The sequence below is a fragment of the Mycolicibacterium sarraceniae genome (assembly GCF_010731875.1).
Taxonomy (GTDB): Bacteria; Actinomycetota; Actinomycetes; order Mycobacteriales; family Mycobacteriaceae; genus Mycobacterium; species Mycobacterium sarraceniae.
This window is the reverse complement of record NZ_AP022595.1, coordinates 1,987,201-2,044,871: the sequence shown is the minus strand read 5'-3', so window position 1 is coordinate 2,044,871 and position 57,671 is coordinate 1,987,201. Positions and strand designations below refer to the sequence as shown.

The 57,671-nt window shown below is 64.5% G+C and carries 43 protein-coding genes, 1 tRNA gene, 11 pseudogenes and 1 other annotated feature (1 of these 56 running past the window's edge); of the genes and pseudogenes, 29 read left to right on the top strand and 26 right to left on the bottom strand.

Features of this window, described 5'->3' with window-relative positions; all coding sequences use genetic code 11:
• The 3 genes from G6N13_RS10115 to G6N13_RS10105 all read right to left on the bottom strand — a co-directional run.
• Window positions 1-1,386, bottom strand: partial view of a dynamin family protein gene (locus G6N13_RS10115; protein WP_163696691.1) — the 5' portion only. 450 nt of this gene lie to the left of the window's left edge; only the first 1,386 of its 1,836 coding nucleotides appear in the window; the start codon lies at window positions 1,384-1,386; the stop codon falls past the left edge of the window.
• Between the two features lie 91 nt (window positions 1,387-1,477).
• Complete coding sequence (locus G6N13_RS10110) at window positions 1,478-2,470, bottom strand: IniB N-terminal domain-containing protein (RefSeq protein WP_163696689.1); 993 nt, start codon at window positions 2,468-2,470, stop codon at window positions 1,478-1,480.
• Between the two features lie 222 nt (window positions 2,471-2,692).
• On the bottom strand, window positions 2,693-3,256 hold the full coding sequence (locus G6N13_RS10105; RefSeq protein WP_163696687.1) for an Rv0340 family IniB-related protein: 564 nt from the start codon (window positions 3,254-3,256) through the stop codon (window positions 2,693-2,695).
• Window positions 3,257-3,489: 233 nt separating this feature from the next.
• On the opposite strand from G6N13_RS10105, the gene G6N13_RS10100 reads away from it, so the two are divergent.
• From G6N13_RS10100 to G6N13_RS10090, 3 genes are all read left to right on the top strand, one after another.
• Complete coding sequence (locus G6N13_RS10100) at window positions 3,490-5,385, top strand: Hsp70 family protein (protein ID WP_163696685.1); 1,896 nt, start codon at window positions 3,490-3,492, stop codon at window positions 5,383-5,385.
• Between the two features lie 6 nt (window positions 5,386-5,391).
• Window positions 5,392-7,887 (top strand): isoniazid response ATPase/transcriptional regulator IniR, encoded by a 2,496-nt coding sequence (gene iniR / locus G6N13_RS10095; protein ID WP_163696683.1) that lies wholly within the window; start codon window positions 5,392-5,394, stop codon window positions 7,885-7,887.
• 148 nt (window positions 7,888-8,035) lie between these two features.
• Window positions 8,036-10,957, top strand: a complete 2,922-nt coding sequence (locus G6N13_RS10090; RefSeq protein WP_163696681.1) for a (Fe-S)-binding protein — start codon at window positions 8,036-8,038, stop codon at window positions 10,955-10,957.
• Between the two features lie 73 nt (window positions 10,958-11,030).
• Here the strand turns inward: G6N13_RS10090 and G6N13_RS10085 are convergent, their stop codons facing one another.
• Window positions 11,031-11,453 carry a hypothetical protein gene (locus tag G6N13_RS10085; RefSeq protein WP_163696679.1) on the bottom strand — a complete coding sequence of 141 codons (423 nt, stop codon included), beginning with the start codon at window positions 11,451-11,453 and terminating at the stop codon, window positions 11,031-11,033.
• A 168-nt stretch (window positions 11,454-11,621) separates the two neighbouring features.
• Here G6N13_RS10085 and G6N13_RS10080 point away from each other — a divergent pair, with 168 nt between their 5' ends.
• Together G6N13_RS10080 and G6N13_RS10075 are read left to right on the top strand one after the other, a co-directional pair.
• Window positions 11,622-12,914, top strand: coding sequence for a pyridoxal phosphate-dependent aminotransferase (locus G6N13_RS10080; RefSeq protein ID WP_407663888.1), 1,293 nt, complete (start codon window positions 11,622-11,624; stop codon window positions 12,912-12,914).
• Window positions 12,915-12,945: 31 nt separating this feature from the next.
• The gene (locus tag G6N13_RS10075; protein WP_163696677.1) at window positions 12,946-14,187 is read left to right on the top strand and encodes a YibE/F family protein; all 1,242 of its coding nucleotides are present in this window, start codon (window positions 12,946-12,948) and stop codon (window positions 14,185-14,187) included.
• Here the strand turns inward: G6N13_RS10075 and rfbA are convergent.
• The 8 genes and pseudogenes from rfbA to G6N13_RS10025 form a co-directional block, all read right to left on the bottom strand.
• Window positions 14,138-15,004, bottom strand: coding sequence for a glucose-1-phosphate thymidylyltransferase RfbA (rfbA, locus tag G6N13_RS10070; RefSeq protein WP_163696675.1), 867 nt, complete (start codon window positions 15,002-15,004; stop codon window positions 14,138-14,140). The genes G6N13_RS10075 and rfbA overlap by 50 nt on opposite strands.
• Window positions 15,005-15,009: 5 nt before the next feature.
• A complete protein-coding gene (locus tag G6N13_RS10065) occupies window positions 15,010-15,384 on the bottom strand; it encodes a nuclear transport factor 2 family protein (RefSeq protein ID WP_163696673.1) in 375 nt (124 codons plus the stop codon).
• An 18-nt stretch (window positions 15,385-15,402) separates the two neighbouring features.
• Window positions 15,403-16,167 carry a maleylpyruvate isomerase family mycothiol-dependent enzyme gene (locus G6N13_RS10060; RefSeq protein ID WP_163696671.1) on the bottom strand — a complete coding sequence of 255 codons (765 nt, stop codon included), beginning with the start codon at window positions 16,165-16,167 and terminating at the stop codon, window positions 15,403-15,405.
• Between the two features lie 10 nt (window positions 16,168-16,177).
• Complete coding sequence (locus G6N13_RS10055) at window positions 16,178-17,506, bottom strand: UDP-glucose dehydrogenase family protein (protein WP_163696669.1); 1,329 nt, start codon at window positions 17,504-17,506, stop codon at window positions 16,178-16,180.
• Between the two features lie 83 nt (window positions 17,507-17,589).
• Window positions 17,590-19,242, bottom strand: a complete 1,653-nt coding sequence (locus G6N13_RS10050) for a DUF7159 family protein (protein ID WP_235677988.1) — start codon at window positions 19,240-19,242, stop codon at window positions 17,590-17,592.
• A gap of 179 nt (window positions 19,243-19,421) precedes the next feature.
• Window positions 19,422-20,003, bottom strand: a complete 582-nt coding sequence (gene dcd / locus G6N13_RS10045; protein ID WP_163696665.1) for a dCTP deaminase — start codon at window positions 20,001-20,003, stop codon at window positions 19,422-19,424.
• A 20-nt stretch (window positions 20,004-20,023) separates the two neighbouring features.
• Window positions 20,024-21,151 (bottom strand): annotated as a pseudogene (locus G6N13_RS25020) (beta-1,3-glucanase family protein).
• Between the two features lie 426 nt (window positions 21,152-21,577).
• A complete protein-coding gene (locus tag G6N13_RS10025) occupies window positions 21,578-21,808 on the bottom strand; it encodes a hypothetical protein (protein WP_163696659.1) in 231 nt (76 codons plus the stop codon).
• 1 nt (window position 21,809) lies between these two features.
• Between G6N13_RS10025 and G6N13_RS10020 the strand changes: the two genes are divergently transcribed.
• Window positions 21,810-21,883, top strand: a tRNA-Gly gene (locus tag G6N13_RS10020).
• 808 nt (window positions 21,884-22,691) lie between these two features.
• Here G6N13_RS10020 and G6N13_RS10015 read toward each other — a convergent pair.
• Entirely contained in the window at window positions 22,692-22,958 is a 267-nt protein-coding gene (locus G6N13_RS10015) for a hypothetical protein (protein ID WP_163696657.1), read from the bottom strand.
• Window positions 22,959-23,710: 752 nt separating this feature from the next.
• Between G6N13_RS10015 and G6N13_RS10010 the strand changes: the two genes are divergently transcribed.
• The 3 genes from G6N13_RS10010 to G6N13_RS10000 all read left to right on the top strand — a co-directional run bounded on the left by G6N13_RS10010 (window position 23,711) and on the right by G6N13_RS10000 (window position 26,799).
• Window positions 23,711-24,883 (top strand): Fic family protein, encoded by a 1,173-nt coding sequence (locus tag G6N13_RS10010; protein ID WP_163696655.1) that lies wholly within the window; start codon window positions 23,711-23,713, stop codon window positions 24,881-24,883.
• Between the two features lie 365 nt (window positions 24,884-25,248).
• A complete protein-coding gene (locus tag G6N13_RS10005; RefSeq protein ID WP_163696653.1) occupies window positions 25,249-25,551 on the top strand; it encodes a transposase in 303 nt (100 codons plus the stop codon).
• Window positions 25,552-25,698: 147 nt separating this feature from the next.
• On the top strand, window positions 25,699-26,799 hold the full coding sequence (locus tag G6N13_RS10000; protein ID WP_163696651.1) for a ferritin-like domain-containing protein: 1,101 nt from the start codon (window positions 25,699-25,701) through the stop codon (window positions 26,797-26,799).
• Between the two features lie 26 nt (window positions 26,800-26,825).
• Here G6N13_RS10000 and G6N13_RS09995 read toward each other — a convergent pair whose 3' ends face one another.
• Window positions 26,826-27,632 (bottom strand): glycoside hydrolase family 16 protein, encoded by an 807-nt coding sequence (locus tag G6N13_RS09995; RefSeq protein ID WP_163701948.1) that lies wholly within the window; start codon window positions 27,630-27,632, stop codon window positions 26,826-26,828.
• A gap of 451 nt (window positions 27,633-28,083) precedes the next feature.
• Between G6N13_RS09995 and G6N13_RS09990 the strand changes: the two genes are divergently transcribed.
• Together G6N13_RS09990 and G6N13_RS09985 are read left to right on the top strand one after the other, a co-directional pair.
• Entirely contained in the window at window positions 28,084-29,535 is a 1,452-nt protein-coding gene (locus G6N13_RS09990; protein ID WP_163696649.1) for a hypothetical protein, read from the top strand.
• A 101-nt stretch (window positions 29,536-29,636) separates the two neighbouring features.
• Window positions 29,637-30,046, top strand: a pseudogene (locus G6N13_RS09985) (alcohol dehydrogenase); the annotation flags it as partial.
• On the opposite strand, the gene G6N13_RS09980 reads toward G6N13_RS09985, so the two are convergent.
• The 3 genes from G6N13_RS09980 to G6N13_RS09970 all read right to left on the bottom strand — a co-directional run bounded on the left by G6N13_RS09980 (window position 30,047) and on the right by G6N13_RS09970 (window position 33,194).
• Window positions 30,047-30,448: an Rv0313 family protein gene (locus G6N13_RS09980; RefSeq protein WP_163696647.1), complete on the bottom strand. Its 402-nt coding sequence runs from the start codon at window positions 30,446-30,448 to the stop codon at window positions 30,047-30,049. It lies immediately after the preceding pseudogene.
• 469 nt (window positions 30,449-30,917) lie between these two features.
• On the bottom strand, window positions 30,918-31,955 hold the full coding sequence (locus G6N13_RS09975; RefSeq protein WP_163696645.1) for an NAD(P)H-dependent amine dehydrogenase family protein: 1,038 nt from the start codon (window positions 31,953-31,955) through the stop codon (window positions 30,918-30,920).
• 3 nt (window positions 31,956-31,958) lie between these two features.
• A complete protein-coding gene (locus tag G6N13_RS09970; RefSeq protein ID WP_163696643.1) occupies window positions 31,959-33,194 on the bottom strand; it encodes a hypothetical protein in 1,236 nt (411 codons plus the stop codon).
• 40 nt (window positions 33,195-33,234) lie between these two features.
• Between G6N13_RS09970 and G6N13_RS09965 the strand changes: the two genes are divergently transcribed.
• Complete coding sequence (locus tag G6N13_RS09965) at window positions 33,235-33,828, top strand: TetR/AcrR family transcriptional regulator (RefSeq protein WP_163696641.1); 594 nt, start codon at window positions 33,235-33,237, stop codon at window positions 33,826-33,828.
• Between the two features lie 188 nt (window positions 33,829-34,016).
• Window positions 34,017-34,160: a hypothetical protein gene (locus G6N13_RS24105; RefSeq protein ID WP_170310446.1), complete on the top strand. Its 144-nt coding sequence runs from the start codon at window positions 34,017-34,019 to the stop codon at window positions 34,158-34,160.
• A 274-nt stretch (window positions 34,161-34,434) separates the two neighbouring features.
• On the opposite strand, the gene G6N13_RS09960 is transcribed toward G6N13_RS24105, so the two are convergent.
• Window positions 34,435-34,971, bottom strand: a complete 537-nt coding sequence (locus G6N13_RS09960; protein WP_235677987.1) for a hypothetical protein — start codon at window positions 34,969-34,971, stop codon at window positions 34,435-34,437.
• Between the two features lie 53 nt (window positions 34,972-35,024).
• Here G6N13_RS09960 and G6N13_RS09955 point away from each other — a divergent pair, with 53 nt between their 5' ends.
• The gene (locus G6N13_RS09955; protein WP_163696639.1) at window positions 35,025-35,510 is read left to right on the top strand and encodes a nuclear transport factor 2 family protein; all 486 of its coding nucleotides are present in this window, start codon (window positions 35,025-35,027) and stop codon (window positions 35,508-35,510) included.
• 75 nt (window positions 35,511-35,585) lie between these two features.
• Here the strand turns inward: G6N13_RS09955 and G6N13_RS09950 are convergent, their stop codons facing one another.
• Window positions 35,586-36,248: a L,D-transpeptidase family protein gene (locus G6N13_RS09950; RefSeq protein ID WP_163696636.1), complete on the bottom strand. Its 663-nt coding sequence runs from the start codon at window positions 36,246-36,248 to the stop codon at window positions 35,586-35,588.
• A 208-nt stretch (window positions 36,249-36,456) separates the two neighbouring features.
• Here G6N13_RS09950 and G6N13_RS09945 point away from each other — a divergent pair.
• The 5 genes and pseudogenes from G6N13_RS09945 to G6N13_RS09925 form a co-directional block, all read left to right on the top strand.
• Window positions 36,457-36,681 (top strand): annotated as a pseudogene (locus G6N13_RS09945) (transposase); the annotation flags it as partial.
• A gap of 182 nt (window positions 36,682-36,863) precedes the next feature.
• Window positions 36,864-38,396: pseudogene (gene istA / locus G6N13_RS09940) on the top strand (IS21 family transposase).
• A gap of 50 nt (window positions 38,397-38,446) precedes the next feature.
• The gene (istB, locus tag G6N13_RS09935; RefSeq protein ID WP_163696634.1) at window positions 38,447-39,238 is read left to right on the top strand and encodes an IS21-like element helper ATPase IstB; all 792 of its coding nucleotides are present in this window, start codon (window positions 38,447-38,449) and stop codon (window positions 39,236-39,238) included.
• A 143-nt stretch (window positions 39,239-39,381) separates the two neighbouring features.
• Window positions 39,382-40,619, top strand: a pseudogene (locus G6N13_RS09930) (IS4 family transposase); the annotation flags it as partial.
• Between the two features lie 346 nt (window positions 40,620-40,965).
• Window positions 40,966-41,741 (top strand): annotated as a pseudogene (locus tag G6N13_RS09925) (IS3 family transposase); the annotation flags it as partial.
• Window positions 41,025-41,156: a sequence feature (AL1L pseudoknot), on the top strand. (Overlaps the previous pseudogene by 132 nt.)
• A 34-nt stretch (window positions 41,742-41,775) precedes the next feature.
• Here G6N13_RS09925 and G6N13_RS09920 read toward each other — a convergent pair.
• The 3 genes and pseudogenes from G6N13_RS09920 to G6N13_RS09910 form a co-directional block, all read right to left on the bottom strand.
• Window positions 41,776-42,711 (bottom strand): IS3 family transposase, encoded by a 936-nt coding sequence (locus G6N13_RS09920; RefSeq protein WP_163696632.1) that lies wholly within the window; start codon window positions 42,709-42,711, stop codon window positions 41,776-41,778.
• The gene (locus G6N13_RS09915) at window positions 42,708-42,998 is read right to left on the bottom strand and encodes a transposase (RefSeq protein ID WP_163696061.1); all 291 of its coding nucleotides are present in this window, start codon (window positions 42,996-42,998) and stop codon (window positions 42,708-42,710) included. The genes G6N13_RS09920 and G6N13_RS09915 overlap by 4 nt, the downstream gene beginning before the upstream one ends.
• A gap of 193 nt (window positions 42,999-43,191) precedes the next feature.
• Window positions 43,192-43,353 (bottom strand): annotated as a pseudogene (locus tag G6N13_RS09910) (IS630 family transposase); the annotation flags it as partial.
• Between the two features lie 335 nt (window positions 43,354-43,688).
• Here G6N13_RS09910 and G6N13_RS09905 point away from each other — a divergent pair.
• The 8 genes and pseudogenes from G6N13_RS09905 to G6N13_RS09870 all read left to right on the top strand — a co-directional run bounded on the left by G6N13_RS09905 (window position 43,689) and on the right by G6N13_RS09870 (window position 50,966).
• The gene (locus G6N13_RS09905) at window positions 43,689-44,135 is read left to right on the top strand and encodes a hypothetical protein (protein ID WP_163696630.1); all 447 of its coding nucleotides are present in this window, start codon (window positions 43,689-43,691) and stop codon (window positions 44,133-44,135) included.
• Between the two features lie 949 nt (window positions 44,136-45,084).
• Window positions 45,085-46,313 (top strand): IS3 family transposase gene (locus G6N13_RS09900; RefSeq protein ID WP_163696628.1). Its coding sequence is split into 2 segments (ribosomal slippage): window positions 45,085-45,397 and window positions 45,397-46,313, totalling 1,230 coding nucleotides; the frame shifts between segments, so codons are not numbered across the junction.
• A gap of 11 nt (window positions 46,314-46,324) precedes the next feature.
• Window positions 46,325-47,404: a DUF5631 domain-containing protein gene (locus G6N13_RS09895; RefSeq protein WP_163696626.1), complete on the top strand. Its 1,080-nt coding sequence runs from the start codon at window positions 46,325-46,327 to the stop codon at window positions 47,402-47,404.
• On the top strand, window positions 47,397-47,657 hold the full coding sequence (locus G6N13_RS09890; protein ID WP_407663760.1) for a transposase: 261 nt from the start codon (window positions 47,397-47,399) through the stop codon (window positions 47,655-47,657). Before G6N13_RS09895 ends, G6N13_RS09890 begins: the two co-directional genes overlap by 8 nt.
• On the top strand, window positions 47,654-48,256 hold the full coding sequence (locus tag G6N13_RS09885) for an IS3 family transposase (RefSeq protein ID WP_163696624.1): 603 nt from the start codon (window positions 47,654-47,656) through the stop codon (window positions 48,254-48,256). The genes G6N13_RS09890 and G6N13_RS09885 overlap by 4 nt, the downstream gene beginning before the upstream one ends.
• Window positions 48,225-49,457 (top strand): annotated as a pseudogene (locus G6N13_RS09880) (IS4 family transposase). The gene G6N13_RS09885 and the pseudogene G6N13_RS09880 overlap by 32 nt, the downstream one beginning before the upstream one ends.
• 198 nt (window positions 49,458-49,655) lie before the next feature.
• Window positions 49,656-50,177: an IS3 family transposase gene (locus G6N13_RS09875; RefSeq protein WP_163694341.1), complete on the top strand. Its 522-nt coding sequence runs from the start codon at window positions 49,656-49,658 to the stop codon at window positions 50,175-50,177.
• Between the two features lie 333 nt (window positions 50,178-50,510).
• Window positions 50,511-50,966 (top strand): hypothetical protein, encoded by a 456-nt coding sequence (locus G6N13_RS09870; RefSeq protein ID WP_163696622.1) that lies wholly within the window; start codon window positions 50,511-50,513, stop codon window positions 50,964-50,966.
• Window positions 50,967-51,021: 55 nt separating this feature from the next.
• Here G6N13_RS09870 and G6N13_RS09865 read toward each other — a convergent pair.
• The 3 genes and pseudogenes from G6N13_RS09865 to G6N13_RS09855 all read right to left on the bottom strand — a co-directional run.
• Window positions 51,022-51,956, bottom strand: a pseudogene (locus tag G6N13_RS09865) (IS3 family transposase).
• Window positions 51,953-52,243 (bottom strand): transposase, encoded by a 291-nt coding sequence (locus G6N13_RS09860; protein WP_163696621.1) that lies wholly within the window; start codon window positions 52,241-52,243, stop codon window positions 51,953-51,955. The pseudogene G6N13_RS09865 and the gene G6N13_RS09860 overlap by 4 nt, the downstream one beginning before the upstream one ends.
• A gap of 225 nt (window positions 52,244-52,468) precedes the next feature.
• Window positions 52,469-52,753 (bottom strand): annotated as a pseudogene (locus G6N13_RS09855) (integrase core domain-containing protein); the annotation flags it as partial.
• A 113-nt stretch (window positions 52,754-52,866) separates the two neighbouring features.
• Between G6N13_RS09855 and G6N13_RS09850 the strand changes: the two are divergent.
• Window positions 52,867-54,507 (top strand): annotated as a pseudogene (locus G6N13_RS09850) (IS1634 family transposase).
• A 115-nt stretch (window positions 54,508-54,622) separates the two neighbouring features.
• Here the strand turns inward: G6N13_RS09850 and G6N13_RS09845 are convergent.
• Window positions 54,623-55,851 (bottom strand): IS3 family transposase gene (locus G6N13_RS09845; protein ID WP_407663887.1). Its coding sequence is split into 2 segments (ribosomal slippage): window positions 54,623-55,557 and window positions 55,557-55,851, totalling 1,230 coding nucleotides; the frame shifts between segments, so codons are not numbered across the junction.
• Between the two features lie 436 nt (window positions 55,852-56,287).
• Here G6N13_RS09845 and G6N13_RS09840 point away from each other — a divergent pair.
• Window positions 56,288-56,743: a hypothetical protein gene (locus G6N13_RS09840; RefSeq protein ID WP_163696620.1), complete on the top strand. Its 456-nt coding sequence runs from the start codon at window positions 56,288-56,290 to the stop codon at window positions 56,741-56,743.
• Window positions 56,744-57,671: the final 928 nt, after the last annotated feature.

Sequence of the window (57,671 nt, the reverse complement as noted above, 5' to 3'; positions counted from 1 at the left end):
GGTAATCGCCTTGTGGCCCTTGCCGATCGGCTTGGACTCCAGGCGTGCCATCGATTTGAGCCGCCCCACACCGGCACCCATCTCGGCCGCGCTCACCTCCGGCATGTCGACGGCGTCCAGGCCGGCTTCGACGAAGGTCTTGGCAACATCGGCCGCCAACGCCTCGGCCCGCTGATAGGCCCAGACGAAGTTGTCGCCGACCGCGTTGGCGACGGTGTCCTCCGCCTCGGCACCGATCTCGGCCCAGTGCTGGGTGGGATCGCAGTCGTCGATAACACCTTCAAGGTGCTGGGTGATGGTCCGGAACCGGGCCCGCAGATCGTGCTCGACATCGGCAGTCAGATCAGCGATCCCGTCGTTGAGCACCTGCTGCCACAGCGCGGTCTGCTGCAGGGCGTCCTGGGCTTCCAGCTTGCGGCGCTCCAGGTCCTCGGCGAGCCGGCGCGCCTCCTCCGGGTCGCCGAGAGCGGTCAGCTCGGAGTTCACCGACATACTGAGATGCTCTGCCGCCGAGCGTATTTCGGCCACCACATGATCGCGCACCCGATCACTCTCCCGGGAGAGCACCTTGTCGGAGAGGAAGGCCACGATCGCGGTGAAGTTCGACTCCTCGTTGAGCTCCTTGTCATTGAGCTCGATCGCATGGCTGCGTAGCATCGACGACGCCGGAATCAGCGGCAGGGCGAGGCCAGCGCGTTGCAGATGCGCGGTGTTGGCGGCGACGATCTCGCGCCAGAACGGGTAGAGGTCGGTTTTGGTGGCCACGATCGCACCCGTCGGGCAGATCTCATGCGCCTGGCGGATGAACCGCATCTCCGGCTCGGTGAATTCCTGACTCGTGTCGCTGATCATGAGCATCGCGTCGGCATCGGGCAGCAACCCCAGGGTCGACGACAGGTGCGGCTGGCCGTGCCCGCCGACGCCGGGTGTGTCGATGAACGTCAGTCCGCCCTTGAGCAGCGGGCTGGGCGCGCCGACATCGACGCGCAGCACCTCCCTGCCCTGCGCTTGCGGTGCCCGGCGTAGATCGTGGCGGATGTCGTCGATCGGGATCTCGATCGCTTGCGGTGGCACACCCTCACCCACGGAGACGATCAACCGGGCCGTGGGCTGTTCGGCGTAGCTGATCACGGTGACCAGTGCGGTCGTCTCATCGTCACCGACGCGGGCCACCGGCATATTCAGTAGCGAGTTGAGCAGCTGGCTCTTGCCCTGTTTGAGCTGGCCCGCGATCACCACCCGGATCTGCGGGTCGGTGATGCGTTCCTTGGCGACCGCCAGCCGTGCGACCAGGTCGCGACGGTCGTTGAGGTCGGCGATCGCGCTGGTGTGATCGATCAACTCGACGATCACGTGGACCCGGCGCGGATCCTGCGGTTGCGTCACGTGCCCTCCCAGTACTCGCGTTTAACACCGTATGCGCACGAACCGGCGGGGACCTCCAGACATCCTGGAGATCCCCGCCGCGCTTGATTGCTCAGAACCCCAGCGCGTGGTTGCCGGACGCCAGTGCCAGGTCGTGGCTGGCGTCGAGTTGGCTGTTGACCAGCGTGGTGTCGTGGCTGGCGTCCAGCGATGTGTGGCTGGTCTCGTGGGTCGAGCTGTCCACGACCGAGTGCACCGAGTTGTCGGAGTGATCGGTGACCGTGGTCTTGGCAGTGGTCGTCGCGTGGGTGTCGGTCTGGCTGTAGACCGGCGAGCTGGCGTGGTTGGCACTGTTCGTCGACGTCTGGCTGTCGATGACGGTGATCCCGCCGCCGCCGGCGGTGCCACCGTAGGCGTGACTGCCGCCGAGACCGATCAGGCTGCCGCCTGCGGACGCGCCGCCGCCGTTGCCGCCGCTGGCGTCGACGTCGTGGAAGACGGGGCCGCTGTTGTCCTTGATCACAGTGCTGCCGCCGGTGGCGATGGTGCCGCTGTCGTTGATGTGGCCATGTCCGACAGTGACATTCGATCCGGTTCCGGCCAGCACGTCGCCGTTATTGACCTCGTTGCCGTTGCCGAGTACCGCGCCGTCACCGGTGACGATGTCACCGTGGCTGTGGCCGTCGACGACCACGCCGCCGTTCGTGGCGGTGTTGGTGGTCTTGTTGCCGAAGGTGATGTCACCGAAGCCGAGGTTGAACGCACCCTGCTGGGCATTGGCGCCCGCGCTCTGGTCGGGGCTCAGCAGCGAGGTGTCGGTCTGCGGGGCGAACGTCGGCGACGGGGCGTAGACCGGCTGGAACGTCGGCTCGTAGGCCGGGGCGAACCCGTACTGGTTGGAGACCGCGCGCTGCAGGCCGAGGATCGGGTCGCCGCCGCCGAGCACCAGGCCCGGGACTGCGGTGGCTGCGACGGTCGAGACCTGGGCTGCCGACACACCGGCGAATCCGGCGTCGCGCAGGGTCTGATCCGGCGCTGAGACGAACGCGCGAGCGGCGTCCTCGTTGCGGAACAGGTCGAGGATCCAGTCGAGGAGAGTGAGCATGATCAGACCTTTCGGTGAAGGTGCTCGCCGGCTTGTCCGGCGATCTGCAGACCACGTTATGGACGCCGGCGTCAGCCGAAAACTGGGCCGCAACCCCTCTTCAGCGAGCCCCCACTAGGGCTCACTAGGGGTGCTCCTGTAGGGGATTAGGGGGATCCCTCGGGCTACCCGCAGACATCAAGAAACCCCACGTCACGGTGGACGTGGGGTGTCGTGAGGGGATCAGAAGAGCTCGAAGCCGGGGTGATCCGGAGTCGTGTGGGTGTCGTCGACGTAGGTGTGGTCCCAGGCCGTGTGGTCCGCGGCCGTGTGGTCCGCCCAGTCCGGTCCGGTGTCGGCGCCCGCGTCATGTTCGAAGCCGCTATCGGCGAACTGCGCGGCAGCGTCCGGTAGCGACGCGCCGATCAGACCCGAAATGGCACCAGGGTCGGTGCTTGCACCCGGATCCACGCCAGAGTGCTGGGCAACGTCGGCGATCACCGAGTGCGTGTCCGGTCCGGTCGCGTCGGGCAGGTGGGCGTCGAAGGCGTCGAAGGCGGCCGTCGCGGCCCCACTCGCCCACACGTTGCCGTCCCCGCCGGCTCCGGCGCTGGGGCCGAACCAGCCCGCCGAGATCGGCCCCGACAGAGAGTCGGCCACCATCGGGATCAGGTTATTGACGTCTGCGCTGGTTACGTCGGGAAGATGGGCGTCGGCGATGGCTCCCGCCGGATCGGCGGCATACCGCGCGGCGGCGTCGGGATCCCGCACGAGCGACATCACGAAGTCGAGCAACGAGTTTGCCATGGAACGTCTTCCCTCCCACCGCCGATAGTCACAGTGGAACTTCAGCTTGTGCCCAGAATGCTATCGGGCACGGCGCCCACCGTGATCGGTGTCGAACCCACCCGATACGCAGCAGCATTAGGGGGTGTGACCTTAGGGGTTCCGGCGACGTTAGGGGATTGCTGCCGGGTTTTGGCCTGGTCAGCACATAAGGTGTAGACGGCCGCCGACGCGGCGGCGAAGGGATGTGCGAATTGAGCGAATCGCTGGGGTTGTCGATCGGAGCGACCAACCTGGGGGCAGCGCGCCCGGGCCGCCAACCGGTGACCCGCCGATCGGTGCTCACGTTGTGGGCCAATCGGCCCGCCGAGGTCGGGGTCCCTTCCCAGAATCCGGAGTTGACCAGCCCGAACCTCACTGAGGCCGGCCAGGTGTTCCGCGGGTTCGTCGAGCGGGTGGGCGATCCGGTGCCACTGGTGGCCGTCGACGGTTCGCCGCATCGCAGCGATGATCTGATCGCCGAGGCGCTCGAGGCGATGATCCGCGCGGTCGAGGACGGGTCACCGCCGTCCCGCCTGGTGATCGCGGTCCCGGCGTACTGGGGCCCGGCAGCGGTCGGAGCGCTGCGCGGAGCCCTGCGCACTCGACCCACCTTGTCCCCCAACGGCGTTCCGCCGACGCTGATCTCGGATGCGACGGCCGCTCTGGCCGCGCTGCAGGCCGACCCGGGACTGCCCGATCGAGGCGTGATCGCCCTGTGCGATTTCGGCGGCAGCGGCGCCAACATCACCCTCGCCGACGCCGGCACCAATTTCCAGCAGATCGGCGAGACCGTGCGGTTCGCGGAGTTCTCCGGCGATCTGATCGACCAGGCACTGCTGACGCAGGTGCTCGCGGGTATCCGCGATGCCGCCAACCTCGATCCGGCCAGCACCAACGCGGTCGGGCCCCTCACCCGGCTGCGTGACGAATGCCGGCAGGCCAAGGAACGCCTGTCCTCGGAGACCGCGACGGTGGTGCCGGTCGAGCTGCCCGGCTTCCGCTCCGACGTCCGGTTCACCCGAACGGAATTGGAAGCCCTGATCGCCGAGCCGCTCGCGGGATTCCTCGATGCGCTCGGAGATGCGCTGGAGCGCAACAGGATCCCGGCGGTCAATCTGGCCGCGGTTGCCACCGTCGGCGGTGGCGCGGCGATACCGCTTCTCACTCAACAGCTTTCCGAGGAACTGCGCGTTCCAGTGATCAGCACGCCACTGGCGGGGCTCAACGCGGCCATCGGCTCCGCGGTGATCGCCGTGCGCGGCGACGCGCCGGATGCTCCGACCGGTATGGCCGTCGCAGCTGCCGACGCACCGACCGGACTGGCCCCGGCGGCGTGGGCTGCGGGGACCGCCGGAGCTGCCGCCACGGAGTCGGCGACCGATGGCTCGCCGTCGGCGACATTCCGCGCGCTGGCATGGTCGCAGGACGATGAGCCAAGCTCGGAGCCGGTGCCATATTCGGGTGAGGACTACACGTTCGACTACGCGCAGCAGGCGCAGGGTGTCACCGGCCAGCGGCCGATGATCGAGTTCGAGCAGCCCGACGCCGAGACCACGGTGGTCGACGCACCGGTGCCGTGGTACCGGCGCCCACCGCTGCTGTTCGGTATCGCCGCGGCGCTTGCCTCGGTGGCTGTCGGTGGGCTGGCGATCACGCTGACCAGTTCCGACAGCACGCCCACCACGACGACCACCCGAGTGACCAAGCCCGGCGAGCAACCCGCCGACACCCCCGCCACCAGTGTCGTTCCGCCGCAGACGGTTACGGTCACCGGCTCGGATGGAAATCCGACGGAGTCGACGATCCCGGCGACCACCACCGTGATCCCGACGACCACCACGACCACCCCCAGCACGACGACAACGACCACCTCGCCGACGACTACTACAACAACCACCACCACCACGACCACTACGACGACGCCGCCCACGACGACGACAACGACCACGCAGCCGCCGACCACCACCACACAACCCCCGACGACCACCACACAACCGCCCACCACGACGGTTGCCCCGCCGACCACCACCGTCGCGCCACCGACGACCACCGTCGCGCCGCCGACGCGCGCGATCATCACCGGCGTGACGCCACCCCCGACCAGCTAACCGTTAGTGGCCGATCCGATTCCAGTGCACAGCCTTTCACCGACCTTCATCGAGGCGGTCAGCGCACTGGGGTCGGCACCGGTCAAGCTGCTGGTGACCGGTGGTATCGGCACCGGCAAGAGCACGCTTCTCGTTGCAGCTCGAGACACTCTGCGGGACAAGGGTTCTACCATTCTGACTCGGGTGCCCGCTCCCGGTGATCCCGCGGACGCGGCCGTGGTGGTCGACGACGCCCACCTCCTGACCGGCGCGGAAATCCGCCAACTGACCGAGCTCGCGGGTGATCCGTCGTCGACCGTCGTCGTTGCGGTACAGCCGCGCGATCACGACGGAGAACTGCAAGCCCTGATCACCACGATCGAGCGGCAGCAACCGCGAATCACGCTGGCGCCGATACCGGCTGGCGAATTGTCCCGAACGATGACCGATCCATCCGGGCATCCGCCTCGCACCGAGTTGGTCACCAATATCCTCGTCGCGACGGCGGGTATCCCCTTTCTGGTCGATGCCGCGCTGGGGTCTACTCGCCCGTATGCGGCGGGTTCGATCGCGCAGGCCGCGGTGTTCGCCCTGATCGACCGGTTGCGCCGCCTCGGCGAACCAGAACTCGACGCGCTGCTGATCGCGTCGCTCAGCCGTGATCTGGGTTCTGCTGATCTAGCTGCCGCACTGGATGTTCCGGCCGATGAGGCTAGGTTGCTTATCGATCGCGCCCGAGCCACCGGACTGGTCGAGGCCGCGCACAGCCCGCACTTCCTGCGTTCGGTGCACCGCGCGACAGCTCAAATCCTGGGCAACGCTCGCCATCACGACATCGAGACAGCGCTGTTGCGCTCCCAGATCGCGATGTCCACGCTCTCGCCGGATCTCGCCCTGGGGCTGGCCGAACACGGTGTACGCGACGACCAGCTGGCCGACGTGTTGCGCCGGCAAGCCGCCGCCGGGCGCAGCGATCCGGCCTCAGCCGCCCAGCTCTACCGAGCCGCGGTCGACGCCGGTGCGGTGGAACTGCTTGCGCAACTGGCAGATTCGCTGGCCCTGGCCGGCGAGTGCTCGGATGCCGCCAGCGAGGCTGACGATCTGCTGGCCTCCGAGGACCCCGCCGAGCGGGCCGCGGCGGTGCGGGTGGCCGCCAGCATGGCCATGCACAACGGCAACTCCGCACAGGCCGCCGACTTGTTCGGCTGGCTGGGGCCCTACCCCGACGCGCCTGTCAGCGCCGCCGCCGCGATCGTGCTGACCGCTACCGGCGATGCCACCGCGGCCGAGCGCGCGCTGGCCGTGGACAGCGCCGGCCCGCCGACCGCGGCATCCCGCGCCGCGCGCAGCCTGGCCGAAGGGCTGCTGTCGACACTGCATGCGCCGTACTCGACCGCGGCGGTCAGACTCGGTGCGGCCATGGCCGCGGAGTACTCGGCGGCGCAGGTGCTGCCGGACAGTCCGGCGGCCTTGGTCACGCTGGCGGCGTTGCACGGTGGCGATCCTGTCCGTGCGCGCAGCGTCATCGCCAGGGCGGTGCGTACCGACCGGGACAGCGAGGACGCGCTGTTCGGCCACCGGCACCGGCTGCTGCTGGCCTGGACGAGGATGCAGGACGGTCAGCTGGCCGCGGCGGCATCGGATATCACCGGCATCGACGGCGCCTACCGGCGCGACGCGCTGTGGTCGGCCGCGTTGCGCACCGCGCTGGCTCGTCGCGGCGGGGATGCCGGCGCTCTGCACAAGCATTGGTATGCGGCCATGGAGGTGCTGGTCGAATACTCCGTCGACCTGTTCTCGCTGTTGCCGCTCGGGGAGCTGTGGGTGGCGGCGGCACGCATCGGCCAGCAGGACAGGCTGGCACCCGCGCTCGATCAGGCTTTCGGGCTACTCGATTCGCTGGGCAATCCGCCCACTTGGTCGGTGCCGCTGCGCTGGGCGGGGGTGCACGCCGGGATCCTGGCCAACGATCCCGCGGCCGTGGCACCACATGGCCAGGCCCTGACCGCCGCCGCCGCGCACAGCCCGTTCGCCAAGGCGCTGGCTGTCGCCGGACGCACCTGGCTGCGGGTGTTGGCCGGGCAGGTCGAGCCCGACGAGGTCGGGACCGCCGCGCGGGGGCTGGCCCAATTCGGCCTCACCGCCGACGCCACCCGCCTGGCCGGGCAGGCGGCACTGCAAACCTCCGAGCCCAAGGTGTCCGGGCTGATGCTTCAGGTCGCGCGCGACCTGAAGCTGTCGGTCGGCGGTAGCACGGGCGACGACGCACAGCCCCCGACATCCGAGCCGGGAGGTCCGGTGGCGGCCGGCGCCCGGCAGATGTCTTCGCCGCTGTCCGACCGTGAGCGCGAGGTGGCCGAGCTCCTGTTGCTGGGCATGCCGTACCGCGACATCGGCGCGCAGTTGTTTATCTCGGCCAAGACCGTCGAGCATCACGTCGCGCGTATTCGGCGGCGGCTCGGGGCGGAATCCCGATCGGAAATGCTGTCGATGGTGCGGGCCATTTTGGCACCGGAGAGCTGAGACCCCGGCCACATCGCCACCGAGTTAGGCCAGCCTTTGTAGCGGCGCTAATAGCCGAGATGCAACTATGAGCTGGATTGGAGTCAAGTTACTGGTCGGTAACTTGAACTAAGTTACCATTGAGTAACTTACGATAGGGAGGCAGTCCGTGACCGCTCTCGACTGGGGCAGGCTGGTTGTTGGCCTGCTGGCAACCGCGATCGTGTTGGTGTTCGCCGCAAAGCGCGTGCTGTTCCTGACCAACCTGATCCGGTCGGGCCAGCCGATCAGCGACGAGAGCGGTCGCAAGGATGACATCCCGGCCCGCATCACAGCCCAATTCACCGAAGTCTTCGGCCAGAAGAAGCTGCTGAAATGGTCGATCCCCGGTATCGCCCATTTCTTTACGATGTGGGGCTTTTTCATTCTCGCGAGCGTGTATCTCGAGGCATACGGCGTTCTGTTCAACCCGGAATTCCACATTCCGTTGGTCGGTCGCTGGAATGCGCTGGGCTTCCTGCAGGACTTCTTCGCCGTCGCCGTGCTGCTCGGCATCATCGTCTTCGCGATCATCCGGTTGCGCTCCGAGCCCAAGGACTACGGCCGCGATTCGCGGTTCTATGGCTCGCACACCGGCGGTGCCTGGCTGATCCTCTTCATGATCTTCCTGGTCATCCTGACCTACGCGATCTTCCGCGGCGCCTCGGTGAACGCCCTCGGCGATGCGTTCCCGTACGGCTGGGGCGCGTTCTTCTCACACGCCCTTGCCATTCCACTCGAGCCGTTGGGCCACACCGCCAACGAGTGGATCGAAACCATCGCACTGATGGGCCACATCGGCGTCATGCTGGCGTTCCTGCTGATCGTGCTGCACTCCAAGCACCTGCACATCGGGCTCGCGCCGATCAACGTCACGTTCAAGCGACTGCCGAACGGCCTCGGCCCACTGCTGCCCGTTGAGTACAAGGGCCAGCCGATCGACTTCGAAGATCCCGCCGAAGACGCCGTCCTGGGCCGCGGCAAGATCGAGGACTTCACCTGGAAGGGCTACCTCGACTTCACCACCTGTACCGAGTGCGGTCGCTGCCAGTCCCAGTGCCCGGCGTGGAACACCGGAAAGCCGTTGTCCCCCAAGCTCGTCATCATGAACCTGCGCGACCACCTGTTCGCGAAGGCCCCCTACATCATCGGCGGAAAGCCGATGCCCAACGGCGAGAACGAAGCCGAGCAGCTCGTCTCCACCGGGGGAGGCTTCATCGAGTCCAAGCACGACGAGCATCACGCCGTCCCCGAGTCCGGCTTCGAGCGCATCATGGGATCCGGTCCGGAGCAGGCGACCCGCCCGCTGGTCGGCACCCTGGAGCAGGGCGGCGTCATCGACCCCGACGTGCTGTGGTCCTGCACCACCTGCGGCGCCTGCGTCGAGCAGTGCCCGGTGGACATCGAGCACATCGACCATATCGTCGACATGCGCCGCTACCAGGTGATGATGGAGTCCGAGTTCCCCTCCGAGCTCGGCGTGCTGTTCAAGAACCTGGAGAACAAGGGCAACCCGTGGGGGCAGAACGCCTCCGACCGCACCAACTGGATCGACGAGGTCGACTTCGACGTCCCGGTGTTCGGTCAGGACGTCGAGAGCTTCGCGGGTTACGAATATCTCTTCTGGGTGGGCTGCGCCGGCGCCTACGAGGATCGCGCGAAGAAGACGACAAAGGCGGTCGCCGAGCTGCTGTCGGTCGCGGGTGTGAAGTTCCTGGTCCTGGGCACCGGCGAGACCTGTACCGGTGACTCGGCACGGCGTTCGGGTAACGAGTTCCTGTTCCAGCAGCTGGCCTCGCAAAACGTCGAGACCCTCAACGACCTCTTCGAAGGAGTCGAGCGGGTCGACCGCAAGATCGTCGTCACCTGCCCGCACTGCTTCAACACCCTGGGCCGCGAATACCCGCAAGTGGGCGGCAATTTCACGGTGCTGCACCACACCCAGCTGCTGAATCGCCTGGTGCGGGACAAGAAGCTGGTGTCGGTCAAACCGGTCGGACAGGACATCACCTACCACGACCCGTGCTACCTGGGTCGGCACAACAAGGTGTACGACGCTCCTCGTGAGCTGATCGGCGCGTCCGGCGCCAAGCTCACCGAGATGCCCCGCCACGCCGACCGCGGCCTGTGCTGCGGCGCCGGTGGTGCGCGCATGTGGATGGAAGAGCACATCGGCAAGCGCGTCAACACCGAGCGCACCGAAGAAGCCATCGACACCGGTGCCGCCACGGTCGCCACCGGCTGCCCGTTCTGCCGCGTCATGATCACCGATGGCGTCGACGACGTGGCCGCGGCGCGCGATATCGAGAAGATCGAGGTTCTCGACGTCGCACAGCTGCTGCTGGGCTCGCTGGACCTGAGCTCAGTGACGCTGCCGGAGAAGGGCACCGCTGCCAAAGAGGCGGAGGCCGCTGCTGCGGCTGCCGTCGCCGCAGCACCGGCCGAGGCGCCCCCCGCACCCAAGGCCGAGCCTGAGCCGGCTCCCGCTGCCGAGGTGCCGGCCGCACCCGAGGCTCCTGCTGCGGCAGCACCCGTCAAGGGACTCGGTATCGCCGGTGGAGCCAAGCGCCCCGGCACCAAGAAGGCCGCTGCTCCCGCTGCCGAGGCACCTGCTGCGGCTGCATGGGCTGCTGAGGCACCGGCCAAGGCCGAGCCTCCCGTCAAGGGCCTGGGCATCGCCTCGGGTGCCAAGCGACCCGGCGCCAAGAAGGCTGCCGCACCGGCACCCGCCGCGCCGGCTGCTGAGGCACCCGCTGCACCTGCGGCTGAAGCCCCCGCTGCTGAAGCACCGGCCGAGGCTGAGCCCGTCAACGAGCCGCCGGTCAAGGGTCTCGGTATCGCTGCCGGCGCTCGTCGCCCGGGCGCCAAGAAGGCCCCAGCCGCGGCCGCGGCTCCGGCCGACGCTGCGGCGCCTGAGGTCAAGGCTGAGCCAGAAGCGACGCCTGAACCGGCTGCGGCACCAGAACCGAAGGCCGAAGCACCCAAGACTGAGGAGCCGCCGGTCAAGGGACTCGGCATCGCCAGGGGGGCACGCCCGCCGGGTAAGCGCTAAAGAGCCCGCGAGGCTGTCGTTAGCGACACCGCTACTCGATCTTTGTGTCGATAAGGACAGCGTGGGTGAAGAGCTACCCGATCTTGGTCAGCTGGAACGGAACCTGGGTGATCTGCCCGCCCGGGCAGTCGCCGTTGGAGTCGGCGGTCATCGTGCCTGCCATGGTCGCGGCATCCACCGAGTAGGCGATCCGCACCGGCGCGTAGCTGCCGTTATCGCAGACGATCCCGTTCGGCTTGGTGACCGTGAAGTTCCACTTGCCGTTGGTGAAGGTGGCCACGCTGGTCCAGCCCCGGGTGCTGGTGAGGTTGGCGGTGCAACCGTTGACGACGGGATCGCAAGCCGACACCACTGTCACGACGGCCCCGTCGTTGCCGCCCCTGAGGGCGTAGGTGCCGTTGATGGCTGCCGGATCGGCAGACGCGGAAGCAGCAAAGCCGAAAGCACCGGCCATAGCCAGCACAGCAGCAGACGTCAATGTGCGTGTGATCTTCACGTTCATCCCCTTGCGCCGTCGGACCGAGAGTGACGACTCAACCTAGCAGTGACTTCAGCCCTAATAGCGGCGTCCGCACAGGAGAGTCGCAGTTGTATCCGAGGTGACTTTCAATCGTGACTTCCGCACGGCATAGCAAAGCCACAATCGGTTACAGAAGAAACCAGTTTGCGTCGGAATGGGAGAATCGTCTGCGTGACTATCTACCAGTTACCGTGCAACGGCACGAGCCAGCATCCTCGGCCGCGCACGTTCACGCAGTCGACCAAGCTGCAGGACGTTCTCTACGAGATCCGCGGGCCGATTCACGAGCACGCCAACCGGCTGGAGAACGAGGGACACCGCATCCTCAAGCTCAATATCGGCAACCCCGCCCCGTTCGGCTTCGAGGCGCCCGACGTGATCATGCGCGACATGATCGCGTCGCTGCCCGACGCCCAGGGTTATTCGGACTCCAAGGGCATCGTCAGCGCCCGTCGCGCGGTGTTCACCCGCTACGAACTGGTCGAAAACTTTCCCCGCTTCGATATCGACGACGTCTACCTCGGCAATGGGGTCTCCGAGCTGATCACGATGACCCTGCAGGCGCTGCTCGACAACGGCGACCAGGTGCTCATCCCCGCGCCGGATTACCCGCTGTGGACGGCGTCGACGGCGCTGGCCGGCGGCACCTCGGTGCACTACCTGTGCGACGAGACCAACGGTTGGATGCCCGACGTCGCCGACCTGGAATCCAAGATCACCGACCGCACCAAGGCGCTTGTCGTGATCAACCCGAACAACCCGACCGGAGCGGTGTACAGCCGCGAAATCCTCGAGCAGATGGTCGAATTGGCGCGCAAGCATCAGCTGCTGCTGCTGGCCGACGAGATCTACGACAAGATCCTCTACGACGACGCCAAGCACATCAGCCTGGCCTCGCTGGCGCCGGACCTGCTGACACTCACGTTCAACGGGCTGTCTAAGGCCTACCGGGTGGCCGGCTACCGATCCGGCTGGCTAGTCATCACCGGCCCCAAGGAACACGCCAGCAGCTTCATCGAGGGCATCAGCCTGTTGGCCAACATGCGCCTGTGCCCGAATGTGCCTGCGCAACATGCCATTCAGGTAGCCCTGGGCGGTCACCAGAGCATCGACGACCTGGTCCTACCCGGTGGCAGGCTGCTCGAGCAGCGGGACGCCGCCTGGAACAAGCTCAACGAAATCCCCGGCGTCTCCTGCGTCAAGCCCACCGGCGCGCTGTATGCGTTCCCGCGGCTGGACCCCGAGGTGCACGATATCCACGACGACGAACAGATGGTGCTGGATCTCCTTCTGCAAGAGAAGATCCTTGTCACCCAGGGCACCGGCTTCAACTGGCCGGCGACCGATCACTTCCGGATCGTGACGCTGCCGTGGGCACGCGACCTGACCAAGGCCATCGAACGGCTGGGCAACTTCCTGGCCAGCTACCGCCAGTAAATGCTCAGCCCAGCGGCTCTACCCTGACCGGGTGACGCATTCGCATTCACACACCGGCCCGGTGCCGCTGAGCCCACTGGCCGCCCGGATCGTGGTGACCACACTGGCCGTGCTCGGTCTGGCGACGGTCATCGGCGCAGCAGTGTTGTGGCCGAGCGGGTCGAAAGTCGATATTCCCCTGCCCTTCCAGAACGGCCAGGGCGGCGCGGTCACCACCGAGGGCGGTCATGTGCTCTCCAGCAGCCTTGCCGACTGTTCCAGCCCGTCGGCGGGCCAGGTTCTCACCGCATCGCCTGCCCCCGGGATATCCGGCAGCGGCAGCTGTGTGCAGACGGTGGTAGCGATCGACAGCGGACCCAACCAGGGCGCGACGACCATGTTGGAGTTCTCCCCCGGCCCCGGTCAGCCAAACCTGTTGGCAGGCGACACCATTCGCATCTTCCGACAGGTCGACCAGCAGGGCACGACCACCTACAGCTTCTATGACTACGAGCGCACCTGGCCACTGATCGCACTGGCAGCGGTCTTCGCGATCGTCATTGTGGCCGTGGCCCGGTGGCGCGGACTACGCGCGCTGGTCGGCATCGTCGTGGCCTTCGGAGTGCTGGTGGTCTTCCTGCTGCCGGCGTTACGGGACGGCGCCCCAGCGGTTCCCGTCGCGCTCGTCGCCTCGGCGATCATCCTCTTCGCCGTGATATTTCTGGCGCACGGTGTCAGTCTGCGCACCAGTGCGGCCCTGCTTGGCACCCTGACCGCCATGCTGCTAGCAGCGGGACTATCTTGGGCGGCAATCGAAGTCGCGCATCTAACCGGCCTTTCAGAGGATCAGAACAACGAGGTTGCGGCCTACATGGGCCACGTGTCGATCCAGGGCCTGCTGCTGGCCGGGTTCATCATCGGCTCCCTCGGCGTCCTCAATGACGTGACCATCACCCAGGCATCGGCGGTGTTCGAGCTCGCGCACACCGACCACTCCCGCAGACAGATCTTCCTGCGTGCCATGCGCATCGGCAGCGATCACATCGCCAGTACGGTCTACACCCTGGTGCTGGCCTATGCCGGCAGCTCGCTGCCGCTGCTGCTGTTGTTCAGCGTCGCCAACCGGTCGTTGTTCGACGTGTTCACCAGTGAGAGCGTGGCCATCGAGATCGCGCGCTCGGCGGTGGGCGGTATCGCGCTGGCGTTGTCGGTGCCGCTGACCACCGCGATCGCCGCGGTGTTGGCTACCCCTGGTCCAGCAGCTTCAGCAGGTAGCCGCCATAGCCTGACTTGACCAGCTCGGCCCCGCAGCGGCCCAGCTGTTCGTCGTCGATGAAGCCCATCCGCCAGGCCACCTCTTCGGGGCAGGACACCTTGAGACCTTGGCGGTACTCGATGGTGCGCACGAAATCGCTTGCGTCCAAAAGTGAGTCGAAGGTTCCGGTATCCAGCCAGGCGCTGCCGCGCGGCAACACCTCGACCGCTAGCCGGCCCCGGTCCAGATACGTCTGGTTGACTTCGGTGATCTCCAGTTCGCCGCGCGGCGAGGGCCGCAACTCGCGGGCGATCTCGATGACGTCGTTGTCGTAGAAGTACAGCCCCGGCACCGCGTACTTCGACTTGGGATGGGCCGGTTTCTCCTCCAGCGACAGCGCGGTGCCGTCGGCGGCGAACTCGATCACCCCGTAGGCCGACGGATTGGCGACCTGGTAAGCGAAGATGGCTGCGCCGTGGATATCTCGGAACCGGCTCAGGCTGGTTCCGACGCCGGGTCCGTAGAAGATGTTGTCGCCCAAGACAAGTGCGACGGCGCCGGCACCGATGTGGTCGGCTCCAATCAGGAACGCCTGCGCCAGCCCGTCGGGCCGGTCTTGGACCGCGTAGCTGATGTTGACGCCGATCCGTGCGCCGTCTCCGAGTAACCGGTGAAACGCTGCCGCATCGTGAGCGGTGGTGATCACCAGAATGTCGCGGATGCCCGCCATCATCAGCGTGCACAGCGGATAGTAGATCATCGGCTTGTCGAATACGGGCAGCAACTGCTTGCTGGCACCCATGGTGATCGGATACAGCCGTGTGCCGGATCCCCCAGCCAGGATGATCCCGCGCAAGTCGGTCAGGCCTGCAGGTCTTCGGCGGACAGGTCGGTAGCGGCCAGGGCAGCCGCCATGTCGTCGTGGCGGAACGCCGAGGTGACGTGATCGTGCACCACGCGGAAGGCCGATGCCGCGGTGCGGACATCGGACGGGTCGGCCGCGGAGGTCAACGTCTCGCTGACGACGACGACACCGTCGCGGTAATAGATTTCGCCCACCTCGATGGTGCCCGGCGAACGCTGTGCCCACTCCCGCAGCGCGGCATGACCCTGCGCGGCGCCACCGGCATCCCCGATCTCGATATCGTCGCTGGACAGCGAAATCAGGGTGTCGAGGTCGGCGGTGCTCAGCGCGTCATGCCAGGCCAGAACGGTGGCGATCTCCGAAGTGCTCATCCCGCTAAAACTACCGGTCTAAAAGGGCGTGCGGGCCAACCAGGTGTCCCAGACACCCGGGTCACCGAATACCTCCAGGCCTTCCTCGGCAGCAGTGCGACGGCGCACCACGGCCAGCAGCAGGCTGCGCGCCGGACCTCGCAGCGCGGCGGTGGCCTTGCCGTGCTCGTGGTCGACGGCGATACCGTCAGGGCACCCGAGGATGGTCCACTCACCGGCCTCGCCGAGATCGGGCTCAGTGGCGTGCAGATGCAGAGACTGCCCGTCCCCCAGCGGCCGGTCGCCACCGGCGGGGCCTTCGTCGTCGGCCTGGATGACGACTCGCTCCAGCCATTCGCTGATGGCGTCGGCGGCCAGGGCTGGGTCGACGTCGAAGTCGACGCCCAACGCGATGGCGGCATCGGCCCGGTGGACCAGGACCTCGTGCAGACGCCGACGGATCCACCAGGAGGCGGGCCGCGGGCCGAGGAACGTCCACACCGAGGTGTCGGCGCCGGTCTGCGCGACGGCATCGATCAGCTGGCGCGGACCGGCCTCTATCCACTCGATCGCGTTGTCCTGACCTTCGGGCGCCTTACCGCCGGCGACAGCGCGCACGTCGATGTACTCCATCGATTCTTCGGCGACGATCTGGGCACACCACCGGTCACCGCGCCCGACGTGGCGCATCAGCTGCTGCAGCGTCCACTCCGGGCAGGTCGGCACCGGAATCGAGAGATCGGCGTTGCGCAGAAGCTCAGCGAATGCCGCGTTTTCGGCGATCAGTGCAGTTGCGAAGTCCACGAAGGAGAACCTACGTCACCAGCGGTCGGCCCAACGCATAAACGTTCCATCCCGCATCTGCCCATCGGTCGGCGCCGAGGCAATTGCGGCCGTCCACAATGACTCTGGACCGAACATGCTGCGCCAACTCGTCCGGGTCGAGGTCGACGAACTCTTGCCATTCGGTGAGCAACAGCACGGCGTCGGCACGGTCGCAGGCCTCCAGGGCCGACGTCGAGTAGTTCAGCGTCGGGAATAGCCGCTGCGAATTGTCCATCGCCTTAGGGTCATACACGTTCACGGTGGCCCCGTTGAGCTGCAGCATGCCGGCGACGTTGAGCGCCGGGGAATCCCGCACATCGTCGGACTCGGGCTTGAACGCCGCACCGAGCACGGCGATGTTGGCGCCCAGCAGCGATCCGCCGCATGCCGTGGTGGCCAATTCGACCATCCGGGTGCGGCGGCGCATGTTGATGCTGTCCACCTCGCGCAGGAACGTCAGCGCCTGGTTGGCGCCCAACTCGCCGGCACGCGCCATGAAAGCCCGGATGTCCTTGGGCAGGCAGCCACCCCCGAAACCCAACCCCGCGTTAAGGAATCGACGCCCGATGCGTGGGTCGTGACCCAGCGCGTCGGCCAGTAACCGAACATCGGCGCCGGCGGCCTCACATACCTCGGAGATCGCGTTGATGAACGAGATCTTGGTGGCAAGGAAGGCATTGGCCGACACCTTGACCAGTTCGGCAGTCTGCAGGTCGGTCAGCAGGAAGGGTATGTCCTCGGCGAGCAGCGGTGCGTACATCTCCCGCAACACTGCCTCGGCGCGGGTCGAATCAGGCTGCACGCCAACGACGATCCGGTCTGGATGCAGGGTGTCCTGCACCGCGAATCCTTCGCGCAGGAATTCCGGATTCCAGGCGATCTCGACGTCAACACCGTCTCGGGCCAGCGACTGCGCGCGCCGGCTCAGTTCGGCGGCGGTTCCCACGGGAACCGTTGACTTGCCGACGATCACGGCGGATCGGGTCAGCCGGGGCACCAGCTCGTCGATGACGGCGTAGACATGGCGCATATCCGCGGCGTTTTCACCTTTTTTCTGCGGGGTTCCGACACCGAGGAAGTGCACATCGGCGAACTCGGCCGCCGCGTCGTAGTCCGTGGTGAACTGCAGGCGGCCAGCAGAGAGATTGTCCTGCAACACCTTTGTCAGCCCCGGTTCATAGAACGGGATGTCGCCGGATGACAGTTTGGCAATCTTGCCGGGGTCGACGTCGATCCCGATGACGTCATGACCAAGCTCGGCCATGCCCGCGGCGTGGGTTGCTCCTAGATAACCGGTGCCAAACACTGTGCATCGCATACTGCCTCTATAGGGAGCTCCGATGATGCGACCGCATCATGACACTGAGCGTGAGGCTAACGGCCGGTGAACTCGGGACTCGGTCAGTGCCCGAAACTCGGCCAAGGCCACAACGGGCTCTGCGAACCGCCGCCGGATCCGCCGCCGTAACCACCCGAACCCGAGCCACCGGATCCCGAGCCGTAACCGCCCGAACCACCGGCCGCACTGGGGGCACTGGGAGCACCAGGCACCTCGGTGGTCACTGGCGAGGACGGAGTCGTCGGGTTCGACGGTTGTGAGGGCTCCGACTGCGACGAGGGCTGGGAGGGCGGCGAGGGCTGCGTCGGCTCCGAGGGCTGGGACGGGTAATTCGGCGACGACGGGTACGACGGATAGCGCGGCGCCCGCGGCGGTCGCAGGAACGGCGGCAACAGCGGCGGCAGCACGATCACGGGCGGGGCGATGATCGGGGCCGGAATGACGGGCGCGATCGGGGCCGGGGCCGGGGCCTCAGGAATGGGAGCGGGTGCCGGCACCTCGGGGGCCGGCGCGGGTGCAGGTGCTGCGGAGGCGGGAGCAGGAGCGGGCGCTTGCGCCGGGGTCACGTAGACCGTCCGAGGTGCCTGCTGCACGACGGGCATTGGCTCCTGGATGGTTTCGGGAACCGACGGGGCCGACGGTGCGGCCACCTCAGGGGCGACGGGCGCGGCGGCCTGGCTGCTCGGCACCACGACACTCTGGGCCGGGCTGGGGCGCTGATCTACCGTCGGCCGGATGCTGACTGCCAGGGAGATCACCAGGGCGACCACACCGATCACAAAGACCGAGGTCAGCGCGCTGCCAACCAGCAGGAACGGCTTGCGCTCCGGCTCGTCGACGGTGAAATCGGGATCGGCGGGGATCGGGTGGTAGCCGAAGTCGTCGTCCAACTCGTCGAGCACTTCGCTATAGCCGAGCGGGGCCATGTAGCCGGCGGCAGCCATCTGGGTACCGGCTGCCGACATCCCGGCTGCCGACATCTCGGTGTCCGCACCGGCAGAGTAAGCCTTACCGGCGGTGGTGCCATCGGGGTCCCGGGCGTAACCCAAGCCGACGGTCGACGCTTCGTAGCGAGGCGTTGCGGCCGATGCGAGCGCAGCACCGCGGGCCAGGGCCAGTTCGGCTTCCTCTGGTGCGTGCACGGGCAACATCGTGCCCAGCGCGAGCTGTGACTTCACGGCTGCCACGTCGATGCCGGCGCCGAGAACGAACAGGCCCTGCGGCGGCTGGTCCAGGCCTTCCAAGCCGGTGATCATCCGCTGAAGTTCGGCGATCGCATCTTGGGCGTGCAGGCTCTCGGTCTGGACTTTGACGATCGCGCCACTAGCGGTCTCGACCACTGCGACGGTCGCGTTGTCGCGGTCGAGCAACATCAGCGCCGTGCGGTCGTAGCCGACGGCCCGCCCGACCACCTGTGCCAGCGCGCCCGCGGCGTGCAGTTCAGACACCAGGACAACATCGGTGATCTTGCGGGCCCTGAGCGCGTCGCGCAGCTCCGCCGCGGCTGCGTGGTCGGTCCAGGTGACGCCGGTGGAAACCAGACGATGGCCACCTTCGGTGGCGCTCTCGCGGGTACCCAGAATTGCCGCGACAACTTGATCGGCCACGGTTGCCGAACCTTCGCCAGTCGCGACGTCGAAGGTGTCATTGTCGACGGTGACTCCGTCGGCTTTCTCGCCTTCGACCAGCACCATGCGCACCGTTGATGGTGTCATGGACACACCGAGTGCGATGTCCACTACCCCTCCAAGGTTGTTTGCTGGGTCCCCCGACCCGCTGCTGCGATCAGCCCTGCTGGAGCCGCCCGACTAGAAAGCTCATCGCCGCTGGTAGCGGCTCCGTTACAGCCGGACGGGTTAGCTGGTGAGTGACAGCTGACCCTGGAGCACTGAGGTTACTCGCCGGGCCTGGAGTGGATGAAGTTCTGGTACGAACGCGACGGTGTCGGCCCACGTTGGCCCTGGTATTTCGAGCCGACGCCGGCGCTGCCATACGGGTTTTCGGCGGGGCTCGTCAGCCGCAACAGGCACAGCTGGCCGATCTTCATCCCCGGCCAGAGCGTGATCGGCAGGTTGGCCACGTTCGACAGTTCCAAAGTGATGTGGCCAGAGAAGCCCGGGTCGATGAAACCGGCGGTCGAGTGGGTCAGCAAGCCAAGGCGCCCCAATGACGACTTGCCTTCCAGCCGGCCGGCGAGGTCGTCGGGCAGGGTGCAGCACTCCAGCGTCGAGCCGAGGACGAACTCGCCGGGATGCAGCACGAACGGCTCGCCGTCGGCGGGCTCGACCAGGCTGGTCAGCTCGTCCTGCTGCTTGGCGGGGTCGATATGGGTGTAGCGGGTGTTGTTGAAGACCCGGAACAGGCTGTCGAGCCGGACGTCGACGCTTGACGGCTGCACGAGGCTGTCGTCGAAGGGGTCGATGCCCAGGCTTCCATCGGCGATGGCGGCGCGGATGTCACGATCGGAGAGCAGCACGCGACGAGCGTACTGGCGGATCAGTTGATCGCGATGGTGACCGCGTCAGGCGGCAGCGAGTTGGCGTGGATGAGCACTGATCTCTGGCTGTTCACGTCGTCGTAGGGGAAGCCGTAGTTCTTGCCGTCCAGGCCAAGCTCGTGGAAGACCTGTGCGTAAGCGCTGTAACTCGTGTCAGCGGGGTAGTACGCCGCGACAGTGCCCCCTTGGTCCGGCGAGGCCGCGACCCCGCGGTTGAAGGCAGCGTCGACTTGGGCAAAGACGGTGCCCTGTTCGTGGTTGCCGACGAGCGGTCCGTCCCCGGCGAAGACCTGCGCTGTGGTCGGCTTGTCCATCACGTAGCTGCCCGAGACACCATCGGGGTTGAGCGCGGTGACGGTGTAGGCGAATTGGTTGTTGGCGTTGACCTGGCCGGTCACGGTCTAGCCGCCGGGTGAGGTGAGCGCGAATGCCTGATTCTGGTACTTGCTCCAGAAGGCGTCGACCGGTTCGTCGCGGTAGCGCGCCAGTGCGCCGGGCTGCGTTGATCGAAGCGACGCGATGCGCACCGGATTGCCTTGGCCGTCCTTGATGACGAGCTGCTGGAATTCTGATGGCACCGAGTTCTGGTAGGTGGTGAACACCTGATTGCGGCTGACGGCGGTGCCGCGGGTGGCAGAGAAGGAGCCCTGCGCGAGGGTGAAGCTCAGCGGCAGCCCGAACTGGTCGACCTGAGTGGTGTTGCCGCCGAACGGCACTCCGCCGTATTGGTAGGTGAACTCGAACCAGTCGTGGACGGTGGCGTAGTTGGGATTGGTGACGTCGACGGGGTCGGTAACGGTCTAGCCAGTGTTGTCCGGGCTGATCGCGATGTGGAGCGGCTGGTTTATCGAGACGTAGATTCGGTCGCCCTGCAATTCGGGTGGCATCCGCAGATTGCCGGCCTGGTCGAGGGTGTAGGACATGTTGGCGTAGTTCACGCCATCCTCTACCAGATGACCAGGCGCGTTCGCGTCCGCATTGTTGATCGCATGGGCGGTCCCGTTCTGGTCCACCCAGGCCCAGTGGTCTTTGGAGATCTGTCCCACGACGGTGACGTAGACCTGGCCGCTGCTGAAGGGCGAATTGTTGACGAAGTTGACCGGATACGTTCCCGCGTTGTGGGGCACCACGTCGATGGTGACGGTGCCGGTCGCGGCATGACCGCTGGAGCCGAACAGGCCGAACGTCAGGAGGTTGACCAGTGCGGACAGGCCGTGGGTATGCGGGCCACTCCAGAAGTCCGAGTTAGTGACCTTGAAAGTGTCGGTGTAGGCGTCGGTGAGTCCGCGACCGTCGGTATCGACGCCGCCGAGCGGGAACGGATCACTGGTCTCACCGTGATCGAGTGCTTCCGATCTGGTCTGCGGCGGGAGCGCGGGAGTTACGGCTTCAAACGTGCGTTGGAACCAATTGCGTTGCGCCGCTTGAACAGAACGAACCAGATTGGCGGCGGATGGCAGGCTCACCCGGAGAGCACGCGAAGCGCCGCGCCTCGGCGTGGTCGAGGTGGCGCGGGCACTGGGCGCCGTTGCGTGCGCCTGCGACCGGGACGACTAGACGGCGCTATCGGAGTTCGAGGTTTCGGCATGCCCGGTCGCAGGGTTGGCCAGTAATGCGGCGCCGATTCCGATAGCCACCGCGGCGACCCCAAGCCAACCAGCGTGCGCGATGAACTTCATCAGGTCCCGTGCGACGTGGCTGAATGCGGTCACGCTGGGCCGGCAGCTACTGGTAGCGACGTTGTTTACACCTTCGGCGTGCTCGGTGCTAACGTCTGTGTCCATCGCCGATGTAGTTCAATGGCAGAACATCAGCTTCCCAAGCTGAATACGCGGGTTCGATTCCCGTCATCGGCTCCATGATAACCGCAGCTCAGAGCTTGTAGCTAGCTCCCCTAGGATTATTCTCAAGTCCGTTTTGTTCGGATTTTGTTCGGCAAGAACATGCGTTCGATTAGCTGCGTTTCCCCAGGTTGTCGGTCTGCCCCGGTAGCGTTTAGACCACCGAAAAGGCCACCGACAGCCGGTTCCTACGACGAATTCGTCCTATCTCCGCGAAGTGCTCTGTACGCTTTGGGAAAAAATTCCCCCGACACCGATTCGGCCGCTTCAGACAGGCCTAACACGTTGGTAGACAACGTAATTCAGACCGCCGAGAGGCGTTCGGAAAGCACCGCAAATACCACCGAATCCCCTGCACAACAGGACAGTGACCGTACGGGTTAACGCATGCCCAAACTGCTCCGCGCCAGTGGCCGGCCGCCGCAAATGGTGCTCGGAAGCATGCCGCCTGCAAGCCTATCGCGCGCGCGAAGCCTAGCGATTCGATTCCCCTGCACCATAACGGTTTTCACGCACTCTAATTCGCTGTAGCACAAGGCCTTTCGGCTGCCCCAGCGTGGCCACCGCCGCGAAACCCCCAGACCCGTACAAACCCCGAGACACAGAACTACACGGCGAGGCGAGGTGGGCGGGGGGACCCCTGGAGGCCAGGGGGGTAGATCAGCCGCGGCGCAGAGCCGGATGAGCTTCCGGCTTGCGCTTCCACGCGTTGCGGCCGCGGATGCTTTCGCGCCGCGTCTTCGGCTCATGGCATGGCACGCAGTCAATGGAGCCGGGGCGCATGCCTCTGTGAAACAGAGGGGCGCCCCGGACCTCTCCAATTGTGTCATGCACGAGGCCACACCGGTGCGTACCGGCCATAGGTGCCGCGCGGATCACCGGCTAGATACCAGCGGTGCTGCAGCTCGGCGCGCGCAGCCATCTGAGCGCGCTGGTGCTCGACGGCCGCCGCACGCGACCTATGAGCAGACCACCCCGCACGGGCCAGCCGGTACAGCCCGTACACGGCCGCGATGGCCACCACCACCGCCGTCACATAGACGACCGCGGCCACGACGAGCACCAGGCCGATCAGCGGTGCGAGCATCCTCATGCTGGACAACGGTACTCGTTTGCAACTGCTCCGTATTTTCCCCGCATAAACGCCCGCGACACGCCGTGAACTTACCCGTATCTGGGCGTACCGAGCAACCGCGAGACACGATGGCGCGCAGCACTTTAACGAACAGTAGCGAACGTCTACGACCGCAGATTCGCCAAGCTGAATACGCGGGTTCGATTCCCGTCATCGGCTCTCACTTAACCAGGACATATCGCCTACGCCATAGTTCGGTCGCAAAGCCCCCGAACCCGTCGCGACCCCCGATTAGACCGATCGGTGACGCTGACGAGAGTCCAAAACCACTGTATGAACCGTCCCGCGTTTGATGCACACCTTCTTTCGAGGGAAGGTTGATTCCATCATGCCCAAGAAGTGCGACGACGAGTTCAATGCCCGCGCGGTCGCGAGATCCTGCAAGACCGCAGCAACTGGCCCGAGGCTGCCACCTGTCGCCGCGAAGTGTTCCGCTGGCTGGTCGCGACAACCTCACACGACGGCACTCCCGATGCCCCGCTATTCCAGCCCGGCCGCCTACGAAAAGAGCCACACACCCGCTACGCTGCCCGAAGCCGCGTAACCACAAATCCCGTGTCCACTACACGGGGGTCAAGGCCCCAAGAAGGTTGAACCAACAGAGGTGTGATTCAACTAAATAAGCTAATAAGTTGAATTTGGACCTTATGCGTCCACCTATGTTGAAGGTAGATCGGAACGTTCAACCTAACCGGCGTAAAGTTGAACGTATGGACGTAGACGCCGTGGGCCGCTCGCCCATCGGCACCCTTGTGCCAATCGGTGGAGTGGATCCCCGCACGATGGAAGAGTGGACGTACTGGGCGTATCTACCGGACCCACTCCCAGCAGTTCCTAACCTATCGCCGAGCGCCACGGCTGCTGCCGCAAGGGCCGCCATGGCCATCGCAAGACTTGATGAGGCCGTCGCTCAGCTACCAAGACCCGAGATATTGGTACGCCCAATCATCCGCCGCGAGGCCGCCAGTACATCCGCACTGGAAGGCACCTACGCAACCTTCCAGGAAGTTCTTGAGGCCGACTTCCTGCAAGACAGTCAGATGTCCTACGAACAGCGCGAGATCCGCAACTACGTGGAGGCGTCAGAGCTTGCCGTTCAGAACATAACTGAACGGCGAATCACGCGCAGCTTCCTCGGGGAGCTTCAGCGGGTCATCGTTCGCCGCACCAAGGGCGACACGGCCGACGCCGGAAACCTCCGCCCACACGAAGTTGCCATTGGTGCCGAGAATCGTCCGATCCACGAGGCTCGTTTCGTCCCGTGCCCTGCCGGAGATCACCTCATCGTTGGGGTAGCCACGTGGGAAGACTGGATCAACCAAAAGTCCGATCTGTTAATTGTCGCGAAGATGGCAATCGGCCACTATCAGTTCGAAACGCTTCATCCGTTCGGGGATGGCAATGGCCGACTCGGTCGCCTAATCTCATTGCTTCAGATCATGCAAACGGGCGAACTTCGTTGGCCCGTATTGAACATCGCACCCTGGTTTGAATCACGGAGGAAGCTGTATCAAGACGGCCTGCTCAACGTCACACTCTCGGGGGACTTCAGTCCATGGGTCGAGTTGTTCGCGGAAGCTGTGGAAGTCCAAGCCCGCGAGGGGCTTACGAAGATCCAAACTCTCTTGGCGATACGCGACCGAATGGTTACCGACCTGCGAGCGAAGGGGATGCGCGGGTCGCCAGTAGAGATCGCAGAAGTACTCATCGGATACCCGGTGATCGACGTTCCAACTGCGAAGCACCTGCTCGACAAGTCCTTTCAAGCGGCGAATCAGGCGGTTGGCAAACTGATAGAGCAAGGTATTCTGATGGAGATCACTGGCCGACGCCAGGACCGGATGTTTGTGGCACCTGAAATCCTACGAACGGTCAACGGGTGATATCAGAGCTTCGATACGTCACGAGAACGCGCCCGGACACATGTCGGCGTCACGGAGGTGTCACAACCCTCCACGATTCGGCTGGATCACCGTGAACTTAGCCTCGATCCACCGACTGACCTGGTTGTCTGCGGGGTGTCGGAACGAAGAAAGTGCCCTCTGAGCTGGGATGATTGGTGTTCTCGAGGCATCAATCGGGCCAGTTCAGAAAGGCACTTCCGGTGCAAGTTTCGCATAAGTTCTCCGCTGAGTCAGCAGTGTTCGACGACGGCGATCTCGTGTCGTCTGCTGGGGGGACTTGACCCCATGTGTTGGACACGCTCAATCCCGGGATGTTCCTGGGGGAAGCGAGATGATCCAACGCGATGGCAAGGAAAAACTATCCAGACGAGTTCAAGCGTGACGCGGTCGCGCTTTACCGGGACACCGAGGGTGCGACGATCACGGTGATCGCCGCCGAGCTCGGTGTCAGTGAGGCGACACTGTCGGCGTGGTGCAAGGCGGCCGGGGTGTCGATCCGGCGCTGTCGGTCGGCCTCGGCGGCGGCAGCGAGCCCGGGTTGCGAGACTGCGGAGCAGGAGCTGGCCCGGCTGCGGGCCGAGAACAAGGCGTTACGCGCCACGCAGGCCCTAGTGCCCGTGGCGGGGTGCTGCGTTACTACTGTGTAAATGCTGGGATACGCCAGTTTGTGCCTAAGTAGGTGCCTACTGGAATCGGTCCTTGCGACGTCTCATCCTTGACGGCACCGCCGTATGCGGCGCAGTGTGATTCTCGTCATACCACTGCTCGTATTGGGGAGAAAGGCGACAGCTTCCATGACCACCAAGGACAAATACACCGAAGTGCCAGAGCCGCTGTCCTGGGATGCCCCCAGCGGCGGCGATGCCCGCTTCACCTGGGAGTACGACGAGGGACGCGCCCGGCTCCTTTCTCTGTACCAAAAGGGCAAGGACAAGCAGTGGGATGCGCAGTCGCGCATCGACTGGTCCCAGGATGTCGACCCGATGAACCCGATCGGGCTGCCCGACGAGTTCCATCCCCTGTTCGGCAGCCCAATGTGGGACGCAGCCGACGAGGCACGCCGCGCCGAAATGCGCCAGCACTTCCAGTCGTGGCAGTTCTCGCAGTTCCTGCACGGCGAGCAGGGGGCGATGGTGTGCGCCGCAAAAATCGTCGAGATCGTCCCGGATCTGGACGCGAAGTTCTACGCGGCAACCCAGACCATGGACGAGGCCCGGCACGTCGAGGCATTCGGGCGGTTCCTCCAGGAGAAGGTCGACCTGGTCTACCCGATCAACACCCACCTGACCTCGCTGCTGGAAGACACCCTGCGCGACTCCCGCTGGGACATGCCCTACCTCGGCATGCAGGTCCTCATCGAAGGGCTCGCGCTGGCCGCGTTCGGGGTGTTGCGTGACATGGCGGCACCGGAATCATTGGCCAAGCAAGTGCTGGCCTACGTCATGCAGGACGAGGCCCGGCACGTCGCATTCGGCCGAATCTCGTTGAAGGACTACTACTCCGCGTTGACCGATGCCGAGCGGGCCGAGCGCGAAGAGTTCGTGGTGGACGCCTGCTACCTGATGCGAGACCGGTTCCGCGGTGAAGAGGTTTTCGAGACCCTCGGCATGGATGTCAAAGCCTGCGCCGAGTGGGTCGACACCTCGCCGCTGATGATCCAGTTCCGCTCACACCTGTTCAGCCGGATCGTGCCGATTGTCAAAGACATCGGCTTGTGGGGCGATAAGGTGCAGAAAGCCTTCCGGGACATGGGTGTTCACGATATGGCAGGCTTCGACATCGAGGCGCTGATGAAAGCCGACGAAGATCAGGCCGAAGATCTGGACAAGGCGCACGCCGAGATGGCCCACCGGGCTCTTGAGGTGGACGAGGCGATCGCGGCGGGCATCAGCTAACCGGCCGACCTACGAGCAGGGCTGCGTCACCACACCCGGACGTAGTCGACCAGCATATCCGCGGGGTAGTTACCCGTACGCGGATCGCCGCCGCCCGAGCCGCTTACGGCCAGGTTCAGTACCGGGAACATCCGGTAGTCGGGGAAGTTGAACGGCCAGTCGTCCAGGGAGTTCGCCGGGACGGTGAAGTACGGCTCGGCGCCGTCGACGTAGTCCTGCCAGAAGTACATCCCGGAGTCGTTCCACGTGACTCGCCAGGTATGCCAGTCGCCGTTCACCGGATGCGGCTGAGTCGCGAACGACGTACCGTCCAGCCGGGCGTGAACGGTTGTGCCGGAGGGCCATTCACCGTTGCCGTACCACTCGATGAGGTCGACTTCACCGCCCACTTCGGGATGGTCGTTCATCAGCCACCAGGCTGGCCAGGCCCCCGCAGTCAGGCAGTTCAACTTGATCCGGGCTTCCCAGGTGGTTCCGATTCCGCCCCACCAGTTTCCGACGACCTTGCCGCTGACGTACTTGTTGTTGTCGCGCGTTGCACGGATGACCAGGTTCGACTTGCCGTCCACGAAGACGTGCTGGCGATCGTCACGGTACTGCCCCATGTTTTCGGGCCGGTCCCAGAACACCGGGTTCTTGATGAGCTCGCGCCTCTGGGCGATGTGCCACTTTGCGGGGTCCGGGGCCGAGCCGGCCGGACCGTCGAACTCGTCATGGAACAGGTAGGCCGGGCCCGCAGCGTTGGCGGGCGGTGCTTGCGGGCGGGTTGGCGTGGCTCCCGCGACTGGCATGGGCAGCGCGGCGGCGACCGCTCCGAACCCCGCCATCAGCATCAAACTTCGACGATCAAAATCGGGCACCGGTAAACCATAGAGCCGAATACTCACGACTGAGGTACCTGGGTACGTTGCGGGCGCACCTTTGCCGTTAACCTTCCGCGGACACCTCGCTAAAAGGCATCCTGAACTGCATAAACGCATCGCCACGGATGGGCGAATTCGCCAGCAAACAGCTGTGCTGTCTCGCGACGGCGGGAGCGGGGTGTCTCCGCTGACGCGACGCTCGCCGAAGCGATGGCGAGGTCGACCGCCGGCACTCGCGCAACACCCGATGACCTCGGGATCTAGCCCGCATCCCATGGCCGCGGCAGGTTTCTGCACGCCCGCCGAGTAACGGGCCCGTCGAATAAGGGCAAGCATTCGGAACCGCGCCGTTCATTCTTTGGGGTGGTCCTGACCTGCCAGCTCGTCTAATATGCCCATGAACCAGCGAAGGGGTCAGCAAATGGGGTCGAATAAGTACGTCGGTTACGTCGGCGGGGTCGCCGTTGCGGTCGGTGTAGGCGCGGCAGTTGCTGCCGCGAGCCAGGGCGTAGCAAGCGCGGATACCGGCAAAGCCGATTCGTCGAGCGCGTCGGACTCGGCAAAGGCCAATGAGGGGCCAAAGAAGTCAGCGACGAGCAACACCAAGCACGGCAAGCCGGCAGCAAAGGTGAACGACAAGTCGAGCACCGCCGCTGCTTCCGACACCAAGTCCGCCTCGTCGACGCCGACAAGCGCCAAGACCACCGCAGTCGAATTCGAGGCCGCGCAGGTGCGCAGACTTCAGGGTCTGTTCACTGGACCGGCATCGGCCAGGCCGGCCGCAGCCACCGAGAGCGCTGCGAGCACCGAGGCCACCGACACCGAGGCCACCGACACCACGGCGACCAAAACCACTGCCGCCGCAGCCACAGTCAATCCCGCGACGGCGTTCTGGAACCCCTTCCGGTGGATGCCGCCGGAGCCCGCGCCGCAGGACATGCCGGGCCCGATCTGGACCCTCGAAGAGTCCTTCATCAAGATCTTCCCGAACCAGGTAAAGGCCGTCGCCCGTGAGGGATTCGAGCTCGGCTACCGTCTCACCCAGATGATTCCGTGGGTAAACGTCATCGTCCCGATCGCGAACATCATCACCGAGCTGCCGAAGGCCTTCGAGGGCGATAAAGCAGCTGCCCAGCGCGTCATCAACAACCTCATCGTCACGATCCAGCCGATCGCGGTCCTGTACTACGGCTACAACGAGCTCGCTGACGTCCTCAACCTGGAAGCGCCTGCCCTGAAGCTGCAGAGCTGGTTCATCGGCTCGCTGTGGAACCTCCTAGACCCGTTCGCATTACTGCACATCCGCGGTGAGTCCGGGTTGCCGCTATCGACGACGACCCCGCCGCCCGACCAGGTCACCCCGGAGGCGGAGGCCACCACCCAGCTTGTAGCGGCCGTGACGCCGTCGGCCAGCGACACCCCGTCGACCGACGAGGCGTCTAACCCGTTCCGGGCCGATGATCCCAAGCCGTACGGCATGCCCACCGCGGTGTACAGCGCCGAAAAGGCCTTGGTTGCACTCTTCCCCAGCGATGTGGGCCCTATTGTGCGTGAGCTCTACGAGGCCAACTGGCGAGTGTCGCAGATGGTTCCCGGCCTGAACGCCGTGATCCCGATCGCCGAGCTGCTGCCCGCGCTATACCAAGCCTCCCTAGGCCACAAGGACGCCGCGCAAGCGGCGATCAACAACGTGCTGCTGGCCACCACAGCCCTGTCGATTCTGTACTACGGCTTCGACGAGATCGCCGACCTGGCGAACATGGAAGTAGAGGGCCAAGCTCTCAAGGCACAGACCTTCGCCCAGGTGTGGGACGAGGCCGATCCCAAGGGTTACCTGCACGTGCTGGGCCACTCAGGTCTGAAAACCGCCTAAGGTCAACCGAACTCAGACGGTGCCGCCCGTGTATGAACACGAGCCGTGCCCGAACGGGATTGGGTTGTTCCAGTTGCCGACGCCGTAAGGGACGGACGGGTCGGTACCGCAGGGCACCAGCGGGTCTGGGCGTCCTGGGCCTCGGCGGGCTCGGGCATCTCGGCGTGCAGTGGGCCCGCGCCATGGGTTTGGAAACCATTGCGATCGCGCGCGGCGCAGGTAAGGCAGACGACGCTAAAGAACTCGGTGCGCGTGCGGCGGGCTGGTACCTCAGGGCGAGCTCGTGATCGTGGGTGCCACGTTCGATCCGCTGCCGATCACGCCGGGTGATCTGATCTTCGGCAATTACAGCGTGGTCGGGCATCCGTCGGGCACCTCGGCCGATGTGGAGGACACCCTGCATTTCGCCGTGCGGGCCCGTATCCAAGAGCTGCCGTTGGCGGACGCCGCCGAGGCCTACGCCGCTATGGACGAGGGCCATGCGCGCTATCGCATGGTCCTGACGGTGTAGCTACTCAGTCTCGTCGGGCTCGTCGTCGGCATTGCCATGCGCGTCGAGGACACTGACATCGATACCGTAGGGCAAGAATCGCACGCTGCGGTTGGCGTCAATGTTGCGCTTGTTGGCCCGCAGCGCGTCGAGTTCGCTCTGGTAGACCCGCTCGACGTGGGCTTTGCCGTCGGCGTCGGCGATGTAGATGGCCCACACCCCGTCACCGGCCTCGCCGGCGGTCTCCGGCTGCGACCGCGGCCGCGAGCGGCGGTTGAACTCGTCGAACAACACGCCGAGTCCGGCGCCTCCTCCTGAGGTGTACAGGAATCGGCCGAAGGCGTCCCGAAGACCCTCGCTGGCCTCACGCACCACACGATCGATATCGTCGGGATCGAACCCGAACGGCCCGTTGTTCTCCATAGCTGCCAGTGTGCGCGTAATTCCTGGTCCCGTCGAGAAAGTGAACTTCGCTGCCAGCGAAACCAGATGACCTTCTGCGGCCGGATCTGGCCGTTCATCGTAAGAGGTGCCGTAACGGTGCCGATCGGCGCAGCGGCCGAAGGCATCATCGGCAATGACCTGAATCTCGTTCTACCCAATGCGCAGAACACTCTTGAGGTCGCGGTCGTGCAGCTGATGGACGTCGTCAGCGGTCAGAGGACGCCCGGTGCCGCGCGGGGCACGATCCTGCAAGGCACTCATCCAATCACCAGGAACGTCAACGGTTCCCGTTGGGGCCCATGGTCTTGTGCAGGTCGCCACTGTCGAGAGCGTCAACGTCATCTCCGCGATGGCGTTCCAGGCATTCGAGACAACCTTGTTGGGAGTCGTGCAGTCTGCCAACGCCACCGCAATCGCCAGTATCAGAGCCGCAGCAGGACAACCGGTTTCAGCCGCGGTACAGGCTCAGCGGCAAGTCGGCCATGGTGACAAAGCCGGCAGGGGCACAACACACCGGGCCAATGGCGTTCATAGCCTGCATCGCGGTCGCCACGCTGGCCGATCGGACATGCTCTGCCAGCGGAAGGTCACGGCGAAAGCTGGCCAGCGTCATCAGATGTGCTTGCATCGACGGGGTGCCTTCGATGGTGACCGTCCAGCCATGCTGGGGTGTAGGCCAGTGCTTTGGTTGCGGTTCACCGACAGTCCACAGGGTTTCGACCTCGATGACGGGCTCACCGTTTCGCAGTCCGGCCCACCGCCAATGCTGACCCGCGACGGTACCGGCACGCAGCACGCGGCCACACACATCGCGATCGGCGCTGGCCGGAATCACTTCCAGGTCGGTGGTGACCTGGTCGACTCCGAGGTTCAGTGCGTCGCCGAGCAGCCAAACCTGTTCCTGGAAGAGCTGACTGGTGAACCGCAACCCATCGGTCTGGGCGTCGACTTCGTCGATCGAGCTACCGAAATGCATCTGGTCGAAGGTGATCTCCACACTGTCGTAGACCGACCAGTCGGCCCGCTCCTGCACCTTGATATGTTCGACGGCCCGGGACATCCCGGCGAGCGCCAGCGGGACAACGACACCCAAGTTCCCGGGATTCAGTCCGGTGCCGTGCAGCGATGTATCGCCGTCGATGCACGCCTGCCGGAGTCGATCGCGATCGCCCGGTGCCATCCGGGCGGGATGGAACGCGAACGCGGTCGTGACCAGGTTTGCCCCGGACGCCAGGATGGCGACCGCGTCGTCGACCGACGGGTGGCGCGGTGCGTAGAGGACGGCGTCGACGTCAGCGGTGTCCACCTCGATGGCGGCAGTGACTCCGATCGGTTCACCTCCGGCCAGCACACCGGCGTCGATCCCGACCTTGTCCGTCGAATAGACCTTGACTCCAACCAATTCCAGGTCTGGATGGCCGACGATGCCGCGGATGGCTTCGGCGCCCACCGCCCCAGTGCCCCATTGCACGACGCGTCGGGCCACCGGCTATACCACCGTCAGCGGGAGGGAACGACGCTCTTCGAACTGGAACGTGACGCCGTGGCTGAATCGGGTGACCTCGACCTCGGGCGATTCCTTGACCGCCGTGTCGGTCTTCTCGAATTCGGCGGTCCAGTCGTCGCTGGTTCCCGAGATCTGCACCACGATGTGCGGGTCGATAGCGGTGGCGATCGCCTGCAACGGGCCCGGGGATGCCGGGGAGCACAGCGACACCCAGGACGCGTCGTCGTGCGACGGCGAGGGATGCACGTGCAGCCGGCCACCCTCGACCTCGGCGACGGCGTAACCGGCGGGGTTGAACAGCGGGTGCAGTTCGAGAACCTTGGCCAGCCCGTCGAAATCGTTGGGCAGCTTGAGGGCTCGCTGGATCCGTTCGGCCGCGACCCCGGCGATGCCGGTCAGCTGCTTGGTGCAGATTTGCGTAGCCAGTTCGGTGTCGTCGCCGGCCCGAGCCCGAACCGCGATGCCGAACGACAGGTTCAACAAGTGCATCTGCAGCACCACTTCGTCGGCGATGCGCACGAGCGCAGAGTGCGAGAACGCCCCGAAGTCGACGTCGGACAGCAGCGGACCTGAATAGTCCGGCGCGCCTTCGTCATCCGGATCGATGGGAGCGAGTTCCCAGTTGGCAGCGTTGGATTGAGCCACAATGTCCAGCGCCGGGATACTGCTCACCTCGGGGTAGGACTCGTCGATGATGACGGTCCACGCACAGTGCGGCGTGCGGTCCACCGGGGTACGCGGCGGACGGTGGATGGGGCGCACCTGCGCCTTGGCGTTGGTGGCCACGGCGGTAGCGTCGAATGTGGGGTCTTCGATGTCATGGCACATGCCGCGCACGTAGTCCTCGCCCATCGGCTCGACGTCGAGCAGGGCACCGCAGTGGTCGAGGTGGAACTCGCCGTGCCAGCGGTCGTGGACGGTGTAGCGGAAGTCCATGAACTGCGGCGGAGCGCCGATGTCGAGCTGCAGGCCTTTGAAAATGGTGATGATGTCGACACCCTCGTACTTCAGTGCTTTCTGCATGCGCCGGGTGTAGAGCGGGCTGGAACCGGCCCACTCCTCGATCGCGATCTGCAACATTTCGGGCCGGCCGAAGGCCTGGATGCACCAGGCCATGCCGGAGCGGTCAATGATCTGTCCGATCAGCAGCAGTTCCGGCACGAGGGTGGCGAGTTCTGCCCGGGACAACTGGGCGTATCGGCTGAGGGGCTGGCTCATACGCGAAACATAGTCGGCTCAATGTTATAAAGTCAACGATGTGAAGGCGCTCGGCACCCCTCCCACGCGACAAACTCAGGCGCCGCGTAAGCGGGGCGATGACACCCGCGCGTTGATCATTGATGAGACGGTCCGCTGCGTGGTCGAAGAGGGCTTCCCATCCGCGACGGCCAAGCATGTGGCCGAGCGCGCCGGGGTCACCTGGGGTGTGATCCAGTATCACTTCGGTGACCGCAATGGCCTGCTGATGGCGGTTGTCGACGAGGGGGTGGCCGCGCTGCTCAAGAGCCTCGGCGAGGCCGACGTCGCCGATCTGGGGTTGCGGGAACGGATCGAGGTCGTCGTCGATACCGCGTTCCGCTGTTACAGCAGCCCCACCTCGCTGGCGGCCTTCGAGATCCTGCGTGCCACCCGCGGCACCCTCGGCGACAGCGCCAAACGCCACCTGCTGGAGATGAATACGGCTATCAACCAACTCGGCCGACTCGTCTCCGACGACCCTGTTGTGGCAGAGGTGATTTGGTCATCACTGCGCGGAATGGTGTTGGTCGAGATGATCGTCGACTCGCACCTTGAGTGGCAACGCGAGCGTCAGCTACTCGTCGACATGGTCACCAAATACCTCCAGGGCTGAGACCGGATGGCGGTGCGCGGAAAGCGATCGCCGTCACACCTGTAGCGAAACTCACACGGCCAAAGTTGATTTACCTGAAATTAACAAGGACGATCGAGTAGTTCCACAAGCTGGCGATCCCAGATTTCGGAACGTCAATAGCAACACACCCCTGACGAACCGGGGGTTATCTAGGAGTTGAGAACACAATGTCGATTGCGCAGTTCCGCAACGATATGAAGCGGGCCATGACCCGTCGCCGCCTGTACGCACGGATCAACGCGCTGCCCCCGTCAACGGTGCGCGAAGAGCTCGTCGCCATCGCCCAGCGCTACGAAGACGCCGGCCACTAGCCGCCTTCCTCGTTGTCCGGGAACGGTTTTCGCATCACCGCGCCGGCCACCGCGCCGACGATGATCAGTGCGATACCCCGGCCGAGAATGAATCGCTGACCCAACCGGCGATCCCGATGCCGATCACAAAGCCGGGAAGCCAGTCCAAAAGCTTTCCGAATGATGTTGGAATCTAAGATGATTCGCCGATTGTGGCCAGGAACTTCGCCCGCGCGTAGTCGGGATAGAACTCGGTGACCCCAACGGCGACCAGGGTGACCGCGAGTTGAACGATTCAGCCGGTCAAGAAGTTGTCGCCGTCGCGCAACACAGCGTCGCCGAATGACCCGACGGCCGTGTTGATCAGGAACGCACCGGCCCACACCGCGCTGAGGATGTAGTTGACCCGCACGATCAGCGGGCTGTCCCAGTGCTCGGGGTCGACGTTGTCGCGGGCGTAGGAGATCGTGAACGGGCGGCGGATCACAATGGTGGCCAGCGGGTAGGCGGCCAGTGCGCCGTTGCTGATCTCGCCGGCCCAGAGTTCCAGCCAGGTGACCAGCGTCGGGGAACCCAGAATTCCCACGCCGACGAAGACCGCGAAGACCACCGCGCCAAAGACTTCGAGGGAATGCACCTTGATGCCGCGGCAGCTGCCGACCCACATCACGATCAGCGTCAGCGCGGCCGCAGCGGACTGCCCGAAGCGGCCGGGTCCGGACATGATGGCCATGAGGATCCAGGGCGCGATGCCGGGGAACGGCGAGCGCAGGAAGGGTTCGATGAACTTGGTCTGTTGGACCGTGGCGTCGGGCTTGTCCGGTTCGGCCATGGGCCCATCGTCACCGGGACAACTTTCCCTGGCGACACATTCGGTGTGCTGCAATGTCCGGCATGGCTGATGCGGAAGCAATCGAAGCGATCAAACAGGTGAAGTACCGCTACATGCGCGCGTTGGACACCAAGCATTGGGACGACTTCGCCGACACCCTGACCGAGGACATCATCGGCGATTACGGCTCGTCGCTGGGCGAGGAGCACCACTTCACCAACCGCAAGGATCTGGTGGACTTCATGGAGCGCTCGATGCCGGCCGGCGTGCTCACCGAGCATCGTGTCACGCATCCGGAGATCTCCGTCGATGGCGACGAGGCCGAAGCCATTTGGTACCTGCAGGACCGGGTGATCGTGCCGGAGTACAACTTCATGTTGATGGGGGCCGGCTTCTACCGCGACCGCTATCGCAAGACGCCGGACGGCTGGAAGATCAGCAAGACCGGATACGACCGCACCTATGAGATCACGCAGTCGACGGAGAACCTGAACTTCACGGCCACCGCGGGCAAGGCTGTCGCCACCTTCACTGGCTAGTGATGCGCCGCCGAGCGTGCGGCTTGTCGATGATGATCCGCTGCGGGGTCGACGACAACCCGCACGGTCGGCGCGTTACTTGGCGACGGCGATCAGCGCGCCGGGCTGCAGCCACTGCATGATCTTGACCAACGTGGCGTCATCGAGAGAGACGCAGCCCGCGGTCGGGCCGCCGTCGGTGGTGTGGACGAAGAAGGCACCGCCGTTGCCGGGCACGCGAGCCTTGTTCACGCCCATCACGATGGCGTGGGCGTACTGCGGGATGTCGAGGTTCTCGGTGCCGCTGGCCGGATTGGTGTCGAACGCGCAATCAGCTTTTTTGCAGACCTGCATGGTGTTGTAGGTCGGGCTCTTCATGTCGCCGTCCCACCAGTGGTCCGGGGTGACCTGGACGTACGGAAGGCCGCCGCCCGGGTTGGGTTTGGTGCCGAAGGCGAAGTCGAGGGTGAAGATGCCCATCGGCGTTTTCGATTCGCCGTCGTGGGATTGCGGGACCATGCCGTTGGCGCCGACGTGGGTGGGGACGCCGACCAGGACGGGCTGCCAGCCATTGGCACCGCGCTGCCAGACGTCCATCTTGGCGGTGGCTCCGCCGGTGCTGACGACGGATAGGACCTGGGTGGCGTTGCCGACGTTGGGCTGAAACCACGGAGTTTCGGCGTGGCTGGGTGGGGCTGAGGATAGCGCCAGCAGTGCCGCGGTGAAGGCAGCACAGGTCGAGACGACGATTCGGCGCATCGATTCATGGTGTCTGGGAAGTTCCTGACGGGTCAAGTCAAGGTTGGGCCACGGTTAGGTCTGGGCCAGCTAACGATGCGTGGAGCATTGGTGCGATTTGACATCGGCCCAGGGCACCCGTGAACTGCGCGTAAGGGCTGGTCGGAGGGGGCATTGAAACGCCCTGGAAATCCCGGAGGCTCCTGACCTTGGAAACGAGGATGCAGGTATGCCGAAGGAACAGTCTGCCGGGAAGCCCACGGCGCGTCGTTACAGCCCGGAGGAGAAGGCCGCTGCGGTGCGGATGGTCCGGGCTCTGCGTGCCGAGTTGGGGACCGAGCAGGGAACCGTGTCGCGGGTGGCCCGCCAACTCGGCTACGGGGTGGAGTCGGTGCGGTCCTGGGTGCGCCAAGCCGATATTGACGAGGGATGCGCTCCGGGAGTGTCTGTCAGCGGTCACGTAATTCCCCAGGTCTGAGGGGTTGTCCGTCACGTAATTCCTCACCCTCGGTCACGTAATTCCCCACCCCGTGGGGCGTGTCCGGTGGGGGTTGGGGCGCTGTTCAGGTTCGCTCCGTTCAGGTGCCCCGCCAGGGGTCCTGGAAGGGGCCTTGAGTGGCGAGGAGATCGTGGGACGTGACTGATTTCGTGGAGATGTTCCGGCACTGGAATGCCGGCCGATCCCAGGTGCAGATCAATGAGGCGCTGGGCATCGACCGCAAGACCATCCGCAGTATCTGGCCCCGGCGCTGGCCGAGGGTCTGGCACCGTGCCCGGAGGAGTTTGACGAGCAGCTATGGCGGGCACGCATCGGGCGTTGGTTTCCCGAGCTCATCGATCCGGTGGCGCGGGCACTGACATGGCCCCAGATCGCCGTGCATCACCAGTGGATCGCCGAGCAGCTGAAGGTTCCGGTGACAGTGGCGACCATCGCGCAGCGCCTCCGCGACGACCATCATGTGGATGTGTCCGAATCGACGGTACGTCGTTACGTGGCAACCGCTTTCGCCGAGGAGCGACTCGAAGGCAAAGTCACGGTACCCCGCGGTGCGGTCGAACCCGGCAGTGAAGCGCAGATCGACTACGGCAAGCTCGGGATGTGGTGGGACCCGCAATCGGGCGCCGCGTCGCGGTGTGGGTATTCGCGATGATCCTGTCGTGTTCACGGGCGTTGTTCGTCCAACCGGTGTTGCGGATGGATCAAACATCCTGGAATGCCTCGCATGTCGCGGCGTTCGAGTTCTTCGGCGGCGTGCCGGCGCGGCTGGTGTGCGACAACCTCAAGACCGGAGTCGAGCGACCCGACCTCTACGATCCGCTGATCAATCCGGCCTACGGCGAGCTCGCCGCGCACTACGGCACCCTGATCGATCCGGCGCGAGCCCGCAAGCCGAAGGACAAACCTCGCATCGAGCGGCCGATGCCCTACATTCGGGACTCGTTCTTCGCCGCCGCGAGTTCACCTCGCTGGCCCAGATGCAGGCCGAGGCGATCAGGTGGTCCACGCAGGTATACGGGGTCCACAAGCACCGCGGTCTGGATGGGCAGACCCCGGCGTCGGTGTTCGCAGCGATCGAACGCGATGCGCTGATGGCGTTGCCGCCCAGAGTGTTTGAGTCGGTTATCTACTCGATCGGGCGGGTCGCCGCGGATTGCCACGTCAAGTCCGGCAAGGCGCTGTACTCGGTGCCGTGGCGGCTGATCGGCCAGCAGGTCACCGCCCGCACCGCCGGTGACGTCGTGCAGATCTTCCACAGCGGGACCGTGGTCGCGACTCACGTGCTGCATCTGGCGGGCCGCTCGACCAATGTCGAGCACTACCCGCCCCACAAGATCGCCCACACCCTGCGCACCGTGACGTGGTGCCGCACCCAGGCCGAGCAGATCGGGCCCGGCGCCGTCGCGGTCGTCGCCGAATTGTCCACGGTCAACGCCATCCACCGGCTCCGCGCCATCCAGGGGATCATCCGCCTGCGCGAGAAGTACGGCGATCGTCGACTGGACGCGGCCTGCACTCGAGCACTGCAGGTCGGGGACCCCGGCTATCGCACCGTCAAAGGCATCCTGGTCGCCGGCACCGAAGCAGACCATGCCTCGCCCGCCGTCGTCCCGCCACCACCGGCGATGCTGCGAGGACCTGACGCGTTCGACACCGACCTCACTGCCTGAGCGCACGAAAACACCTCCACTGCAACCACTTCAACTCCAAGGACATAGTCATGACCATTCACGATCCCAGCCTGCGGGCCGCACTGAAGACCCTCAAACTGACCGGCATGCTCGACACCCTCGATGCCCGCCTGGCTCAAACCCGCGACGGGAAACTCGGACACCTGGAATTCCTCCAAGTACTCTGCGAAGACGAAATCGCCCGCCGGGAGACCGCCGCCCTGGCCCGACGGGTCCGCCGCGCCCGCTTCGAACAGCCCAACACCTTCGAGGACTTCGACTTCACCGTCAGCCCGAAACTGCCCGCTGCGATGCTGCGCGACCTGGCCGCGTTGCGCTGGCTCGAGGCCGGTGAATCAGTGATTCTCTACGGACCCGTCGGAGTCGGGAAAACCCATGTGGCACAGGCACTCGGGCATCAAGTCGCACTCCGCGGCGGCGACATCCGCTTCGTCAAATGCTCCCGCATGCTCGCCGACCTCGCCGGCGGCCACGCCGACCGCACCATCGGACAACGCATGCGCGAATACACCCGCCCCCTGGTCCTGATCGTCGATGACTTCGCGATGCGTGAGCACACCCCCACCCAAAGCGACGACCTCTACGACCTTGTCTCCGACCGCGCCATCGCCGCCAAGCCCCTGATCCTGACCAGCAACCGGGCCCCGAAGGACTGGTACCCGCTGTTTCCGAACCCGGTCGTGGCCGAATCGCTGCTCGACCGACTCATCAACACCAGCCACCAAGTCCTCATGGACGGCCCGTCCTACCGACCCCGGAAACGACCCGGCACCAAGACCAATGCCGTTAACTTTAGCGTCGTCGCAGGTCAGCGGGATTAGGATCGAAAGCTGTTGCTGTAGAGCGTGTTCAGTGGATGTGAACGGTGCCGATCGAGCGAAGGTGATGTGTTGGCCGGCACGTTCTTCGCGCCTCAGATTGGCTCCTAGAAGTATTGCGCTGCAAAGGATTACGCATCACACTTATTCGTGTGGTCGACGAGGGTGCCGGTGGTGAAAGCGGTCGTAGGGACCGGTTGACCGACCGGATCGGCTTGGTGTGCTGACCAGGCTGGTGCACCGCGATCTCGTCGACGAGGTGCTCGCCGACACCGGCCGCACCGAACGGCGCCGTCGGCTGCTGCCGGCCCGGGTGGTCGCCTACTTCGTGCTGGCTATGACGTTGTTCTTCGACGACGCCTACGAAGAGGTAATGCGCAAACTCGTCGACGGGTTGCGGTTTCTGCGGTCCTGGGACGAGGACTGGCAGCTGCCCACCTCCTCAGCGCTGTGCCAAGCCCGGGCCCGGCTGGGTGCCGAACCGATCCGCGAGCTCTACGCGCGCGGGTCGCCCGGCCGCTGGCCGGGGCAGGCACGCCGGGCGCGTGGCTGGGGGATCTGCGGGTGATGGCCATCGACGGCGTCCAACTCGACGTTCCCGACACCGCCGACAACGAAGACGCCTTCGGTCGCGGTGTCAGCCAGGGCCTGGACGCCCCCTACCCGAAGGTCAAGGTGCTCGGACTGGGCGAATGCGGCACCCACGCGGTGATCGACGCCCACCTCGGTGGCGTCCTCGTCGACGAGCGTGAACTCGCCCGCCCCCTTGCTGGCCAGTGTCGAACCCGGGATGCTCGTGCTTGCCGACCGCGGGTTCTACAGCCGCGAATTCTGGCAGGAGGCCACTGCGACCGGCGCCGAATTGCTGTGGCGGGTGCAGTCAGCACTGAAATTGCACGTAGTCACCGACCTGGCTGACGGCTCGTATCTGAGCGTGCTGCTGACCACCATCGAACGTCAACGCCTGCGACGCCACGAGGCCCGCGGCCTGCACGCCGTCCCTCGAGGCCCCATGGTGCGCGTCATCGAGTACGACATCACCAACCGCGAGACCCACAGCGGATCGCCCATCCGGCTGATCACCACCATCCTCGATCCGGAGCTAGCCTCCGCCACCGAGCTCGCCGCGGTCTATCACCAACGCTGGGAATTCGAATCCAGCCTCGCCGAGATCGAAACCCGCCAACGCGGCAGCTACCGGGTCCTGCGCTCGCACAGCCCCGAGATGGTGCGCCAAGAGATCTGGGCGCTGTTGTTGACCCACTACGCGATCCGCGCGCTGATGTATGAGGCCACCAACCCCGACGGACTCGACCCGCTACGGATGTCGTTCATCCGCACCCTGCGCATCGTCCGCCGCCACGTCACCGGGCAGGCGGGTTTTCCCCAACCGACTCGCCACCAGCCTGCGTCACGCCGTCGCCGAGATCCTCCAGCGACCCAACCCGGCCAGACGGCACCGCACCTACCCCCGCGTCACCAAACGAGCCAGCGGCACAAAGTTTCCGCGAAAAACCCTGGACCACAAAAACATCAGACACCGAGGGCCACCCGACATCCGACTCACCCGCCTACAAAGTTAACGGCATTGGCACCAAGACCACCTGACACCCACTTAGCGGTTCGCTACGCTCACCGCAGCAGCACCTGAACCTGGGGAATTACGTGACGGCAACCCCTGGGGAAATACGTGACCGTGGACAGTGTCCAGCGCGGAGTCGTCACGGATCAAAGAGCTCGAGCAGGAGATCCGAGAACTCAAGCGTGCCAACGAAATACTGAAACGTGCGGCCAGTTTTTTCGGGGCGGAGCTCGACCGCCAACACAAGAAATAGTCGATTTCATCGACGCCCAGCGCGAGGAGTTCGGGGTCGAGCCCATCATCACCGTCCTGCGATCGGCAGGCGTGGTGATGGCCCCGAGCACTTACTACGACGCCAAGTCCCGCGGTCCGTCGGCGCGCGCGCAACGTGACGCCGAACTGGGGCCGGCCCTGGTGGCCCTCTGGGAGGACAACTACCGCGTCTACGGGGCCCGCAAACTGTGGAAGACCGCCCGCCGAAATGGCCACGACGTGGGCCGCGATCAGGTGGGCCGGTTGATGCGGGCTGCCGGTATCTGCGGGGCACGGCGCGGTAAACGGGTCAAGACCACGAAGCCAGATGCCAGCGCTGCGCGGCACCCCGATCTGGTGAAGCGCAAGTTCACCGCGACCGCGCCGAACCAGCTTTGGGTGACGGATCTGACATTCGTGCCGACTTGGGCCGGCGTCGCGTACGCGTGTTTCATCGTCGATGCGTACTCCCGGATGATCGTGGGCTGGCGGGTGGCCGGCCATATGCGGACCTCGATGGTCCTCGACGCGTTGGAGATGGCGCGCTGGTCGCGCGGAAACCTGTTGGCGGGCTTGAGATGTCACTCCGATGCTGGGTCGCAGTTCACCTCCATTCGCTACGGCGAACGGCTCGCCGAGATCGGCGCGGTCCCCTCTATAGGTTCGATCGGGGGACTGTGGTTCCCCCGAAATCGTGGAGGGTTTCCTATGCCGCTTCCGGCTTGGTCTTGGATTCCCTGATCTCATAGTTGACGGGCGATAACCCGTCGGCGGCACTGTGCCGGCGTTGGTGATTGTAGAAGGTATAGCACCAGTCGATAACCACCGCCTGCGCATGAACGGTATCACGGAAATGATTGCGGGACAACACTTCCCATTCCAGCGAGGAGAAGAACGCCTCCGCGGCGGCATTATCGAAACACGATCCGACCCGACCCATCGACTGGCGAATCCCCACGGTGCGGCACAGCGTGGTGAACGCCTTCGCCGTGTAGGTGCTGCCGCGGTCAGTGTGGAAAATGACCCGCTCGGACTCCTCGTCCCGCCAGATCGCTTGGCGGCCGCCGCGGGCGGCCACGGCCATCGTGATCGCCGCACAGGCCAACTCGGCATCCGGATGCAGGCCCATCGCCGCGCCCAGCAACCGGCGGCTATAGAGATCGATCACCGTCGCCAAATACAACTTCTGCCCGCACTCGGTGGGAATCTCAGTCATGTCACCGACCCACTTCAGGTTCGGCGCAGCCGCAGTGAAGTCCCGTTTAACCAGGTCAGAGAACTTCGGTGCCGTCTTGTCCTGCTTAGTCAACCCATTGCGGCGCTTGATACGGCGCGCCACCAACCCCTGGCGGCGCATCGAATCGGCCACCGTCTTCTCCGACACTTCCCAGCCCAGATCGCGCAGGTCAGCGATCAGCCGCGGCGACCCATGCAACCCTCTGGCCACCGTGAACGCCGACGCGACCGCGGCATCGAGCCGCGCCCGGCGCCGATCGGTGTCAGTGTGCAACCCATCGGCATTGCCCGCGCGAGCGATCCACTTGTAGAACCACGACACGCTCACACCCAACAACACACACGTAAATGCATGTGGCACTCGGTATTTGGTCCTCTGGTCGGCAATGAAACGTGCCACGCTCACTTCGTCGCCTCCTTCACCCACAGGACAACCGATCGCTTGAGGACATCACGCTCCATCCGCAACTCGGCGTTCTCGCTGCGCAGACGCTTGAGCTCGGCCAGGTCATCGCGGGTCAACTCCCCACGACCCTCCCGTGCCTCACGGTCCTGAGTGACCCAATTACCCAGAGTGCCCTCGTGAACCCCCAGATCCCGAGCCACCTGCGCGATCGACTTACCCGTCTCACGCACGATCCGAACAGCCCCCTCACGGAACTCCCGGTCGTACTTCTTCCGTTTCTCTGACATCGCTACTCCTTATAGCTGATGCCTCCACGGTCCCGGGGGAAGGCCACACGTTCTACGATGCCCAACGGAGCGACCAACACCTGGTCGAAATCCAATAGCCCGAGCCTCCGGCAGAACCAGGGCGTTTCACCCTCATCAAGTCAATCGGTGGATCGAGGCTAAGCCAAATGTCCTAACTCAGGTGGACCACGAACCGATCGGCCACCTCAATGTTGGTGCCACCATCGCTGGCCGCCAACACGATCCGCGCTCGCAACGCCAACCCCGCCGCAGTAGTCCGCCGACGCGTCCACCCCTCCAACTCGGCTCGCTCGGCATCAGTCAACACGATCTGGGCAGCATGCAGAGACGGCATCACCTACCCTAACAAGAGACAGCGAATTAACGCCTCTAAACACTAGCGTCTGGACGACACCCCCAATCCCCCGGCTGGGAGCCGCCAAGTTGGGTCGACGCAATTAGGCGGCTATGCCAATCACATCAGAGGCCCCACCGCGGTACGAAGCAAATCGAGCCCTGAACTGGACCGATACGCGAAACCTCGCCCGCACGTCTTCGGCCGGTGAATAGCGCTCCGGCAAACCCAAGCGATACCATCGCACTATGTCGCAAGGACCGTACGGACCCGGACCTGCAGGACAAGCACCCTGGCCCACACCACCTTCGGGGCGTGCACCATCTCGGCTGCCGATGATCATCGCCGTCGTCGTCGCGGTGATCGCGATTGGGGTCGCGATCGGTGCCTGGTTCCGGCCAATGCCGAAGCCTGAAGCGCCTACCGCGAGGACGTATAGCGATCAGGAAGTCGCTGACGCGAAGAAGGCTGTGTGCGACGCCTACGGCAAGGCAATCAACGCACTAACTGTAAACAGTCAGCAGCCCGATAGTCCCAATGAAGCACTTGCAGTCGTTGCGAATTCACGCGTTGCCATTCACGTCGCGTCGACGTATCTCGCCACCGTGTTAGCCCAACAGCTAGCTGCCCCTGAGGAGGTAGCGACACCGATGAAAGCTCTAGCCAATCAATACCAAAGCATGATTCTGGACCAGATTGGGAACTCTGACAGGTCTACGCTAGATGCGGATTATCGAGCCGCTGATTCTCTTACGCCGAAGATTTCTCAGGCCTGCAAGTGATCGATTTCCCGCCAGGACAATGGTCACCGCTTCTGATGGGCCATCAGTGGCCTGACGCTTCGTCGATAGTTACTCTGCAGGGAGCGTCCACCAACCGAGACGCGGCCGGTCATGCATTCGACACGTATGCAGATGCTCTGCAGACGATTAGATTAGGACCGCTCGGAGCGCAAGAGGGCGTAACAGCCGACGATACTCGCGCAGCCTTCCAAACCGGCGAACAGCATGCGCGGGAGTTGTCTTCCAAGTACCTGGCGATTGCAGAGAGCCATAGATCTGCTTTGAGATCTACTTAGCAATTGCGTTCAGACTTGACTGAAATAGCCGCTCGCGGAAACGCAGAGATTCAGGACATTCAGAATTCTTCCGAGCCGGCCGTGGCGAAGGTGGGACGGATAGTTAAGGCCCTTGTGTCAGCACAATTGGACGCCAGCGCTAAAGAGGCTATCCAGAGCGGAAACATAACCAGTGCCATACAAGCCGTACTCGACCGAAACGGCATTGATACCTCGGCGCACAACTTTGCACAGTCGAACGGCATCAACGTTGACGGCACCGTTGGCTCGCCGGACCAAGACCTCCTGCGATCGCAAGTAACAAAGATGCTCGACCAGCCATCGTCATCAACGGGGCCGACATCTGAGGTATCGAACCTTTACGGGAAAGCAGAGCATTCGCCCCCTCCGAACCCTCCGAATCCGACCAGCGCCGCTGCGCCTCAGCATAAACCAGGCCAGCTTTACGCGAGCGCGCAGAACCAGTCCTCAGATGGGGCCCTCCCCGCCGCGCAGAGCAACAATCCCAACGCTCCGCTCTACAACAGAGCAGAAACACCCACTCCGGCCGTTTCGACTGCTGCTCCGCCTCAACCCAATTCGGGCCTTGACCCCGCGTGTTGGACACGCTCAATCCCAGGAATGTCTTGGGGGAAGCGAGATGATCCAACCCGATGGCAAGGAAAAATTATCCCGATGAGTTCAAGCGTGACGCGGTCGCGCTTTACCGGGACACCGAGGGCGCGACGATCACCGTGATCGCTGCTGAGCTCGGTGTCAGTGAGGCGACACTGTCAGCCTGGTGCAAAGCCGCCGGTGTGCCGATCCGGCACCGCAAGCCCGGATCGGCGCACGTGACCGCACCGGGTGTGCAGACCCCCGAGCAGGAGCTGGCCCGCCTACGCGCTCAGGTCAAGGATCTGCAGGCGGAGAAGACCAAGCTGGCCACCGAGCGGGACATTCTGCGGTCGGCGGCCAAATATTTCGCCGGGGAGACGAACTGGTGAGCCGCTTCCAGTTCGTCGCCGACCACCTGCACACCTTCGAGGTGAAGTGGCTCTGCGCGGTCGTGGAGGTCGCGCGTTCGTCGTTCTACGCCTGGCTGGCCGGTGCACAGGGTCGAGCCGCACGCCAGGCCGCGGACGAGGCGCTCGAGGCGCGTATCCGCACCGTGCACGACGAGGACAACACCTATGGGGCGCCGCGGATCACCGCCGAGCTCAACGACGGTGCAGCCGACGGTGAACGGGTCAACCACAAGCGGGTGGCCAGGGTGATGCGCGGTGCCGGGATCGCCGGCTACCGCCGAAAACGCCGGGTCACGACCACCGTGGCTGATCCGGCCAACCAGAAGGTCCCCGACCTGCTCAACCGGGACTTCACCTCCGAGCAGGTCAACAGCCGCTATGTCGGCGACATCACGTACTTGCCGTTGGCGACCGGGTCGAATCTGTATCTTGCGACGGTGATCGACTGCTTCTCCGGCCGAGTGGCGGGGTGGGCGATCGCCGATCACATGCGCACCGAGCTGGTTGAGGATGCCCTCAAATCCGCCCACGCGCTACGGGGCTCGCTGGTGGGTGCAATATTCCATTCAGATCACGGAAGTCGGTACACCTCAAAGGATTTCGCGGAACTGTGCAAGGACCTTGGTGTCACCCAGTCCATGGGTGGGGTGGGGTCAAGCGCCGATAATGCGCTCGCCGAATCGTTCAACGCCTCCCTCAAACGCGAAGTCCTGCAAGACCGTAGAAACTGGTCTGACGCTGCTACCTGCCGGCGTGAGGTGTTCCGCTGGCTGGTCCGCTACAACACCCGACGACGTCACTCCCGGTGTCGCTATTCCAGCCCCGCCACCTACGAAGACAACCACACAACGGCTACGCTGCCCGAAGCCGCGTAACCACAAATCCCGTGTCCATTACATGGGGGCAAGTCCCTTCAGCCGTACCGGGCGTAACGAGCAGCCCAGCCGGCAACGCCATCGCGCCGTCCGCCCCAAACCTCAGCGCCGCGCAGACAGGCATCCCCTCCACCTCCGCCCCCACCAACGCCCTCTCCCCCGAAGGGTTCGCCCAGAACTTCAACTCTGGTGCGCAGTCCGGCGGCCCCATGGCGGCAGGCACCGAAGGACTTTCGAGCAATGCCGCGCACGCCATGCAGCCGCAGGCCCCGATCCATCCCGAGGGCATGGCTGCACCGCCGGCATACACAGCGCCAACGGCAGGAGCGCCGCTCTTCGAAAACGCCCACGCCACACCGACATACGAAGCTCCTCAAGCGCCCGTCGCTCCCCCGGCCGACACCACCCAGGCCTACGTCGCCGGCCCCGCTGCCCAAGCGCCCGTCATGCCGTCGACCGCCGCCCCCGCAGCACCCGCCGGTCCCCTGCCCACCTACGGCGCAGACCTCCGCCCCGCCGCAGCCACCGCACCCGCCGCCCAACCCGTCACGCCCCCGGCTGCAGCCCCAGCCTCTGCCCCAGTCCACCCGTCGAGCGGCAATGCGCTCAACCAGCCCGCCGTCGTCCGTCAGACACCCGCGGCCGCCGGCGCAGCAGTCCAACCACCCACCGGCATCAAGCTGCTCGTCCCCCGCCTCCGCTCCAAGACCCTGGAAGGGCTGCTCGGTGAGACCACGCTGAGTGCCACCTACGCCCCCGGCCAATACCTCCCCGCCGCCGAGGACACCGACCCCACCCAGATGTCCATCCGCGCCCGCGACCTCCACAAGGTCGACGAACTCGGCTGGGAACTCGCCCAAGCCACCAAATGGCGCGACGGCCTCCCCCGCCTGGCCCACACCCTGGCCAAAGCCGCATCCACCGGCAGTGCCGCGGTGAAGGCAGCACAGGTCGAGACTGAGCTTCCCCAGTTTGAGTGGACACCTGAGATAGCGGGGCCGAGGGTCCTGCTGGAAGGATGTCGGGATGTCTCGAACTCGTCGGTCGTTTACACCGGAGTTCAAAGTGGAGGCTGCTCGGCGGGTGATTGATGGTGGCCGATCGGTCACTGAGGTTGCCCGGGAGTTGAACGTTCATGAGAATCTGTTACGTAAATGGGTTGTAGCTGAACGGGTTCGGGCCGGTGCCGCTCTCGACGCGCGCGAGCTACCGCCGGACGGGGACCGGTCGGCGGTCGAGCACGCGGAGTTGGTGCGGTTACGTGCTGAGCTTGCCGAAAAGGACCGTGATATTGCGTTCCTGAAAAAAGTATCGGCGTACTTTGCGGCACAGCAACACCGGTGAGTCGTTTCGAGCTCATCGCCGCGGAGTGCGCCGACCACGACATCTCGAAACTCACCGAGCTGCTGGGTGTTTCGCGGTCCGGTTTCTACGCGTGGGCGGCACGGCAATGCCGGGTCGAGCTGTCTGCGCACCAGCAGTGGCGCCGGGATCTGGAGGTGAAGATCCTGTCCCATTGGAAGGCCTCACGCCGCACGTACGGGTCGCCGCGGATCACTGCCGATCTGCATGCCGAAGGCGTCACCGTCTCGGAGAACACCGTCGCCAAGGTGATGGCCGAGATGGGCGTCGAAGGCATCAGCCCGCGCACGTTCAAGGTCAAGACCACCGTTGTCGATCCGACCGCATCGTTCCCGCCGGACCGGGTCGGCCGGGTCTTTGACCCAATGCCGTTAACTTTAGCGTCGTCGCAGGTCAGCGGGATTAGGATCGAAAGCTGTTGCTGTAGAGCGTGTTCAGTGGATGTGAACGGTGCCGATCGAGCGAAGGTGATGTGTTGGCCGGCACGTTCTTCGCGCCTCAGATTGGCTCCTAGAAGTATTGCGCTGCAAAGGATTACGCATCACACTTATTCGTGTGGTCGACGAGGGTGCCGGTGGTGAAAGCGGTCGTAGGGACCGGTTGACCGACCGGATCGGCTTGGTGTGCTGACCAGGCTGGTGCACCGCGATCTCGTCGACGAGGTGCTCGCCGACACCGGCCGCACCGAACGGCGCCGTCGGCTGCTGCCGGCCCGGGTGGTCGCCTACTTCGTGCTGGCTATGACGTTGTTCTTCGACGACGCCTACGAAGAGGTAATGCGCAAACTCGTCGACGGGTTGCGGTTTCTGCGGTCCTGGGACGAGGACTGGCAGCTGCCCACCTCCTCAGCGCTGTGCCAAGCCCGGGGCTGGGTGCCGAACCGATCCGCGAGCTCGCGCGGGTCGCCCGGCCGCTGGCCGGGGCAGGCACGCCGGGCGCGTGGCTGGGGGATCTGCGGGTGATGGCCATCGACGGCGTCCAACTCGACGTTCCCGACACCGCCGACAACGAAGACGCCTTCGGTCGCGGTGTCAGCCAGGCCTGGACGCCCCCTACCCGAAGGTCAAGGTGCTCGGACTGGGCGAATGCGGCACCCACGCGGTGATCGACGCCCACCTCGGTGGCGTCCTCGGCGACGAGCGTGAACTCGCCCGCCCTTGCTGGCCAGTGTCGAACCCGGGATGCTCGTGCTTGCCGACCGCGGGTTCTACAGCCGCGAATTCTGGCAGGAGGCCACTGCGACCGGCCGAATTGCTGTGGCGGGTGCAGTCAGCACTGAAATTGCACGTAGTCACCGACCTGGCTGACGGCTCGTATCTGAGCGTGCTGCTGACCACCATCGAACGTCAACGCCTGCGACGCCACGAGGCCCGCGGCCTGCACGCCGTCCCTCGAGGCCCCATGGTGCGCGTCATCGAGTACGACATCACCAACCGCGAGACCCACAGCGGATCGCCCATCCGGCTGATCACCACCATCCTCGATCCGGAGCTAGCCTCCGCCACCGAGCTCGCCGCGGTCTATCACCAACGCTGGGAATTCGAATCCAGCCTCGCCGAGATCGAAACCCGCCAACGCGGCAGCTACCGGGTCCTGCGCTCGCACAGCCCCGAGATGGTGCGCCAAGAGATCTGGGCGCTGTTGTTGACCCACTACGCGATCCGCGCGCTGATGTATGAGGCCACCAACCCCGACGGACTCGACCCGCTACGGATGTCGTTCATCCGCACCCTGCGCATCGTCCGCCGCCACGTCACCGGGCAGGCGGGTTTTTCCCCCTAACCGACTCGCCACCAGCCTGCGTCACGCCGTCGCCGAGATCCTCCAGCGACCCAACCCGGCCAGACGGCACCGCACCTACCCCCGCGTCACCAAACGAGCCAGCGGCACAAAGTTTCCGCGAAAAACCCTGGACCACAAAAACATCAGACACCGAGGGCCACCCGACATCCGACTCACCCGCCTACAAAGTTAACGGCATTGGTCTTTGACCAAGGGCGTATCGATGCGGTGTGGACCTCTGATATCACGTACTTGACCTGCGGTGAAGGGGATGCCTTCCTGTGTGCGATTCGCGATGAACACTCGCGGCGGGTGTTGGGTTGGTCGCTGGCCGACCACATGCGCACTGAGCTGGTCGAAGCCGCCGTCGATGCTGCGGTGTTCATCCGCGCCGGCAACGTCGCCGGCACCATCCTGCATGCCGATCGAGGCGGTCAATTCACCAGCCACGACATGGCCCAGGTTTGTTCTGAGCATGGCTTACTGCGCTCTATGGGAGCGACCGGGATCTGCTGGGACAACGCCGGAGCCGAATCGCTATGGTCGACGGTCAAACATGAGTATTACAAACGCCACGCGTTCACCACGTACGCGAATCTTACTGCAGGACTTGACAATTACATCAGATTCTACAACCATGAAAGGCGACACAGTTCGTTAGGGATGATCTCACCCATCGACTTCGAGATCGCCTCACAGCCACGTCAGCAATCAAGCTAACCGTGTCCACTTTTTCTGGGGAACCTCACACGACGATTCGGAGCATCGATTCATGGCGACTGCCCGGCTTCGTGCGGGTCAAGTCAAGGTTGGGCCACGGTTAGGTCTGGGCCAGCTAACGATGCGTGGAGCATTGGTGCGATTTGACATCGGCCCAGGGCACCCGTGAACTGCGCGTAAAGGCTGGTCGGAGCGGGTATTGCGGCTGTTGATGAATAGCGCCCCGGCAAACGCAAAGGATACCATTTCGACATGTCACAAGCGCCGTACGGACCCGGCCCTGCAGGACCAGCTCCGTGGCCGGGACCCCCGCCTTCCGGAGGCCCGTCGCGGTTGCCGACGATCATCGCCATCGTCATTGCGGTGATCGCAGTTGCAGTCGCGATCGGCGCCTGGTTCCGACCGATGCCAAAGCCTGACACTCCAGCGGCCAAGACGTACAGCGAGCAGGAAGTCACTGACGCGAAGAAAGCTGCATGCGATGCGTTTAACCAGACCCAGCAGACCCTGAAGGTCACTGGCAGTAAGACGGGTGACAACCCGACGGCCTCGTTCATAGTCGCGGTGAACTCACGCATCGCGATACAAGCCGTCAGCGCCTACCTTCGGTCGACCGCTGAGAACGAGCCTGCACTGTCAAAGGATCTTTCCGACAAAGTGTTAGGGCTATCTAACATCTATCGCACGATCCTCCTCAAGCAATTGGCCGAGGTCCCACAGGACCAAGTTGAGCCGCTTTTCAATTCAGTCGACAAAGCAGTCGATGACATGACGCAAGCTTGCAAATGACTGACCTCCCACCAGGTGAGTGGTCTGTGGTTCCCCCGAAATCGTGGAGGGTTTCCTATGCCGCTTCCGGCTTGGTCTTGGATTCCCTGATCTCGTAGTTGACGGGCGATAGCCCGTCGGCGGCACTGTGCCGGCGTTGGTGATTGTAGAAGGTATAGCACCAGTCGATAACTACCGCCTGCGCATGAACGGTATCACGGAACTGATTGCGGGACAACACTTCCCATTCCAGCGAGGAGAAGAACGCCTCCGCGGCGGCATTATCGAAACACGATCCGACCCGGCCCATCGACTGGCGAATCCCCACGGTGCGGCACAGCGTGGTGAACGCCTTCGCCGTGTAGGTGCTGCCGCGGTCAGTGTGGAAAATGACCCGCTCGGACTCCTCGTCCCGCCAGATCGCTTGGCGGCCGCCGCGGGCGGCCACGGCCATCGTGATCGCCGCACAGGCCAACTCGGCATCCGGATGCAGGCCCATCGCCGCGCCCAGCAACCGGCGGCTATAGAGATCGATCACCGTCGCCAAATACAACTTCTGCCCGCACTCGGTGGGAATCTCAGTCATGTCACCGACCCACTTCAGGTTCGGCGCAGCCGCAGTGAAGTCCCGTTTAACCAGGTCAGGGAACTTCGGTGCCGTCTTGTCCTGCTTAGTCAACCCATTGCGGCGCTTGATACGGCGCGCCACCAACCCTGACGGCGCATCGAATCGGCCACCGTCTTCTCCGACACTTCCCAGCCCAGATCGCGCAGGTCAGCGATCAGCCGCGGCGACCCATGCAACCCTCTGGCCGCCGTGAACGCCGACGCGACCGCGGCATCGAGCTGCGCCCGGCGCCGATCGGTGTCAGTGTGCAACCCGTCGGTATTGCCCGCGCGAGCGATCCACTTGTAGAACCACGACACGCTCACACCCAACAGCACACACGTAAATGCATGTGGCACTAGGTATTTGGTCCTCTGGTCGGCAATGAAACGTGCCACGCTCACTTCGTCGCCTCCTTCACCCACAGGACCACCGATCGCTTGAGGACATCACGCTCCATCCGCAACTCGGCGTTCTCGCTGCGCAGACGCTTGAGCTCGGCCAGGTCATCGCGGGTCAACTCCCCACGACCCTCCCGTGCCTCACGGTCCTGAGTGACCCAATTACCCAGAGTGCCCTCGTGAACCCCCAGATCCCGAGCCACCTGCGCGATCGGCTTACCCGTCTCACGCACGATCCGAACAGCCCCCTCACGGAACTCCCGGTCGTACTTCTTCCGTTTCTCTGACATCGCTACTCCTTATAGCTGATGCCTCCACGGTCCCGGGAAGGCCAGTCCGAAATTCTGGTTGGCCATCAGTGGCCGTCATCGGCGGCCCTAGCAGCACTGACCACTGGCGGCACTAACCGCGGCCAGATAGCGGCAGCGTTGGAGAGCTACGCTAATGTGCTGCATTCAGTCCGGACCGGACCGCTGGCGGGCCTTGCCCCCATGCAGTGGACACGGGATTTGTGGTTAGGCGGCTTCGGGCAGCGTAGTGGTCGTTAGGTTCCTTTCGTAGGTCGCGGGGCTGGAATGACGGCATCGGGAGTGCCGTCGTTTGGTGTTATAGCGGGCCAGCCAGCCGAACACCTCGCGGCGGCAACTCGCCGCGTCGGGCCAGCAGGACCGGTCTTGCAGGACCTCACGCTTGAGGGTGGCGTTGAACGATTCCGCGAGCGCGTTATCGGCACTTGACCCCACACCACCCATCGACTGGGTAACTCCAAGAGCTTTGCAGAGTCGTGCGAAATCCTTTGACCTGACTTGGGTCACATTGGACTGTTCCTTGAAGTACTGAGTCGTTGACCTGCGGTGATGGTTTCGCTTAGTGCGCCCGCAAGGCACTAATTCGCCTCGGTAGGCTCGGGCGGGTGGTGTGGATTCGGCGGGTGCGTACTGCCTCGGGTGCCACTGCGGTGCAGATCGCTGAATTCGTGGACGGTCGCCGGCGGATCGTCCGTCATGTGGGCTCGGCCCGCGATGACGCCGAACTCGGACTACTCATCGAGCAGGCTCGCCGGTTGTTGACCGATGATGCCCAGCGGGAACTGGATCTGGGCATCACCCGAAAGCCGTCAAGGTCGAGATGGTGCCGCCGCCGCGGGCCTGTTCGCCGATTCTGGTGCTGGGCCCGGCCCGCGGCAACTGGTGGCCGGGCTCACGTCCTGAAGTCCTGCAGCGGATTGCTCTACGAAGCTCTGGCCGGGGTGTATGCCTATCCGGGCTTCGACGACGCGGTCGACGATGAGGTTTTCCGGGATCTGGTGATCGCCCGCGTGGTGGAACCGACCAGCCTCCTCGATGTCGATCGAGTCCTGGCCGAGATGGGTCGCACCTCGGCGTCGTTGTCGACACGTAAACGGACGCTGCGCCGCGCCTCTGCCGGTGGTTACCGTGAACGGATAGCCGCCGCGTGCTTCCAAACGGCTTGCACCACAGGCGATCTGAGCCTGGTGCTCTACGACGTCACCACCCTGTACTTCGAGGCCGACAAAGAAGACGACCTGCGCAAAGTCGGCTACTCCAAGGAACGCCGCGTCGACCCGCAGATCGTGGTCGGGCTGTTGGTCGACCGGTAAGGTTTCCCGCTGGAGATCGGCTGCTTTGAGGGCAACAAGGCCGAGACCCTGACCATCGTGCCGATCGTGACCGCCTTCCAGCAGCGGCATGCAATCACCGACATGGTCGTCGTCGCCGATGCCGGCATGCTCTCGGCCACGAACCTGCGTGACCTTGATGAGGCCGGGTTGCGATTCATCGTCGGATCCAGAGTCACCAAAGCCCCGGGCGATCTGACATCGCACTTCCATTGGCACGGCAACCTTTTCACCGACGGCCAGATCATCGACACCATCACCCCACGCGATCAGCGCGGCACCACCACCAAGACCAGCGACCCGAAACTCAAAGCCGAACCCATCTGGAACCCGACGACACACCCGAAATCGTGGCGAGCGGTATGGGCCTACTCGACCAAACGGGCGGTCCGCGACACCAAGACACTGAACCTGCAGGAACACAAGGCCCGCGCAGTCGTCGCCGGCGACAAGACAGCCCGCACACCACGATTCGTCACAGTCCGAAACGGGGCCCGTACCCTCGACGAAGCCTCCCTGCAGCGCGCACGCCATCTGGTCGGCCTCAAAGGCTATGTCACCAACATCGACACCACGCTCATGCCCGCCACCGAGATCATCTCCAGCTACCACGACCTGTGGCGAGTCGAGCAGTCCTTCCGGATGTCGAAATCCGACCTCGCCGCCCGGCCCATGTTTGCCCGCACCCGCGACGCCATCGAAGCCCACCTCACCATCGTGTTCACCGCCCTGGCCCTCAGCCGCGAAATCCAGACCCGAACCGGGCTCTCGCTACGGCGATTCCTGCGCACCCTCAAACCCCTGCGCAACGCCACCATCGACATCAACGGCGTCATCGCCACCTACCCGCCAGCAATAAACCCCGAGGTCGAGACGATCCTCAACGCCCTGAAGACCGAAAAATCAAGGCACTAAGCCAAATGACCCAACTCGGGCGGCAGCGTTGGAGAGCTACGCTAATGTGCTGCATTCAGTCCGGACCGGACCGCTGGCGGGCCTTGCCCCCATGCAGTGGACACGGGATTTGTGGTTAGGCGGCTTCGGGCAGCGTAGTGGTCGTTAGGTTCCTTTCGTAGGTCGCGGGGCTGGAATGACGGCATCGGGAGTGCCGTCGTTTGGTGTTATAGCGGGCCAGCCAGCCGAACACCTCGCGGCGGCAACTCGCCGCGTCGGGCCAGCAGGACCGGTCTTGCAGGACCTCACGCTTGAGGGTGGCGTTGAACGATTCCGCGAGCGCGTTATCGGCACTTGACCCCACACCACCCATCGACTGGGTAACTCCAAGAGCTTTGCAGAGTCGTGCGAAATCCTTTGAGGTGTATTGACTTCCGTGATCGGCATGGAACACAGCACCGGCCAGGCTGCCCCGTAGGGCGGTAGCGGCGTGCAGGGCGTCGGCGACGAGTTCGGTGCGCATGTGCTCGGCGATCGCCCACCCCGCGACCCGCCGCGAGCAGCAGTCGATCACCGTGGCCAGGTACAGGTTGCCGCCGGTGGCCAACGGCAGGTAGGTGATGTCCCCGACATAGCGGGTGTTGATCTGCGTGGCGGTGAAGTCCCTGTTGAGCAGGTCGGGGACCTTCTGGTCGGCCGGATCAGCCACCGTGGTTTTCACACGCCGGCGGCGCCGGTAGCCGGCGATCCCGTGGCTGCGCATCACCCGGGCCACCCGCTTGTGGTTGACCCGCTCACCGTCGGGCACGCCGTCGTTGAGCTCGGCGGTGATCCGCGGTGCCCCGTAGGTGTTGTCCTCGTCGTGCACCACCCGGATCCGCTCGGCCAGCACCTGATCAGCGGCCTCACGCGCCGCGCGGCCGTCAGCACCGGCCAGCCATGCGTAGAACGACGAACGTGCGACCTCCACGAGCGCATACAGCCACTTCACCTCGAAGGCGTGCAGGTGGTCGGCGACGAACTGGAAGCGGCTCACCAGTTCCTCTCCCCGGCGAAATATTTCGCCGCCTACCGCAGAATGTCCCGCTCGGTGGACAACCGGGCCTGCGTAGCGCGTAACGCCTTGTTCTCAGCCCGCAGCCGGGCCAGCTCCTGCTCCGCAGTCTCGCAACCCGGGCTCGCTGCCGCCGCCGAGGCCGACCGACAGCGCCGGATCGACACCCCGGCCGCCTTGCACCACGCCGACAGCGTCGCCTCACTGACACCGAGCTCGGCGGCGATCACCGTGATCGTCGCACCCTCGGTATCCCGGTAAAGCGCGACCGCGTCACGCTTGAACTCCTCTGGATAGTTTTTCCTTGCCATCGCGTTGGATCATCTCGCTTCCCCCAGGAACATCCCGGGATTGAGCGTGTCCAACACATGGGGTCAAGTCCCCACACCCTGGCCAAAGCCGCATCCACCGGCAGTGCCGCGGTGAAGGCAGCACAGGTCGAGACGACGATTCGGAGCATCGATTCATGGCGACTGCCCGGCTTCGTGCGGGTCAAGTCAAGGTTGGGCCACGGTTAGGTCTGGGCCAGCTAACGATGCGTGGAGCATTGGTGCGATTTGACATCGGCCCAGGGCACCCGTGAACTGAGTGTAAAGGCTGGTCGGAGCGGGTATTGCGGCTGTTGATGAATAGCGCCCCGGCAAACGCAAAGGATACCATTCCGACATGTCACAAGCACCGTACGGACCCGGCCCTGCAGGACCAGCTCCGTGGCAGGGACCCCCGCCTTCCGGAGGCCCGTCGCGGTTGCCGACGATCATCGCCATCGTCATTGCGGTGATCGCAGTTGCAGTCGCGATCGGCGCCTGGTTCCGACCGATGCCAAAGCCTGACACTCCAGCGGCCAAGACGTACAGCGAGCAGGAAGTCGCCGATGCAAAGAAGGCTGTTTGTGACGCTTTCGATCGCGGTCAACAAACACTTTCTGTTACCGGGAGCAAGGTCAGCACTAATCCCACTGACTCTTTTGCCATCGCCCTGAATTCGAGGATCACAATTAATTCTGTGATCGCATACTGGAGAGCGACGCTGGAGCGCCAACCCGCGACCGCGTCCGACCTCACGAATAACATCAAGTCCCTCATAGATCTATACCAGGATATCTTGTTCACAGTATTAGCCGATGGAATTAAGACTGATTTGGACGGTCTATATGCGTCCGTTGATGATCTTGTTCCGAAAGTAACTCAGGCCTGCAAATGATAGATCTGCCTCCGGGAGAATGGTCGTTCCTATTGGTCGGGCACCAATGGCCTGACTCATCCTCGTTAGCTGCACTTGAGACCGCTTCTACGAACCGCTCCAACCTCGCTACCCAATTTGAGTCTTACGCAGAGCAACTGTCATCCATATTGCAGGGTCCGCTCGGGGCCCAAGAAGGGGTGACCGCTGACGACATACGCGAGGCCTTCCAACACGGCACAGCTTCCGCGGGAGAACTCGGCCGGAAGAACTTCGACAAGAGCGGAGCATACGGATCCGCCGCAAACGCGATCAATGAGTTGCGGTCTGAACTTTCAACGATCGCAGCAAACGGAAATTCAGATATTCAGAACATTCAATCGTCAAAGGATCTACTGCCTGCAAAACTAACCAAAATAGTCAAAGCTGTGATTCGTGGACAGACTGATGCAAACACTGCAGCAGGAAAGTACGCGGAGAACGTTTTCGACGCGGTCAAAAAAATGCTAACCGCCTCGGACGAGGATATTTCCGCGAGAGACTTCGCAAGATCCCAGGGCGTCAACCTCGACGGCAAATTCAACTCACCGAGCGAAGAAGACATTACTAACGCCGTTAAGACACAGCTCGACGGCGTGGCTGGCATCGCGCCGAGACCGGCTAACAGCGGTGACGCCGCGAGTCACTTTAAGGCTGCGTCATTACCATCGGGGCAAGATGGTCCGCCCACCGGCGGGCCACCCCAGCCTCACGACACGAACTCTTTGTTTGGGGGCTCGGTTGGGCAGACCCCCGGCTCCGTTCCCGCACAAGCCGCTGGCGGGTCGACAGCCCAACCACCATCGAACGCCCTCGGGAATTTGACGTCGAGCTCACCAGGAACGACTTCGTCTCTTCCTAGCGTTGCTGGTGGCCAACCGACGGTAGGAGGCTCATCACCACTGCCGAC

What these genes read in the sequence shown, in the direction of transcription:
- G6N13_RS10110 (WP_163696689.1), bottom strand. Translation starts at nt 2,470, where the DNA reads ATGCTCACTCTCCTCGACTGGATCCTCGACCTGTTCCGCAACGAGGAC.
- G6N13_RS10105 (WP_163696687.1), bottom strand. Translation starts at nt 3,256, where the DNA reads ATGGCAAACTCGTTGCTCGACTTCGTGATGTCGCTCGTGCGGGATCCC.
- G6N13_RS10065 (WP_163696673.1), bottom strand. Translation starts at nt 15,384, where the DNA reads ATGAGCACTTCGGAGATCGCCACCGTTCTGGCCTGGCATGACGCGCTG.
- G6N13_RS10055 (WP_163696669.1), bottom strand. Translation starts at nt 17,506, where the DNA reads ATGCGATGCACAGTGTTTGGCACCGGTTATCTAGGAGCAACCCACGCC.
- G6N13_RS10050 (WP_235677988.1), bottom strand. Translation starts at nt 19,242, where the DNA reads ATGACACCATCAACGGTGCGCATGGTGCTGGTCGAAGGCGAGAAAGCC.
- G6N13_RS10025 (WP_163696659.1), bottom strand. Translation starts at nt 21,808, where the DNA reads ATGGACACAGACGTTAGCACCGAGCACGCCGAAGGTGTAAACAACGTC.
- G6N13_RS10015 (WP_163696657.1), bottom strand. Translation starts at nt 22,958, where the DNA reads ATGAGGATGCTCGCACCGCTGATCGGCCTGGTGCTCGTCGTGGCCGCG.
- G6N13_RS10010 (WP_163696655.1), top strand. Translation starts at nt 23,711, where the DNA reads ATGGACGTAGACGCCGTGGGCCGCTCGCCCATCGGCACCCTTGTGCCA.
- G6N13_RS10005 (WP_163696653.1), top strand. Translation starts at nt 25,249, where the DNA reads ATGGCAAGGAAAAACTATCCAGACGAGTTCAAGCGTGACGCGGTCGCG.
- G6N13_RS10000 (WP_163696651.1), top strand. Translation starts at nt 25,699, where the DNA reads ATGACCACCAAGGACAAATACACCGAAGTGCCAGAGCCGCTGTCCTGG.
- G6N13_RS09995 (WP_163701948.1), bottom strand. Translation starts at nt 27,632, where the DNA reads ATGCTGATGGCGGGGTTCGGAGCGGTCGCCGCCGCGCTGCCCATGCCA.
- G6N13_RS09990 (WP_163696649.1), top strand. Translation starts at nt 28,084, where the DNA reads ATGGGGTCGAATAAGTACGTCGGTTACGTCGGCGGGGTCGCCGTTGCG.
- G6N13_RS09980 (WP_163696647.1), bottom strand. Translation starts at nt 30,448, where the DNA reads ATGGAGAACAACGGGCCGTTCGGGTTCGATCCCGACGATATCGATCGT.
- G6N13_RS09970 (WP_163696643.1), bottom strand. Translation starts at nt 33,194, where the DNA reads ATGAGCCAGCCCCTCAGCCGATACGCCCAGTTGTCCCGGGCAGAACTC.
- G6N13_RS24105 (WP_170310446.1), top strand. Translation starts at nt 34,017, where the DNA reads ATGTCGATTGCGCAGTTCCGCAACGATATGAAGCGGGCCATGACCCGT.
- G6N13_RS09960 (WP_235677987.1), bottom strand. Translation starts at nt 34,971, where the DNA reads ATGGCCGAACCGGACAAGCCCGACGCCACGGTCCAACAGACCAAGTTC.
- G6N13_RS09955 (WP_163696639.1), top strand. Translation starts at nt 35,025, where the DNA reads ATGTCCGGCATGGCTGATGCGGAAGCAATCGAAGCGATCAAACAGGTG.
- G6N13_RS09950 (WP_163696636.1), bottom strand. Translation starts at nt 36,248, where the DNA reads ATGCGCCGAATCGTCGTCTCGACCTGTGCTGCCTTCACCGCGGCACTG.
- istB (WP_163696634.1), top strand. Translation starts at nt 38,447, where the DNA reads ATGACCATTCACGATCCCAGCCTGCGGGCCGCACTGAAGACCCTCAAA.
- G6N13_RS09915 (WP_163696061.1), bottom strand. Translation starts at nt 42,998, where the DNA reads ATGTCAGAGAAACGGAAGAAGTACGACCGGGAGTTCCGTGAGGGGGCT.
- G6N13_RS09905 (WP_163696630.1), top strand. Translation starts at nt 43,689, where the DNA reads ATGATCATCGCCGTCGTCGTCGCGGTGATCGCGATTGGGGTCGCGATC.
- G6N13_RS09860 (WP_163696621.1), bottom strand. Translation starts at nt 52,243, where the DNA reads ATGTCAGAGAAACGGAAGAAGTACGACCGGGAGTTCCGTGAGGGGGCT.